This is a genomic window from Kitasatospora sp. NPDC059146 (genome assembly GCF_042786665.1).
Classification (GTDB): domain Bacteria; phylum Actinomycetota; class Actinomycetes; order Streptomycetales; family Streptomycetaceae; genus Kitasatospora.
The window spans coordinates 95191-144897 of the sequence record NZ_JBHZCY010000007.1 but is presented as its reverse complement, the minus strand read 5'-3'; the positions used below and the strand labels follow the sequence as shown (position 1 = coordinate 144897).

At 71.4% G+C, this 49707-nt stretch carries 42 protein-coding genes; 28 read left to right on the top strand and 14 right to left on the bottom strand.

The window, feature by feature from the left end:
• Positions 1–333: 333 nt before the first annotated feature.
• The 4 genes from ACFXPX_RS05095 to ACFXPX_RS05080 all read right to left on the bottom strand — a co-directional run bounded on the left by ACFXPX_RS05095 (position 334) and on the right by ACFXPX_RS05080 (position 4380).
• Positions 334–1155 (bottom strand): alpha/beta hydrolase, encoded by an 822-nt coding sequence (locus tag ACFXPX_RS05095; protein ID WP_380522495.1) that lies wholly within the window; start codon positions 1153–1155, stop codon positions 334–336.
• A 196-nt stretch (positions 1156–1351) separates the two neighbouring features.
• Complete coding sequence (locus ACFXPX_RS05090; RefSeq protein ID WP_380522494.1) at positions 1352–1798, bottom strand: hypothetical protein; 447 nt, start codon at positions 1796–1798, stop codon at positions 1352–1354.
• Positions 1799–1981: 183 nt separating this feature from the next.
• Complete coding sequence (locus tag ACFXPX_RS05085; protein ID WP_380522493.1) at positions 1982–3697, bottom strand: hypothetical protein; 1716 nt, start codon at positions 3695–3697, stop codon at positions 1982–1984.
• Complete coding sequence (locus ACFXPX_RS05080; protein ID WP_380522492.1) at positions 3694–4380, bottom strand: hypothetical protein; 687 nt, start codon at positions 4378–4380, stop codon at positions 3694–3696. The genes ACFXPX_RS05085 and ACFXPX_RS05080 overlap by 4 nt, the downstream gene beginning before the upstream one ends.
• Before the next feature lie 889 nt (positions 4381–5269).
• Between ACFXPX_RS05080 and ACFXPX_RS05075 the strand changes: the two genes are divergently transcribed.
• The 20 genes from ACFXPX_RS05075 to ACFXPX_RS04980 all read left to right on the top strand — a co-directional run bounded on the left by ACFXPX_RS05075 (position 5270) and on the right by ACFXPX_RS04980 (position 29523).
• Positions 5270–6373: a hypothetical protein gene (locus ACFXPX_RS05075; RefSeq protein WP_380522491.1), complete on the top strand. Its 1104-nt coding sequence runs from the start codon at positions 5270–5272 to the stop codon at positions 6371–6373.
• Complete coding sequence (locus ACFXPX_RS05070) at positions 6370–6702, top strand: hypothetical protein (RefSeq protein ID WP_380522490.1); 333 nt, start codon at positions 6370–6372, stop codon at positions 6700–6702. The genes ACFXPX_RS05075 and ACFXPX_RS05070 overlap by 4 nt, the downstream gene beginning before the upstream one ends.
• Entirely contained in the window at positions 6699–7301 is a 603-nt protein-coding gene (locus tag ACFXPX_RS05065) for a hypothetical protein (protein WP_380522489.1), read from the top strand. Before ACFXPX_RS05070 ends, ACFXPX_RS05065 begins: the two co-directional genes overlap by 4 nt.
• Positions 7298–9889 carry an ATP-binding protein gene (locus tag ACFXPX_RS05060; protein WP_380591662.1) on the top strand — a complete coding sequence of 864 codons (2592 nt, stop codon included), beginning with the start codon at positions 7298–7300 and terminating at the stop codon, positions 9887–9889. The genes ACFXPX_RS05065 and ACFXPX_RS05060 overlap by 4 nt, the downstream gene beginning before the upstream one ends.
• Positions 9886–12777 (top strand): hypothetical protein, encoded by a 2892-nt coding sequence (locus ACFXPX_RS05055; RefSeq protein WP_380591660.1) that lies wholly within the window; start codon positions 9886–9888, stop codon positions 12775–12777. Before ACFXPX_RS05060 ends, ACFXPX_RS05055 begins: the two co-directional genes overlap by 4 nt.
• Before the next feature lie 132 nt (positions 12778–12909).
• Complete coding sequence (locus tag ACFXPX_RS05050; protein ID WP_380522485.1) at positions 12910–14040, top strand: NlpC/P60 family protein; 1131 nt, start codon at positions 12910–12912, stop codon at positions 14038–14040.
• A 9-nt stretch (positions 14041–14049) separates the two neighbouring features.
• Positions 14050–14721 (top strand): hypothetical protein, encoded by a 672-nt coding sequence (locus ACFXPX_RS05045; protein WP_380522483.1) that lies wholly within the window; start codon positions 14050–14052, stop codon positions 14719–14721.
• Positions 14718–17615, top strand: a complete 2898-nt coding sequence (locus ACFXPX_RS05040; protein ID WP_380522482.1) for an ATP/GTP-binding protein — start codon at positions 14718–14720, stop codon at positions 17613–17615. Before ACFXPX_RS05045 ends, ACFXPX_RS05040 begins: the two co-directional genes overlap by 4 nt.
• Positions 17616–18114: 499 nt before the next feature.
• Positions 18115–18690, top strand: a complete 576-nt coding sequence (locus ACFXPX_RS05035; RefSeq protein WP_380522481.1) for a hypothetical protein — start codon at positions 18115–18117, stop codon at positions 18688–18690.
• Positions 18684–19628 carry a hypothetical protein gene (locus ACFXPX_RS05030; RefSeq protein WP_380522480.1) on the top strand — a complete coding sequence of 315 codons (945 nt, stop codon included), beginning with the start codon at positions 18684–18686 and terminating at the stop codon, positions 19626–19628. The genes ACFXPX_RS05035 and ACFXPX_RS05030 overlap by 7 nt, the downstream gene beginning before the upstream one ends.
• A gap of 46 nt (positions 19629–19674) precedes the next feature.
• Positions 19675–20367, top strand: coding sequence for an SAF domain-containing protein (locus ACFXPX_RS05025; RefSeq protein WP_380522479.1), 693 nt, complete (start codon positions 19675–19677; stop codon positions 20365–20367).
• The gene (locus ACFXPX_RS05020) at positions 20367–21185 is read left to right on the top strand and encodes a hypothetical protein (RefSeq protein ID WP_380522478.1); all 819 of its coding nucleotides are present in this window, start codon (positions 20367–20369) and stop codon (positions 21183–21185) included. Before ACFXPX_RS05025 ends, ACFXPX_RS05020 begins: the two co-directional genes overlap by 1 nt.
• Positions 21178–22734 (top strand): CpaF family protein, encoded by a 1557-nt coding sequence (locus ACFXPX_RS05015; RefSeq protein WP_380522477.1) that lies wholly within the window; start codon positions 21178–21180, stop codon positions 22732–22734. Before ACFXPX_RS05020 ends, ACFXPX_RS05015 begins: the two co-directional genes overlap by 8 nt.
• Entirely contained in the window at positions 22731–23630 is a 900-nt protein-coding gene (locus ACFXPX_RS05010; RefSeq protein WP_380522476.1) for a type II secretion system F family protein, read from the top strand. Before ACFXPX_RS05015 ends, ACFXPX_RS05010 begins: the two co-directional genes overlap by 4 nt.
• Positions 23627–24526: a type II secretion system F family protein gene (locus ACFXPX_RS05005; RefSeq protein ID WP_380522474.1), complete on the top strand. Its 900-nt coding sequence runs from the start codon at positions 23627–23629 to the stop codon at positions 24524–24526. The genes ACFXPX_RS05010 and ACFXPX_RS05005 overlap by 4 nt, the downstream gene beginning before the upstream one ends.
• Before the next feature lie 45 nt (positions 24527–24571).
• Positions 24572–24796, top strand: coding sequence for a hypothetical protein (locus tag ACFXPX_RS05000; protein ID WP_380522473.1), 225 nt, complete (start codon positions 24572–24574; stop codon positions 24794–24796).
• 54 nt (positions 24797–24850) lie between these two features.
• Entirely contained in the window at positions 24851–25270 is a 420-nt protein-coding gene (locus ACFXPX_RS04995) for a TadE family protein (protein ID WP_380522471.1), read from the top strand.
• Positions 25267–25740, top strand: coding sequence for a TadE family protein (locus tag ACFXPX_RS04990; protein WP_380522469.1), 474 nt, complete (start codon positions 25267–25269; stop codon positions 25738–25740). The genes ACFXPX_RS04995 and ACFXPX_RS04990 overlap by 4 nt, the downstream gene beginning before the upstream one ends.
• Entirely contained in the window at positions 25737–26183 is a 447-nt protein-coding gene (locus ACFXPX_RS04985; protein WP_380522468.1) for a pilus assembly protein TadG-related protein, read from the top strand. The genes ACFXPX_RS04990 and ACFXPX_RS04985 overlap by 4 nt, the downstream gene beginning before the upstream one ends.
• A gap of 7 nt (positions 26184–26190) precedes the next feature.
• Positions 26191–29523 (top strand): LysM peptidoglycan-binding domain-containing protein, encoded by a 3333-nt coding sequence (locus tag ACFXPX_RS04980; protein WP_380591658.1) that lies wholly within the window; start codon positions 26191–26193, stop codon positions 29521–29523.
• A gap of 276 nt (positions 29524–29799) precedes the next feature.
• On the opposite strand, the gene ACFXPX_RS04975 is transcribed toward ACFXPX_RS04980, so the two are convergent.
• The 4 genes from ACFXPX_RS04975 to ACFXPX_RS04960 form a co-directional block, all read right to left on the bottom strand.
• Positions 29800–30870 (bottom strand): hypothetical protein, encoded by a 1071-nt coding sequence (locus ACFXPX_RS04975; protein ID WP_380522466.1) that lies wholly within the window; start codon positions 30868–30870, stop codon positions 29800–29802.
• A 275-nt stretch (positions 30871–31145) separates the two neighbouring features.
• Complete coding sequence (locus ACFXPX_RS04970) at positions 31146–31697, bottom strand: hypothetical protein (RefSeq protein ID WP_380591656.1); 552 nt, start codon at positions 31695–31697, stop codon at positions 31146–31148.
• A 243-nt stretch (positions 31698–31940) separates the two neighbouring features.
• The gene (locus tag ACFXPX_RS04965; protein ID WP_380522464.1) at positions 31941–32747 is read right to left on the bottom strand and encodes a hypothetical protein; all 807 of its coding nucleotides are present in this window, start codon (positions 32745–32747) and stop codon (positions 31941–31943) included.
• The gene (locus tag ACFXPX_RS04960; protein ID WP_380522463.1) at positions 32747–33505 is read right to left on the bottom strand and encodes a hypothetical protein; all 759 of its coding nucleotides are present in this window, start codon (positions 33503–33505) and stop codon (positions 32747–32749) included. Before ACFXPX_RS04960 ends, ACFXPX_RS04965 begins: the two co-directional genes overlap by 1 nt.
• Before the next feature lie 109 nt (positions 33506–33614).
• Between ACFXPX_RS04960 and ACFXPX_RS04955 the strand changes: the two genes are divergently transcribed.
• Positions 33615–35435: a hypothetical protein gene (locus ACFXPX_RS04955; RefSeq protein WP_380591655.1), complete on the top strand. Its 1821-nt coding sequence runs from the start codon at positions 33615–33617 to the stop codon at positions 35433–35435.
• A gap of 48 nt (positions 35436–35483) precedes the next feature.
• The gene (locus tag ACFXPX_RS04950; protein WP_380591653.1) at positions 35484–36179 is read left to right on the top strand and encodes a hypothetical protein; all 696 of its coding nucleotides are present in this window, start codon (positions 35484–35486) and stop codon (positions 36177–36179) included.
• A 73-nt stretch (positions 36180–36252) separates the two neighbouring features.
• On the opposite strand, the gene ACFXPX_RS04945 is transcribed toward ACFXPX_RS04950, so the two are convergent.
• The 5 genes from ACFXPX_RS04945 to ACFXPX_RS04925 all read right to left on the bottom strand — a co-directional run bounded on the left by ACFXPX_RS04945 (position 36253) and on the right by ACFXPX_RS04925 (position 41259).
• Positions 36253–37809 carry a DUF2637 domain-containing protein gene (locus ACFXPX_RS04945; protein ID WP_380591651.1) on the bottom strand — a complete coding sequence of 519 codons (1557 nt, stop codon included), beginning with the start codon at positions 37807–37809 and terminating at the stop codon, positions 36253–36255.
• A gap of 208 nt (positions 37810–38017) precedes the next feature.
• Complete coding sequence (locus ACFXPX_RS04940) at positions 38018–38287, bottom strand: hypothetical protein (protein ID WP_380522459.1); 270 nt, start codon at positions 38285–38287, stop codon at positions 38018–38020.
• Positions 38284–38571, bottom strand: coding sequence for a hypothetical protein (locus tag ACFXPX_RS04935; protein ID WP_380591649.1), 288 nt, complete (start codon positions 38569–38571; stop codon positions 38284–38286). Before ACFXPX_RS04935 ends, ACFXPX_RS04940 begins: the two co-directional genes overlap by 4 nt.
• Positions 38572–38849: 278 nt before the next feature.
• The gene (locus ACFXPX_RS04930) at positions 38850–39782 is read right to left on the bottom strand and encodes a ParA family protein (RefSeq protein ID WP_380522457.1); all 933 of its coding nucleotides are present in this window, start codon (positions 39780–39782) and stop codon (positions 38850–38852) included.
• 19 nt (positions 39783–39801) lie between these two features.
• Entirely contained in the window at positions 39802–41259 is a 1458-nt protein-coding gene (locus ACFXPX_RS04925) for a ParB/RepB/Spo0J family partition protein (RefSeq protein ID WP_380591647.1), read from the bottom strand.
• A gap of 1017 nt (positions 41260–42276) precedes the next feature.
• Between ACFXPX_RS04925 and ACFXPX_RS04920 the strand changes: the two genes are divergently transcribed.
• Positions 42277–42582 (top strand): endonuclease domain-containing protein, encoded by a 306-nt coding sequence (locus tag ACFXPX_RS04920; RefSeq protein ID WP_380522455.1) that lies wholly within the window; start codon positions 42277–42279, stop codon positions 42580–42582.
• A gap of 193 nt (positions 42583–42775) precedes the next feature.
• Positions 42776–43261 (top strand): hypothetical protein, encoded by a 486-nt coding sequence (locus ACFXPX_RS04915; RefSeq protein WP_380591645.1) that lies wholly within the window; start codon positions 42776–42778, stop codon positions 43259–43261.
• A 174-nt stretch (positions 43262–43435) separates the two neighbouring features.
• On the opposite strand, the gene ACFXPX_RS04910 is transcribed toward ACFXPX_RS04915, so the two are convergent.
• Positions 43436–44047 (bottom strand): hypothetical protein, encoded by a 612-nt coding sequence (locus ACFXPX_RS04910; protein ID WP_380591644.1) that lies wholly within the window; start codon positions 44045–44047, stop codon positions 43436–43438.
• A gap of 373 nt (positions 44048–44420) precedes the next feature.
• Here ACFXPX_RS04910 and ACFXPX_RS04905 point away from each other — a divergent pair, with 373 nt between their 5' ends.
• From ACFXPX_RS04905 to ACFXPX_RS04890, 4 genes are all read left to right on the top strand, one after another.
• The gene (locus ACFXPX_RS04905) at positions 44421–44705 is read left to right on the top strand and encodes a hypothetical protein (RefSeq protein WP_380591642.1); all 285 of its coding nucleotides are present in this window, start codon (positions 44421–44423) and stop codon (positions 44703–44705) included.
• A gap of 1356 nt (positions 44706–46061) precedes the next feature.
• The gene (locus ACFXPX_RS04900) at positions 46062–47093 is read left to right on the top strand and encodes a bifunctional DNA primase/polymerase (protein WP_380591664.1); all 1032 of its coding nucleotides are present in this window, start codon (positions 46062–46064) and stop codon (positions 47091–47093) included.
• The gene (locus tag ACFXPX_RS04895) at positions 47090–48637 is read left to right on the top strand and encodes a phage/plasmid primase, P4 family (RefSeq protein ID WP_380591640.1); all 1548 of its coding nucleotides are present in this window, start codon (positions 47090–47092) and stop codon (positions 48635–48637) included. The genes ACFXPX_RS04900 and ACFXPX_RS04895 overlap by 4 nt, the downstream gene beginning before the upstream one ends.
• 150 nt (positions 48638–48787) lie before the next feature.
• Positions 48788–49156, top strand: a complete 369-nt coding sequence (locus ACFXPX_RS04890) for a DUF6009 family protein (protein ID WP_380522449.1) — start codon at positions 48788–48790, stop codon at positions 49154–49156.
• The last annotated feature ends 551 nt before the right edge of the window (positions 49157–49707 follow it).

Here is a 49707-nt window from a genome sequence, read left to right as displayed (position 1 = left end):
CTCTCGTTGAGTGCCGGGCGCCTTCGCGTACAGGGAGGTCAGGCGGGTGGCTCAGGCGGAACCGACGAGGCCGTCCGCGTCGGACTGAGCGCGCTCCGGATCGCCGCCGGGACGGGCCGCGGCAGGCGCTCGCCGGGACGCCCCGCGCTCAGCCCTGCTGGCCGGCCCTGCCCACCGTACGGCGGCGCAACAGCTGCTCCAGGCAGTGCGTGGCACCCGGCTTCCGGCTCCGCAACCCTCGCGATCGCCGACCGGGGCGGCGTAGCGCAGGAGCAACGACGGCCGGCACCGTCCGCGGTACGCGGGCAGTGCCGGCCGAAGCGGGGTGTCGGCTCAGCAGGCGGTGAGGAACCCGGTGATCCTCGCGATGACCTCGGCCTGCCAGGCCTGGGTCTGTGGGGCGAGGTACTGCGGATCGTCGTGCACCGCGAAGCCGTGCTGCGCGCCTTCCAGCTCGACGAGTTCGGCTTCCCCGCCAAACTCGAAGGTGAGCCGGCGGGAGTCGTCGATGGGGACGAAGGTGTCCTTGGTGCCGTGCACCACGAGGGTGTCAGCCATGATCCGGGGCAGCAGGACGGAGGGGTCAAGGTAGTGCACCTCGTTCAGCAGGGCCCGGCCGAGCGCGAACGGGCTGTGCTCGGTGAAGCCTTGGCGGTCCAGGTCGCGGGCGGCATCCTCGCTCAGGTAGTCGTCCCGGTTGTACGGCCGGGACGTGATGTAGCGGGCCCGGTAGTCGAGCCGCGGATTCAGCAGGACCAGCTTGTCCAGGAGAACCGGGTAGGAGGCTGCGACCAGGGCGGCGGCGCCGCCGGAGAACGAGGCCGCGATCAGGTGCGCGGGGACGTCCGCTGAGGAAGCCTCGGCACGGGCGCGCAGGTGGTGCGCGGCGGCCCTGATGTCGTTGGCGACGCCGGCGATGGTGATGTCCTGCTCGCTGCCGCCGCTGTCACCGTGGCCGCGCAGGTCGAAGCGCAGGTTCTCGATACGGGATGCGGCGAGCGCTGCGGCGAGCCGGGTGAAGAAGCCGCCTTCCTCGCGGGTGACGCCAGCACCGTGTACGAGCACGGCCAGGCCCTGCGGGTATTCGGTGGACGCGATGGTGCCGGACAGGAGAGTGCCGTCGAGAGAGGTGAACTCCGTTGCGCGATCAGCCATGCACCAATCGTAGCGATCCGGCAGGCAGTCGATCGGGCTGTCCAGCCTCCGCAGTGGGAATGCCGAGGGTCCCCCAGCGGGTCGCCACCACCTCATGATTCAGCTGCGCACCGACAGGCGGGCGAGCCCCCGGGCCGTGGCGAGCCGTCGTCCGGCGAGGCCTATGCCAGACACCTTCGCCGCCGCAGCGCTGGCGTCATTCCGGAAGATCGTCGCCGTCCACCAGTCCGAGGTGTCCACGAACGTAGGTCGACATCATGATCTGGTGGGCTTCGAGGAGGGTCTGGAAAGCGCCCAGGGTACGTGGGGCCTGCTCAACGACGGCCCGTCGGAACTCCTCCTCGGCAACGATCGCCGGATGGACGTAGGTGTCGCGGTCGCCTTCGTCCAGATCGAGCAGGCCGGCGGCGTCGGTCCACAGTGCGACGAAGCATGCGGCTCGGGCCGGCAGGCGCCACACCTCTGCATCGCGGGGCTGTGTGAGCGAGGCTGCGGTCAGTTCGGCGATGGCACCGGACACTTCGGCGTCCGCGCTCTGGTCAAAGAGTCCCATCCTGTCAACGGAGCGCAGTACGGCCAGGACATGTTCGGGACCGACTACGATCTCCTCCTCGCCGTGGGGGGTGCTGCGGCCCGAGGTCACGGGACCTCCAATGCGTCGGTGGTGGATCGGCACCGGGAAGGGGGCGCGGCCCGGGATGTTGTCGTCGGGGACAACGAGCCGGGTAGCGCTCGGTGTTGCCGCAGTGTCGGCAATGCTGACACGGGAATGCCGAGAGGCCCCGATACCGCACCGGGGCCTCTCGCTTCGACTGGGTGCTGGCCATCACATCGGATGTCCGATCGCCTTCTGGAGCGTGTCCAGGCAGTCCGGGCACATCGGCAGCGCCGGCGGGACTCCGGTACCCGGCCGCCCGCACCGCGGCCCTCCGAAACCGTCCGGACCGGGAGCCTCGCACCTCCAGGTCACCGCCGCAGAGGACGGACCGGGCGGCGCCGTCCGGGCCCGCTCGCTCGCACCCCGGCCGCTGGCGGCCTGGTCGAGCTCGGCCGTGCTCTGCTCCAGGTGCTCCCGTGCGCGATCGGCCTGCCGCTCGGCCCGGGCCAGGCCGCAGGCCCGGCACTCCTCACCGCTGCCGAGGATCACCCCGCGCTCGCAGTCGGACAGCTCGCAGTCCTGCGCGGCCAGGATCGAGGCGAGGTAGCCGACGGGGCCGCGGATCTCCCGGCGGGCGATCTTCTCCGGGACGCCGGCCCGCCACCATCCGGCGTTGATCCGGGCCAGGGCGTGCTCCGGCTTCCGTCCGGCCGACAGCAGGTCGCGCACCGCGCGGCGCAGCGGGGGGACCTTGATGGCGGGGTGCTTGCTGACGCCGAGGGCGTCGACCATGGCGAAGACCTCGTCTTCTCCTGGTACGGGCTTGGAGGGGGTGGTTCGGATGGTCTTGGTGCGGGGCTTGGTGGTCTTCGTCGCGGCGGAGCCGCTGTTCGGGTTCGGCTGGGTGCCCGCACTTTGGCGGCGAGCCGCACGGGCCTTACCACCTGTAGGTGCCCTTCGGGCGTCCGGAAGGGGCTCGCTGTCACTTGTCTGGTTACTGCTCTTAATGGTGTCCGTGTGGTGCGGCCACCCTGGTCCGTCTGGTGCGGCCACCCCCGTCCGCGTGGTGCGGCTACCCCCGTCCGTCTGGTGCGGCCACCCCCCGGTGAAGGCGGCGAGCTCGCGGTCCTCGCGGGCGGCGGCGCGGGCCCGCCAGAGGCGGGCGTCGAGGAGGAAGTAGGAGGAGGCGAGGCGGCCGCGTCCGTCCTGTCGGCTGTAGTTGTCCTGGGTGGCGAGGACGCCGTCGGCCCGGAGCTGGGCGAGGTTGCCGGTGACGGCGGTACGCCCCAGGCCGGTGCAGGCCATCAGTTCCTTGATGGTGGGCGGGCGCTCGGTGATGGAGCGGCTGTGGATGTGGCAGAAGCTGGCGACGGCTGCGTAGACGGCCTTGTAGACCGGGGAGCGCAGGCCGGTGCGGGCGATGCGGGCGTCGAGGCGGACGTAGTCGATGCCGGGTGCCCGGTGGACGCGGGGAATCGGGTGGCCGTCGGGGCCGAGTACGGGTGCGGGGCCCGGGGCGGCGGCGCGCTCCAGGAGCTGACGGGCCCACCGCTCCTTGTCGGTGAGACGGTAGACGTTGGCGTCGGGCACGGCCGGGTTGCCGGGTGCGGTCTGGGGCTCCACGAGGAGGAAGCGACGGTCGACCAGGTCGGTGGCGGCGCGGTCGAAGGTGTCGACGGAGCGGCCGAGGCACGCGGCGACGGTGCGCCGGTAGGGCAGGAGCGCCTGCCGGACGTCGCTCGACCAGGCCGCCACCTCCTCCGCGGTCAGGGTGATGTGCTCCTCGATGTCGCAGAAGGTGGCGAGCGCCATGTAGGCGGCCTTGGTGGTGGTGGGGCACGAGCCGTCGCGGGCGAGCCGGGCGTCGAACTCGATGTAGTCCAGCCCGCCGGGGGCGAAGGCGCCGTCGCCGTCGAGGGAGAGGCGGGTGAGGAAGTCGGTCACCGGGCCACCTCGACGTACACGCCGTCGCGGTCCGGGTTCCAGGCCGGCATGTGGTGGGCGTGTGGAAAGAGGAAGTGGTAGGGGTCGTCGAGCTGGGCGTCGATCGTCGCGGGCGCGGAGCCGATCTCGGCGAGCGCGGTGCGGACCGTGCGGGCGACGAGCAGCCACGCTTCCTGGGTGTAGGGGTGGGCGGGGCCGAACTCGATCGTGGCGTCGTCCGTCAGGTGGCCGGCCCGGGTCCGGGCGATGGAGGTGCGGCCGTCGGCGAGCGCGGTGTGGACGGCCGCGTACGACTCGCGGTACCAGCGCGGCGGCACGGGCAAGCCCGTCGGCTTCGGCGGGATCACCGCCGCGGGGCGAGCGTCCGGGGTGCGGGTGGCGGGGACGACGGCGATCGGCTGGATGCAAAGCGGGAGCTCCACCGCGCGACGTCGGCGGCGCAGGGCGGCAACGGCCCGGACGGCGAGGAGCAGCGGCCACACGAGGGCGAGCGTGAACCAGGAGGCTGCGGCCGCGAGGAGGACGGCGGGGGCGGGCAGGCGGAGTCGGCGGAGACAGGCCGCGTCAGTTCCGGTCAGCGCGAGGTAGCAGGCGCCGGCCGGGAGGTAGGCGGTGGCCGCCACCGCGAGCACCGCGGGGCAGCCGAAGTTGAGGCTGGGCAGCAGGGTCGGCGGCAGGTCCATCGTGGCTCCTCGGGCAGTGGTGATCAGTGACCGAGGTAACCCCGCACTCCTGGACGGACCCCTTGATGATCAAGGTTTGCCAGATAACGACTTCGCATCCGCGTGCCCATCAAGGGGTGCGGACGTATCTGGATGGCCCGCACCGCAAAGCTCCTGACTTCTTTGCGGAAGCGGGCTCGCTTGCGGTGCAGGCCCGCAAACGGCTCTTGCGGGGTGCGGGCCGCAAGGCGTCCTTGCGGTGCGGGGCGGGACTTTGCGGTGCGGGGCTGGCGCGGCCGGGGCGCCGTGCGCGGGTCGGGGCCGATCGCGGTGCGGGGCATCAATCCGGCCCCGGGCCAGCGCCGCCGCACCCCGCACCGCTTCCGCACGCACCTGCGGTGGACGTCCCAGTGCCGCGGGCCGAAGGCGAGGTCGAGGTGCGCGGCGGCCCCGGGCGGGGAGCGCCGATTCGGCCGGGCCAGCCCTCCGGCCGCTGCCCAGGGGAGGATCTGCGCTGGGGTCGACGGCCATCAAGGAGTCGTCCGCCCGGGGCCGGCCATCAAGGAACCCCGCCGGCCGCAGAGGTCCGGCATCAAGGAATCCGCTGGCGGGAGCCCGGCCATCAAGGTGTCGGCGGGCTGCGGGCGGACGGGGCCATCAAGGAATCGCCCCACCGGCCGGCCGGACCGGCCGCACACCTTGATGCCCTTCCCCGGAGGGGGCAGCACACCTTGATGGGCCATCAAGGTGGGGGCCCCGTACCTTGATGCCGCATCAAAGGTGCAGGTCAGAGGTTTGATGCTGCCCGTTGCGAGAGCGTTACCGGGCAGGTGTCGATCATCAAGGGGTCCATCAAGGAGTGCGGGGTTTCCTCCCTCGACAGCAACCGCTGACGACCTAGGAGACCCAGGTGAAGCCCACCTCCTCCCGGCGCGACCGAGCGCCGGACACCCCTTCCCCGATCGCCTCCGGCGCCGACCTGCGCCGCTCCCGTGTACGGACCCTGCTCATGTACGGAGGCGTCTGGGCGGCCCTGGCCACGGGCCCGCTGGCCCTGGCGGTGGCCGTCGCTGTCCCGCAGATGGCGAGCAGCGCGCCGGCCGCTGCGGCCGCCGCACCGCTCGTGATCGCCCCGCCGACCGGCTACGCGGAGAGCTTCGTCGACCTGTGGCTGCGCTCCGCCGGTGTCACCGACTCTGCGGCTCTGCGCGCTATGGCTCCCGGGGTCGACCTGCCGAAGGTGACGGCCGCAAAGACGGCGAAGGTGGAAAAGACCGTTGCGGTGCGGAGCACGCCGATGGGCGGCCGCACCTGGCAGGTCACCGTTGCGGCCACGCTCGTGCTGCCGCCCGTCGCCCCGCAAGGCGACTCGTCTGCGCAAGCCGCCCCGCAGTCCTCTCCGCAAACGCCCGCACCGCGTGCGGGGGTCTCCCCGCAAGGGACGGACGACCCCGCGCGGGTCGTGCGGTACTTCGCGGTCCAGGTGTCGATGGTCCGCTCGGCCGGCTCCGGCGGGGCGCCGGACTCGCTGGTGGTCACCGGCGCTCCGGCCCAGGTGTCGGCCCCGGCGGCGCTGGCCGAGAAGGACCCCGCGACGAAGACGTACGGGTCGCAGGTCACCGACGGCCCGCTGCGCGACACGGTGTCCGGGTTCCTGACGGCCTACCTGAGCGGCGTGGGTGACAGCACCCGCTACCTGTCCCCGGGGGCGCGGATCCCGGCGCCGGGCACCGCGGCGTACTCGAAGGTCGCCCTGACGAACCTGATGGCAGCCAGCGCGGTGCCCGCCTCGCCGCAGGACGGCGCGGTGCTGGACGTCCAGGCCGGCGTCCTGGCGAGCGACGGCACCGGGGACTGGCCGCTGGAGTACCCGCTGCGGCTGACCGCTCGCGCGGGCCGCTGGGAGATCTCGGTCCTCGCCCCTGCCGGCACCGCCCCGGGCTCCTCCCCCTCCTCTGTTTCCTCTCCCGGCGCTGTGGCGCCCTCCACCACTACGAACGGGGCCAGCCGATGAACCACGTCATGCTCGCCGGATCCATCCAGAACTTCGGCAACAGCTGGGCGAAGACGCTGCTCGACTGGGTGGCCAGCGGCCTGATGATCGCCCTGACCGCGATCGTGATCACTCACGCGATCCGGAAGATGTCGATCAAGGCCGCGATCGGCGGCGCCCTCGGCCTGGTGATCTGCTGGTCGCTGTTCACCGGCCGCTACTCGCTCTCGATGCTCTTCGAGAGCGAGTACAACGAGACCCGGCCCGCGACCACTGCCCCCCTCCAGGGCGCCGGCGAGTTGCAGCGTGAGCTGCCCGTCACGCTCACCGGCCAGCCGGACCGGTCGTGAGCAGCGCCGCGCGTCCCAGGGTCGGCCGCTCCTACACCAAGGCTCGCAGGCATCCGTGGGTGCTGGGCAAGATCGGCGACTGGCGCATCCCCTTGGGGCCGTACACGCCGCCGCAGTTGGTGGTGGCCGCCGTCGGAAGCTTCCTCCTGATCAAGACGGTCAGTTGGTGGTGGCCGGTCACCGGCCCCCTGCCGATCGTGGTCTGGGCGGTGGCCATCTGGGCCGCGCGGCACTCACGGATCGCCGGCCGGTCCCCGTTCCTCGTCGCTGCGGACGCCTTCGGGCTGCTCGTCTCCCCGCGCCAGGGCCGTGTCGGCGGCCGGGCGGTGCGCCCGATGCGCCCGGTGCTGATGGCCGGCAGCGCCTTCACCTTCGAGGACGTGCCCGACGACGAGGGCCTCCCGGAACCGGCCGTGCGGGAGTCGCCCGAGCGGGAGCCGGAGCACCGGGCGCTCAGCATCTTCGAACCCCGCCCTGCCGGTCCCGCTCCCGAGGCCGCGCCCGCCGCAGGCCCCGCTCCGGACACGGCCCTCACCCCCCTCCAGCAGATGCTCGCCGCGGCCGCCGCCGCCCAGTCCCAGAAGGGAGACGCACGATGAAGCCGTCGTTCCGTCACATCACCGGCAACCTGGTCTGGTCGACCACCGGCACCGTCTGGGCGTTCTGGCGGGTCACCCCGATCGGCTCGCGCTACTCCAGCGAGCTGGAGCGCCAGGACGTACTGCGCCGGGTCACCAGCCTGGTCCGCTCCCTGTCCGGCACCGCCCGGATCTACAGCCTGTGCGCCCAGGTCGCGCCGCGCGAGGTCGCCGAGCGCATCGCCGCCGACGTCGACCTGGAGGCGCACCCGGGCACGGCCGAGAGCGCGACGGCGGCGTGGAACCTGCTGGACGGCGCCGAGATGCACCGGCGCACCATCTGGCTGGCGGTACCGCTCCAGGCGCCCGGCCGCGGTGCGCAGCTCGCACAGGCGAAGGGCTCGATGTGGGCGATGTTCGGCGAGCAGGCCGGTCTGCCGGCGGCGCCGGTGCCCGTGAGCGAGGTGCAGGTGTATAGGGGAGTGGCCCGGCAGGTCGAGACCGGGTTCGGCGGCGGCTTGGAGATGCGTCCGGCCCGCCCGGCCGAGGTCGTCTGGATCCACCAGCACGCCGTGCACCGCGGCATGGCCGAGCCGCTGCTCGCCGACGCCGAGAACAGCCACCGCTACGGCGGCCGGATCGTCGGCACCCAGCTGCGTAGCCCCGGGTACGCGTCGTTGGGCCAGGTCCGGCTCCTGGAGGGCGGACAGCAGGAGGACGACGAGCAGGACGAGCACGAGGGCGGTGTGCGCGGCTGGTTCGCCCGCCTCGCCGCGCGGGTCACTGGCTCCGCCCTGTCGAAAGTGTGGTTGGAGGTCGAGACCGAGGACGCCGTGGGCTACCAGGCGCACCTGGCGTTGGAGGAGATCCCCGAGGCCGTGCACGAGGGCTCGGCGGACCTGCTCGCCCAGCTGGAGCTGCTGCCGTACCCGGTGGACGCGACGGTCGACCTGACGCTGGTGGAGGCGGCCAAGGCGAAGCGGCAGATCGCGAAGAAGAAGCGGGAGATCGCGGACCAGGCCGACCAGTGGGCGGCGCACCCGACGGGCATGCCGGACTCGTTGCAAGGCGCGGCCGAGGTGCTGGGCGAGCAGGAGGCCCGGCTGGGGCGCACCAGCGTGGAGCTGGAGGTGCAGTCCCGCACGGTGCTGACCGTGTGGGGGGCGACTGCGCAGGTGGCGGACGAGCGGGCCCGGGACCTGAAAGCGCGTCTGACGGGTGCGGACTACGGGGTGATCCGGCCGCGCGGCGGGCAGGTGCGGCTGTTCTCGTTCGGCCTGCCGGGGGCGCTGGCGGCTCTGCGCGCGCGGGAGAGCACCCAGTTCCAGTTGTCGGAGGACTGGGCGATGTCGGGTGCCTTCACGGTGCCGGAGATCGGTGACGAGTCGGGGCCGATGATCGGTCAGTCCTTGGACGTGGGCACGACCCGGCCGGTCTTCCTGGACCTGGCGTCGGCACCGCTGGCCAACATCGCGGCCAGCCTCGCGGTCCTGGGCGACCTCGGTTCGGGCAAGAGCGTGCTGCTCAAGCTGATCATCAGCACGCTGATCGACCGCGGGCACCGGGCGATCGTCATCGACCGCACCAGCCAGCGCGAGTACGCCCAGTTCGCGCAGGGCGTCGCGCCCGGCCGGCACCAGGTGATCGACGCGGCCGACGCGCAGGTGTCCATCGACCCGCTGCGGGTGCTGCCCCCGGCGGCGGGCGAGGCAGCGGCGCTGAGCTACCTGCTGCTCCAGACGCAGCTCGACCTCATGTCGCCGGGCGGCGCGGTGCTCAACCGGGCGGTCAAGGCGGCCGCCGTCGCCCGGCGCCCCCACATGAACCTGGTGCTGGAGGAGCTGCGGGCGATCGCGGAGGAGGGCGGCAACCGGGGGGACGCGGCGGCCGACGTGTTGGACCTGCTCGCCACGGTGTCCGACCAGAAGCTGGCCCGGATGGTGTTCGACCCGTCGCTGCCCGCGCTGTCGCTCAGTGATCTGTCCGCCGACCTGATCGTCTTCACCACCAACGGCCTGACCCTGCCGCCCAAGGAATCGCTGGGCCGGCCGGAGGTGCTGCGCACCCAGCCGCTGGAGGCGCTGATCGGCCGCGCCGTCTTGTACCTGATCGCGGCGATCTCCCGGCACATCGCGTTCACGGACCGCTCGCGCTTCGCCGCGTGCGTGTTCGACGAGGTGTATTGGCTGACTTCCAGCGCCGAGGGCTCCGCGTTGATCAAGGAACTGGCGCACGACGGCAGGAAGCACAACGCAGGATTCCTGGCCGGTGCTCATGACGCCCGGGACCTCGGGGACGAGACCATCGCCGGCCTGATCGTGCAGCGCATCCTCGCCCGCACCACGGACGAGTCGATGGCCCGCCGGGGCCTGGAGTTCCTCGGGCTTCCGGGCGACGACGAGGGCCTCGTACAGCTGGTCACCGGCGGGCTGTCGCCCCACGGCAACCCGAACAGGGCCGGGGAGATGCTCCTGCACGACACCCGCGGCCGGGTCGGCCGCATGCAGGTCATCGTCCCCAACCTGCCCAAGCTCCAGGGGATCTTCACGACCCCCGTCACCAAGTCCGCCTCCACCGGCGGCTCGCTCCGGAAGGCGCTCTCGCGATGAACCTCCCGACTCTCCCGGCGCCGCTGGCGCGCGGTGCGCAGCGTGCGGGTGCTGTCTGGCACCGGGCCGTGCGGATCTGGCGGGCGGTCAGCCGGTTCGCCGCCGCGTACTGGCCTGGCCGGCGGACCGTGCTGATCACCGCCGCCATGGTGTGGCTGTTCATGATGGCCGGGGCTTCGGCCGCCGAGGCGGCCGACGGCCACGAGCGCGGCGGCGTGCTGGCCCCGCTCAACGTCATGTCCTCGGAGGGTGCGCCGCTCGACAACTACGACCTCAAGAGCGAAAACGGCGGCGCCACGGACATCAGGAGCCACGTCTGCAATCTGATGCTGGGGGCGGGGTTCGCCCTGGTACGGATCCTGGTCGGCCTGATGTGCTGGGTCATCCAGTGGATCTTCAACTTCCCCATCGTCTCGACGCTGGTGAGCAGCGCGCAGAAGCTCGACGGGGCGTTCTTCGGCGTCGTCGCGAACGACCTGGGGCTGTACGCCCTGTTCCTGGCGGCCGGAACTGCGTTCGGGTCCTTGCTCATCATGCGCGGCAAGGTCGGGCGCGGCATGGGCGAGATGACGATCACCATCCTGCTGTCGACGCTCGTGCTGCTGCCGGCCCTGAGCCCGAAGAGCATCCTCGGCCCGGAGGGGCCGCTGATGCAGTCGCAGCAGGCCGCGCACGAGGTCGGCCAGGTCACCATCGGGGTCAACGGCCCCGACCCGGGCTGCAAGAGCGACAAGGACCGCGACGACCCCAGCTGCCCGATGCGGATGATCCTGACGCGGACCCTGGTCGTCCAGCCGTTCGAGCTGTTGCAGTACGGCCAGATTCCCGAGAACGGCAGCTGGCTGGCCGGGGTGCACAACAAGTACATCCACGGCCAGCTGAGCCGCGAGGGCAACTGCGACGACGTCATCGACCTGCCCGGCAAGGACGCGATCTGCGACCACGGCAGTTTGGGCTGGGACGCGCTCAAGGAGGAGTTGAAGGGCAAACACGGCCAGGAGGGCAAGGACGTCTACAACTACGCGGTCAACTCCAACTGGGACCGGGTGGGCGGCACCCTGCTGGTCTTCCTGGCGGTGCTCATCATCGCGATCGTCGTGCTCGGCATGTGCCTGGTGCATCTGGGCACGCAGTTCGCGGACGTGACCGCGGCCTCAGTCACCGGTGCCTCGCTGGTGGCGGCGATGCTGCCCGGCGGCAACAGGCGGTTCCTCTGGAAGTGGCTCGGGGTCTACATGACGTCGGTCGTCACCGAGTTCGCGGTCAGCGTCATGCTGCCGCTGTTCGCCCTGGGCGCGAACGCGATCATGACGAACTCCGAGAACACGCTCATGATCCAGCGTCTGTTGATCCTGGACGGGTTCGCGCTCGTCATCCTGGTCTTCCACCAGCGCATCTTCGCCTCCGCCGGCGCACTCGGCGAGCGGTTCGCCAACCGCATGCGCTACGCCAAGATCGGCGGCAGCCTGTGGCTGGGCGAGAACTCGGGGATGGCACTGGCCATGTCCCAGGCCATGGGCACGCTGTCCAACCCGTCCGGCGCGGCGGGCATGGGCGGGCGCGCAGGAATGGGGATGCTCGCCGGAGGCGGGCTCTTCGGCGGCGGCTCGGGCGTGCACGGGGCGCTGATGCGCAAGGCCCGGATCGCCGAGGGCCTCTCCGCGCTCGCCAGCCCCGGGCTCGGCAGGATGAACGCCGGCGCGATGGCCATGGGGGCCTACGGCGAGTTCCACCGCGGAATGTCCGCGCTGGCGCTGCCGTTCCACGCGGCGCACCAGCTGGTCGTGGGCAACCCCTTGCCGCCGCACAAGCTGGCCCGACGGATGAAGCCGGTCGGCCCGCGCGGTCCGCTCGGCGGCGTCCGCCCCGATGGCACCCCGGGACACCCCGGTGGCCCGGGCGGAACGAACGGCCTGATGAGCCGCCAGCAGATGACCGGGGGAGGACTCACCCCGGCCGGGCACGCGCTGCACAACACCCTGCTGAACACCCGGGCGGGACGGCTCGCGATCCGCGCCGGCCAGATCGGCAAGTTCGGCTTCAACGCGACCGTCGGCCTCCCGGCCACCTGGACCCGCCTCAACCGCAAGAACGACGCGATGTGGGACCACGTCGACAAGCAGTGGGAGCACTACTCCAACGTCCGCAAGGCCTGGTGGGGCGACCAGAAGGAAGGCCTCAAGGACTGGGGCCAGGACGTCACCCGCACCGGGCGCGCCGTCAAGACCGGCTACAACGCCGTGCAGTCCGGCTACAACCACGTCTACCATCGCGCGGCGGTGTTCGGTGACGTGCACTCGGCGGACCTAGGCGGGGCGCAGTTGCTCGCGGCCACGCACCTCGGGTACGGCATGGGCCCCACGGACACCTCCGAGGCCTTCGCCGACCGCCCGTCCTACTCGGCCACGGCCGGCCCGTGGGACGGCGGCGACAGCGCCTCCGGAGGCGGGCTGTCCACGGACGGCACCGTCAACGGACGGGTCGAGGGCGCGAACATCTCCTCCAGCGGAACCGTCACCCCGGACCGGCCGGGCTGGGGTGCCTCCGACCACGGCCCGAGCGACATCCGCTCGGCCCTGGGCCCGGACGTCGTCCCGCCCTCCCGGCCCACGATCGTCACCGATGACGGCCACGTCGTGGACACGACGACCGGGGAGATCCTCGCGGACCCGCCGGCCCGCCCCGCTTCCCCGGCACCGGACGCCCCCGCGGTCGAGGGCATCGACCCGGACGTGATGCGCCGGGTCAGCCCGGAGGTCCTGCGCTCCCCCGAAGGCACCTCCGTCGAGGCCCTGCGGCTGCGCCGCACCCTCGGCCACTCGCCCGACCAGGCGGGCGGCACGCCGCCTCCCGGGCCGTCGACCGGCCGCATCGGTGACGAGTCGTGAGGCGCAGCACGGACCGGCGGGCCGGTCGGCAGCAGATCAGGGAGGCCTGCGTGCCGGCCGGGTCCGATCGGCACGCAGGGCGGACGGCAGGCGGCGCTCGCCGCCCGGGAGACGACGGCGGGGGTGGTGAGGGTGTTCAAGCTGTTCCGGAAGCTCGGCTGCCTGGGGATGACGCTGCTGTGCACGGCGATCGGGCTGGGCGGAATCGTCGTCCTGGGCGTCCTGGATGTCCGCGACCCGGGGTCCACCGCCCCCGTCGGCGCGGTCAGCGACATCCCGGCGCGGATGATGAGCGCCTACGTCCGGGCCGCGGCCGGGATGGCGCAGCTGGACCCGCAGTGCAAGGGGATGACCTGGTCGCTGCTGGCCGGGATCGGCAAGGTGGAGTCCGGCCACGCGCAGGGGCACAGGGTCGACACCACCACCGGGGACATCACCCCTCCGATCATCGGCCCGATCTTGAACGGCTCGGGAGCGGGCGGCAACACCACGCCGGTGATGGACACGGATCACGGTCGGTGGGACGGCAATTCGCAGTTCGACGCGGCGGTCGGCCCGATGCAGTTCTTGCCGTCGACGTTTGCCGCGTACGCGGCGAAGGTGCACCCGCAGGACGGCGGGGCGGGCGCGAACCCGAGCAACGCCGACGACGAGACGTTGGCAGCCGCCCTGTATCTGTGCGACGGCGGCAAGGACCTCACGGACGCGGCCGTCCTGCGCAAGGCGATCCTTCGGTACAACAACAGCGGCGCGTACGTGGACGAGGTGCTGCGCTGGGCCCAGCAGTACGCCGCGCTCGGCACCACCCCGGCGCCCGGCGGCGGCGCGAGCTCGGACAAGGTGACGACCGTCATCGCGGCGGCCCGCAGCCAGTTCGGCCAGCCGTACTCCTGGGGCGGCGGCGACGCGAGCGGTCCGACCAGCGGCGTCTGCTGCTCGCAGGGCGGTCAGGACGGACGCACCGTCACGGGCTTCGACTGCTCCGGATTGATGACGTACGTGTTCGCGAAGGTCGGGATCAAGCTGCCCCGGCTCGCCGCCGACCAGGCCGAGGTCGGCCAGCGGATTCCGGCATCGGCCGGAGTCCAGGCGCTCCAGCCCGGCGACATGGTGTTCTTCGGCAACGCCTCGCAAGGGATCTACCACGTCGGCCTCTACATCGGGGGCGGCCAGATGATCAACGCCCCGAAGCCCGGCGACGTGGTCAAGCAGGCCGCGGTCTGGAACTACGACTACGCGGGCGGCGCCCGCCCGATCTCCTGAGAGGCCCCCGTGAAGAAGATGCCCCGCTTCCTGCCCGAGCTCGGCGCGATCGCGCTGCTCGCGGGCGGCCTTGCCCTCCTGCTCCCTGCCGCCCCGGCGCCGCACCACCCCGCCGCTGGGGCACCGGTCGCCTCGGCCCCGGCCGACGCTCCCGCCGGCACGGCGGACACCGGCGCCCCAGCACCGCCACCGGCACCGGTACCGGAGCCGACGAGGGCCGAGCCCCGGCCTGCCGCTACGCCGAACAGCGCAGCGCCGAGCCCGTCCGCCGCTTCGACCGTGGTGCCGTCCGGCGTCGCGGCCGCCGGTGACGGACCCGCAGGTGACCCCGCGATCCAGGCCGGGTTCGCCAAGGCGCACCCCAGCGACCTGGCCCCGCCAGACGCCGATGCCCTGGCGGCACTGGGCCGCGACGTCTGGCTCGCCGAGACCACCGGGGCCGGCCGGGAGAAGTGGCCCCAGTACTTCTCCCCCGGCCCGGGCGCGAGCGCCCCCTACTTCTACTCCGGCGTGCGGATCCAGGCCGCGGCCGCGCACTCGGACCCCGCCGTCCCGGGCGGCGCCCGCGTGGACCTGCTGTGGACCGGCACCTCCCCCACCGGCGACTACGGGGACCGCCGCCCCGCCACCGTGACCTTCACCCGCACCCGCACCAGCACCGGATGGGAGCCCACCCGATGAACGGCCAGACCAGCAGCACCTCCGGGTTCAAGTCCGCCCTGCACGTGGCGGGCGAGGTCCTGGCCTGGTTCGCCGACGCCGGGAGCTGGTGCCAGGACAACGCGGGGCTTCTCCTGGTCCTCCTCGTCCCGCCGGCCGTCGCCGCAGGGGTGGTCCACCAGGTGCTCACCCGCCGGGCACTCGCCCAGCGGACCCGCTTCATCCTGACGCCGACCCGGCGCTTCGCACCGACCACCGAGGACATCTGGCGCCAGATCGCGCTGCTGCTGCGGGCCTCCCGCAAGGGCCCCTGGTGGGCCCCTGCGGCGGCCCGCCGGCTGCGCGTGCTGCTGCGGGCGGACGGCACCGTGCCGCTGGAGTACTCGGTGGAGGCGCCGTCGGAGGCGGTGACGCTCCTCAAGAACTCCCGCTTCCAGGAGGTCACCGTCGCCGAGGCGCCGCCAGCCGACGACCCGTACGCCGCCCAGACCGCGCAGGACCGGCTGGACAAGAAGAACAAGGAGCTCCAGAAGAAGCGCAAGGCGGAGGCGAAGGCCCTCAAGGCGAAGGCGAAGGCGGCGGCCCTGGCGGCGAATGCCTCCGGCCAGGGCGTCGACCTCAAGAAGAAGCCCGGCCGCGGCGCATCCGAGGAGAAGGGCAGGCTGCACGCGGTACGGGCGGAGTTCGTCCTGCGCGGCAAGCCGTCCGCCGCGCTGCGCGAGGTCCCGCTGACGCCTGACCCGCTCCAGCCGCTGATCGACGCGGTCGCCGACATCCAGGCGGATCTGGGTGAGCTCGCCGAGGTCGTCCTCGACATCCAGGCCGTCCCCCGCTGGCACCTGCGCCTGCGGCAGTGGCAGATGATGCGCGAGGCCCGCGAGCGCAGCCGCAAGAACGCCCGCCGCGCGGCCCGGGACGCGGCCGCCGACGCTGCCGAGGCCCAGGACTCCCTGCGCTACCAGCTGCTCACCCTGCTGGATCCCTCACAGAAGGGCCCGTCCACCCTGTTGCCGACGGTGCGGCCGCGCATCGTGGACCGGGAGGAGGCCCTCGGGCGGCTCGGCAACGGCACCGGCCTGGTGCGGATCCAGCTTCTGGTGCGGTGCGTCTCCGAGCGCGAGGGCCGCGCCTACCAGCTGCTGGAGCAGCTGTCGGCCGCCCTGGACGTGTTCGGCGAGGACAGCCGGCTCGGCGCCGACGGCGGCCGGTTCCTCAAGTGGAGTTGGGGCGCGAACAGCTGGCACCGCCGGGGGTCCTTCGACCGCCGGTGGACCACCGGCCTGGTCGCCCCCCGGAAGCAGAACTGGGTGCACGTCAGCGAGCTGGCCGGGCTGCTCAAGCCGCCAACCGCCGATGCGGTGCTGCCGGTGCTCGCCTCCGAGCTGCCCACCTACGAGCTCGGCACCCCTCTGGTTCCGCACGGGCTGCTGGTCAGCGCCGACGGGCGCAGCCGGATCGTGGCCACGCCGGAGGAGGAGTTCCTGTTCTCCCTGGCGGTCGGCAAGGCCGGCGGCGGCAAGACCGAGCAGGCGATCGTGCGGGCGCTGGCGATCGCGCTGTCCGGCGCCGGGGTGCTGTTCATCGACCCGCACGGGGACAGCTGGGACTCGGCTGCTCCGGTCCTGGCGCACAAGCGGCTGGCCGGGCGGGTGCGGCGGATCGACCTCTCGCAGGCGGAGCGGGGCGGGGGCCTGCCCACCTGGAACCCGATCGGGATGGAAGGCGGGCGCAGCGCGGGGCGGGTGGCGGGCGCGGCCGTCGACTCGCTGGCCAACGCGCTGTCGTGGACGGACGCTGCTCATCCTCGGGCGATCGCGATCCTGACGAAGGCGGTGGAGGCGCTGGTGGCGCACAACCAGCGGGCGGTGGCGGCGGGCCGGCCGCAGGCGCAGGCGACGGTCCACCAGGTGCGGACCCTGCTGTCGAACCGGGGCTGGCGCAACGCGCTGCTCCAGCACCTGACGCCGGAGCAGCGGCGTTGGTGGGAGACGACCTTCCGCAAGTACAAGGCGGACGAGCTGGCGCCGGTGCTGAACCCGCTGGACCGGCTGGCAGCCAACGAGACCACCCGGGCGTTCCTGGGTTCGCCGACCGGGTGGTACGACATCCGGGCCGCGATGGACCGCGGGGAGATCATCTGGCTGTGCCTGGAGGGCACCGGCCCCTCGGACCGGCTGCTGGTCAGCATGATGCTGGCGGACCTGTTGCGCGCGGGTCTGTCCCGGCGTGATCTTGCGGCGCACGACCGCCGTCCCATGCACGTCTTCGGTGACGAGCTGATCAGCCTGGACGGCGTGGCCGGGGAGAGCATGGCCTCGATCGCCGAGCAGCTGCGGAAGTTCGGCGGGCGCCTGCACGTGATGACCCAACTGCTGGGCCGGGTCAGCGCGACGACACGGGAGTCGATCGTGCAGAACTCCAGCGTGGTGAGCACGACGGGCGGCTCGGTGGCGGCAGTGCGGCCGGTGGCGGAGGAGTGGCACGGGGCGGTGTCGGCGGCGCGGATCGCGGAGCTGCCGCGGTTCCACTCCTATGTGCAGGTGACCAACGGCGGCAACCGGGTCGGCCCGCTTCTGGTGAAGGGGCTCCAGGTGAAGGAGGTGTTCCGGCAGCTGCATTCCCCCGACCTGGTGGACGCGCTGGCCACCCGGGCCGACTCGGCGACCGGGGCCCGGCAGCTGCCGGCGCTCCTCAAGCGGGCGACGGAACAGGACGACGTGGTCCTGGAGTTCACCTCCCCCGCCCCGCCGTCCGACCGGCAAGGAGCGGATCGGTCCGTCGCCGCGCAGACGGACGCCGTCGAGGGCGCCGACGACGCTGATGCCGCCGAGGCGGGTGCGGAGGCCGAGACGAAGCCGGAGACCGGGCCGGTGAAGAGCCGGCGCGGGCGGCCGACCTCGCGGATCGTCTCCTGAGACTGCCGGTCCTGGCCTCACCGGCGTTCAGGCCTTCGCCGTCGATCTGATGCTGGGTGTCCTGAGTATTCGTACTCAGGACAGGCACAGGGTGTCCGGCAACGATGTCGGTGGGCTCATGGCCCCGGGTAGGCAGGCCGGGTGTGTTCCTGCTGGTCACGGCGCCGTTCAGGAAGTGACGAACAAATGGGGACATCCGGAACCAAAGCCTCAACTTCGGCGAGGGAGATGAACGGTGGCGGCCGAGCTACTTCAACGCGCAAGCATTTTTCCCTGGGATCTTGGCCGGATCTGTCCTATCGTGACTGGGTGGTACCTGTGCGAAGTCAGGGGTAGGAATACCCAAACGGACTTCTAGACCGCGCATATCGCCATAATCCTGGGTCCTCCGCAGACCTCAGAGTGACGATGCTCGGCCAAACCGGGTTAGGGGAGCAGCGGCGCACACCGCTGGACGGTCATCAAGCACGGCCTCATACCGACATCGAGGGGGAACACCGTGGCACACAGCAGCAGGGCGCGGATCACGAGCGCGGTCCTGACGGCGGCAGCGCTCCTGCTGGCGGGGTGCTCGGCACAGGAGAAGGCGGGCGAGCCGTCGCCCACGTCGACCGCACCGCTTCCCCCCTCCCCGACGGCCACGCCCACTGCCGACCCCACCGCTGACGCGAAGGCCGCCGTACTGACGGCGTACCAGGGGATGTGGGACGTGACGGTGAAGGCCTACAACCAGGGCTCGCTGGACGGCGTCGACAACTTGGAAACCTACACCCGAGACAAGGCACTCGCCGGAATCAAGGTGGCGGTCGCCTACTACCAGAAGAACAACATGGTGGTGCCGGGAAGGCCGCAGCTGTCCCCCGTGGTCCAGGCCGTGGACCTTGCGTCCTCCCCGGCCCGAGCCACGATCCGCGATTGCGTGGACACCGCAAAGTTCCAGCCGATCGACAAGACCACAGGGCAACGGTCGACTACGGACGGGACTGTGCGTCACGTGATGAACTCGGTCGCTCACCGGGTGGACGGCCACTGGCTGATCTCCGAGTCGGCATTCGACCGGGAGCAGACGTGCTGAGACCTCTGCGGTCCGTGACCGTCGGTGCGGTCCTCACCGCCGCCCTCCTCGCTCCGGCAGCCGCGGCTTGGGCCGACGGCGGCGTCGAATGCCCTCCGCAGGTCCCGGACTGCAACCTCCACGCCGGCGGAGGAGGCGGCACCAGCGGGGGCACCGGCGGCAAGCCGGGTGGTGGGGGAGGCGACGGTGGTGGTGGGAACAGCGGCGGCGGCGCGAAGTGCCTGATCGACGGCGCCGAGGCGGCCTGCTACGTCGACAAGTACGGCTGGTTCAACCCCAACGACAGCTGCTACTGGAAGGCCTACGACCCGCAGCCGCCTCCGGACAGTGACAGCTGGAAGCTCGCCACCGGCCTGCCGGCCGACTGGAAGCCCGGCCAGGGCGCTCTCTACAACCGGACCTGCACGGCGAAGGGCGCCGAGCTGATGAGCGGCGCCATGTACAGCGCCACTCCGCCGCCGGGGATGGGCGGCATGGTCGACCCCGCCCAGCTCGCCCAGCAGGCCGTGGACAGCATGCGGCTGACCGGCGCGGAGATCGGCATCGCCCCGAAGCCTGGATCGACATCGCTGGTGGGCCTTCCGGTGTGGCTGTGGACAGCCGTCAAGGACACCACCTGGGGCCCGAAGTCGGCCTCGGTGTCGGCGGGCGGCGTCACGGTGACCGCGACCGCGCACGTGGACCGGATCATCTGGACCACCGGCGACGGCTCGACCGAGACCTGCCGTACCGCGGGCAAGGCCTACCTGCCCGAGTACGGTGCCCGGCAGCCCGAATGCGGCCACACCTACACCAAGGCCGGCCGGTACGCGATCAACGCGACGAGCAAGTGGGTCGTGGACTGGACGGCGAGCACCGGCCAGACCGGGCGCATCACCACGGACCGCCAGGCGGCGACCGCGGTGGCGATCGCCGAGGCCCAGGCCCTGAACCAGTGAGCGCGGCCGCGAACGCCGCCAACTCCCCTACTCCCAAGGTTGTGTGATGGCACCGACTCTGACCAGGCCGCGGCGCGCTGCGGCCGGTGACGGCGCGAAGGACGGGCAGTCCGGGCCGCTGCCCGTGGCGGACCCGGGTCCGCGTCGTGGCCGGCGGCCCGCGCTGATGGCGCTGGGTGTTGCGCTGACCGCCGTCGGCGGGCTCGTCGCGGCCTACTACAACGTCAAGGCGGCCGACCGGGTCCAGGTCGTCGCCGTGGCGCACCCGATCCCCGCCGGGAAGATCATCACGTCCGACGACCTGCGGACCGCCTCCGTCATCGCGGACCCCGCGCTGCACCCGGTCCCGCTCTCCCGCGCCCACGACATCCTGGGGAAGGCCGCGGCCGCCGACCTTCCGGCTGGCACCCTGGTGACGGACGACTCTGTGCGCGCCGGTCAGCCGATAAGGGCGGGCAAGGACACCGTCGGGGTCCTCGCCAAGCCCGGCCAGCTGCCAGCCCAGGCCCTGCAACCGGGCGACGAGGTGCAGGTCGTCTCCACTCCCGGCCCCCAGGACGACAAGGCGGCTCCGAACACGCGGCCCTCCACGATCGGTGCGGTCGTCGTGCAGGTCGGTGAGGCCGACGCCAACGGAGTCCGCGTCGTCGACCTGGCCGTCGGACCGGTGGACAGCCCCGTCGTCGCCTCTTGGGCGGCCACGGGCCGCATCGCGATCGTCTTGAAGGCGAGGCCCTGATGCTCACCGCGCTGATCTCCGCGAAGAGCTGCGGGGTCACCACCACCGCTCTGGCCCTGGCCCTGGCCAGCCCCAAGCGCACCCTCCTCGCCGAGTGCGACCCGTCCGGCGGCACGATCCGCACCGGCTACCTCCAGGGCCAGCAGACCACCGCGGCCATCGGTCTGCACCGTCTGGCCACCGCGCAGCGCGACGGCACGCTCGCCGAGGTCTTCGAGCAGCACCTGGTGCCGCTGGACCGGGACGGGCACCGGCTGCTGCTGCCCGGGCTGACCGACCCGACCCAGTCGCCGTCGTTGGCCGGCACGTGGGAGCCCTTGCACCGGCTGCTGCGGGTGATGGAGGAGGACGGCTACGACGTGCTGGTGGACGCGGGCCGGGCGGTGGTCGAGTCGGCGACGGGCCTCAGCGACACCTACTCCCCCGCGCCGCTGCTGCGCCGCGCGGACCTGCTCCTGCTGCTGGTGCGCGCCGACACCTCGTCGGTGGCGGCGGCCGCCCCGGTGATCCGGGTGCTGCGCGAGGACCTCGACCGTCGGGGTGCTGGCGCCGGATCTCTGCGGCTGGTGGTGGTCGAGGACGGGCCGCTGAAAGCGGGCCAGATCGCCGCGGCGCTGGGCGTGCCGGTGGTCGCCACCGTGCCACACGACCCCGCCACGGCCGCGGCGCTGGGCTCGGGCGGCACCGTGCGCGGGCGCTTCGACCTCGCGCCGCTGGTGCGCGGTGCCCGCAGCGCCCACGAACAGCTCACCCTCGACGCCACCCGCCGCAGGGTCCAGCTGGCACCGCGGCCTGCCCAGGAGGCCACGCGTGTCTGACGTCATCACTCCCTCCGCCCCGGCCGACGAACCGGGTTCGCGGGCGGCGCGCTTCCGCGACGCCCTGCTGGCCGGCCACGAGGGCACCGGCTGGCGCATCCCTGCCGCCGAGGCCCCCCGGCCCGTCCCCGCGCCGTCGCTTCCCGCCGTGCGCACCGGCCCGGTCGTGGCGAGCGCCCCCACCGCCCCGCCGGTCCCGTACCCGGAGATCACGAAGCTGCGAACGCTGGTCGCGGAGCGGCTGGCCACCGCCACCGCAGAGAACCCGGGCATGTCCCGCGAGGACCGGCAGCAGCTCGGCCAGTCCCTGGTGACCAGCGTCGTGAGCGTGTGGGCCACCGACTACGCCGCCACCGCCGGCGCGCTCACCCAGGACGGCGAGCAGGCGGTACGGCGGTCGGTCCTCCAGGAGCTGTTCGAGGCCGGCCGGCTGCAGCCGTTGCTGAACGACCCGGACGTCGAGAACATCCTGGTCCGCGGGACGAGTACCCGAGTCGACTACCGCGACCGGCCCTCCGCCGAGGTCGGCCCGGTCGCCGAGTCCGAAGCGGATCTCATCGCCCTGGTCAACAACGTCGTGCGCACGCAGGGCCAGGGCGAGCGCAGCCTCACCCCGGCCACGCCCCTGATCAACTCACGCCTGGCCGACGGCTCCCGCCTCGCGGCGACCGCCTGGGTCAGCGACCGGCCCCACGTCGTGATCCGCCGTCACCGCACCCGCTCCCAACGGCTGGCGGACCTCCAGGCCTGGGGCACCCTCGACTCTACCCTCGTGGCCTTCCTCGCGGCGGCCGTCCGGGCCCGCAAGAACGTGGTCATCGCGGGCAGCATGGGCGCCGGCAAGACCAGCCTGATGCGGGCCATGGCCCTGGAGATCCCCCGGTTCGAGCGCATCGGCACCCTGGAGGACTCCTTCGAGCTGTGGCTCCACGAGGACCCCGAGGCCCCCGAGGTCGTGGCGCTCGAAGCCCGCGAGGGCAACGGCGAACGCGGGCCCGACGGCCGGCCGGTCGGCGAGATCACCCTCAGCGAGCTGTTCGAGCAGAGCCTGCGGATGTCGCTGCGCCGGGTCCTGGTCGGCGAGGTCCGCGGCGCCGAGGCGCTGCCGATGCTGCGCGCCTTCAACAGCGGCGACGGCGGGAGCATGGCGACCATCCACGCCAAGAGCGCGGAGATGGTCATCGAGCGCCTCGTCGAGCTGGTCGAGGAGGCCGGGCTCACCGACCGGTCGGCCTACCGCAAGATCGCCCTCAGCCTGGACTTCATCGTCTACGTGCGCCTCGTCGACGAGACCGCGATCGGCGGCAGCCGCCACCGCTTCGTCTCCCAGATCGTCGAGATCACCGGCGTCGGCGAGCGCGGGATCCCCTCCCGCCAGACCATCTTCGGCCCGCGCCAGGACCCCGGCGGCCACCGGGAACCGAGGGCCGTCCCGCACATGCTCCCCCAGTGCATCGGCGACCTCGTACGCGCCGGCCTCGACCCGACACTCCTCCACCAGCCGTGGGGCGCCTGGAAGCAGCAGCTGAGGACGGTGACGGCGCTGTGACCATCACGCCGGAGGTTCTGGTCGCAGGCGTCGGCGGCTCCGTCACGGTGCTGGGCGTCGTCGTGGCCGTGGCGGGGTTCGTCGGGACCGGCACCGCGCCGAAGGCCCGGCCCGAGGGGGCGCTGCAACGGCGCCTGCGGGCCGGGGCCACCGGGCTGCGCGGGCGCGGACGGCTGGTTCTCGGTGCCTCCGTGGTCGCGGGGCTCGCGGTGTGGCTGGTCTCCTCCTGGCTGCTGGGCGGTCTGCTGACGACCGCCGCGGCCCTGGGCATGCCGTGGATCCTCCAGCCAGGGCGCGGCAGCACGCGGCAGATCAAGCGGCTGAAAGCCCTCGAACAGTGGGTCCGCCGGTTGAGCAACATCCACACCGCCGGAACCTCGTTGGAGGCGGCGGTCACCGCGAGCCTGCGCAGCACCCCGCCCGAGCTGGTGCCGGAGATCTCGCGGCTGACGGCCCGTCTCGGGTCCGGCTGGCGCCCGCAGGAGGCCTACCGGGCCTTCGGGCACGAGATGAACGACGCGACCGCCGACGCCGTCGCGCTGCTGATGATGGGCCACGTCGAGGACCGCGGCGCGGGCCTGGGCCGGGCGCTGGAGAAGCTCGCCGACCAGGTCGGTGAGGAGGTGCGGATGCGCGAGACCGTCGAGGCCGACCGGGAGAAGCCGAGGGCCAACGCCCGGTGGGTCGCCCTGATCTGCCTGGGGGTGTTCGGCCTCTCCGTCCTGTCCGGCAAGTACGTCCAGCCCTACAGCACACCGTTCGGGCACCTCTACCTCCTCGCCCTGGCGGCCGCGTTCGGCGCGGTCCTGGTCTGGATGCGCCGCATGTCCCTGACCAAGCCGGCACCGCGGATCCTCGCCGCCCCGGACGACGACCGACAGGAGGACAGCCGGTGATCGCCGCCGCACCCGCCATCGCCGCCGGAGCCGTCACCGGCCTGGGCGTCGCCGTCACCATCGCCGGTGCCACCCGCACCCGCCCCGATCTGAGCGACGTGCTGCGCCGCATGGACGCCCGCCGGCTGGAGAACTTCGACCCGCGGCCGATGCGCAGCGCCGACTCCGCTTTGGAGCGCATCGGCGCCCGGCTGCTCGGCCAGGTCGGTGAAGGTCCGTTCCGGCTGCCGCGCCGCGACCTGGAGCTGCTGGGGCGTACCCCGGCCTCCCACGTCGGCCAGAAGGTCGGGTTCGCGCTGCTGGGGCTGCTGTTCCCGGCGCTGGTGCCGGCCGTCATCGCGCTAGCGGGCGGTTCGCTGCCCTTCGCGGTGCCGGCCCTGGTGTCCCTGGGGCTGGCCGCGGTGATGTGGATGGTGCCCGACCTGAACGTGAAGGAGGAGGCGGGCGAGGCCCGCAGGGCGTTCCGGTTCGGCATCGCCTCCTACCTGGAGCTGGTGTGCCTGGAGCGCGCGGCCGACGCCGGGCCGAGCGAGGCGCTGCGCAAGGCCGCGCTGCTGGGCGACGGCTGGGTGTTCGTCCGGCTGCGGGACACCCTCCTGCGTGCCGAGCTGAGCGGGGTCTCGCCGTGGGACGGCCTGCGCCAGCTCAGCGAGGAGCTCGGCGTTCCCGAGCTCGGCGCCCCGGCCGACATCATGGCCATCGCCGGCGAGGAGGGCGCCTCCGTCTACACGACGCTGGAGGCGCAGGCGTCCAGTCTGCGCGGCACCCTGCTGGCCGAGGAGCGCGCCAGGGCGAACATCACCTCGGAGAAGATGATCGTCCCCGTGACGGCCCTCCTGCTGATCATGTCGCTCTACATGGGCTATCCCGCCGTCGCGCAGATCATGTCCGCCTGAGCGGCGCCCCGTTTCTGTCATCCCTCTTCCGAAAGGACGTCCGTCATGCCCGACTTCGAGAAGGCGGCCTCGGCCGACCCCGTCATCCAGGCCTTCCTCACCCGCATCCGTTACCAGCTGTACAGACTGCGGGACGCCCGTACGCGCAGCGACTACGGCGGCATGTCCATCGAGGCCGCGATCATCATCGGCGCGCTGGTCCTGGCCGCAATCGGCCTGGGCACCTTCATTGCCACGAAGCTGACCGAGAAGGAGGCGGCGATCAAGTAGCGCGGCCCCGCACCCGTCGGCCGCATTCGGTCCTCCCACAGGAGCTGTCAGTCCATGTCCACACCACGCCCGGCCCCCCGGGCCCGCCGAAGGCCGCGACGCCGCGGGCCCGGCGGGGACCGCGGCGCGGTCTCCCTCGAACTCGCCATCCTCTTCCCCGCCGTGATGACGGTGATCTTCGTGATCATCCAGGCCGGGCTCTGGTACCACGCCCGCGGCGTCGCCCTGTCCGCCGCCCAGCGCGGCGTCGAACGCGCCCGCATCCAGGGCGCGACACTCGGCCAGGGCACCGCAGCGGCCCAGGACTTCCTGGACCGGGCCGGAACCTCCGTCAGCGGCCGCTCGGTTTCCGGCAGCGACGGCCAGACCGTGCGCATCGACGTGACCGGGACGGTGGCCACCTGGATCCCCGGGCTCAGCCTGCCGGTGCACCAGCACGCCTCGGCCCCGCGCGAGCGGGTGACCGCCCCGTGAACCTCCTCCACCGCCTCCCCTCGGCCGCCCGGCGCCTGCGCCGCCGTCGCGGTGACCGGGGCAGCGTCAGCCTGGAACTCGCCATCCTCGCCCCGGTGCTGCTCGGGATGCTCGTCGTCATCGTGGCCGCCGGCCGCGTCCACCTCGCCCGCAACGTCGTCGACGACGCCGCCCGCAACGCGGCCCGGGCCGCCTCCCTCGAACGCGACGCCGCCTCCGCCCGCACCGCGGCGCAGCGCGTCGCCCGCCAGACCTTCCAGGACCAGGGCCTCACCTGCACCGGCCTGTCGGTGACCGTGCCCACCTCCGGATTCCAGGCCCCGCTGGGCACGCCGTCCTCCGTCACGGTGAGCGTGCGCTGCACCGTCTCCCTGTCCGACGTCGCCTTCCCGGGCCTGCCCGGCAGCACCACGGCCAGCAGCGACTTCACGTCCTCGATCGACGCCTACCGCGGAAGGCCCACAGCATGACGCCCCGCCCGTCCCGGCCGGCCGGTCTGCGCCGCCTCCTCGCCCGCCGCCGCGCCGCAGGCGACCGGGGCAGCATCACCCTGTTCGTGGCCGTCGCCACGGCCACCATCATGCTGCTGATCGCCTTCGTCATCGACGGCGCCGGCAAGCTCCGCGCCCTCAACCACGCCGAGGCCGCCGCCCAGGAAGCCGCCCGCTCCGGCGCGCAGGCCGTCAACGCCGGGCAGGCCATCTCCGGAGGCGGCGTCGCCATCGACCACAACGCCGCGCAGCGCGCCGCCGCCGCCTACCTCCGCAGCGCCGGCGTCGCTGGCACAGTGACCTGGGGTGGCGACGGTTCGATCAACGTCTCCGTCACCGAGACCTACCACCCCTACTTCTGGCCCGGCGACATGACCGTCACCGGCCACGGCAGCGCCACGCTGATCGTCCAGGGAGGCTGACCCCCTTATGCCCCGCCGTACCGCTTCCCGCCTCACCGCCGCCCTCAAGGGGGTGGCCGCCCTCGCCGTCCTGGCCGCGCTGCTCGTCGTCGTGCCGGTACTGCTGTGGCAGGTCGGCACCCTGCCCCACCAGGTGCCGGGCTGGGGCGACGTCACCGCCGCGCTGACCGCCCCGGACAGCGGCAGCCTCTTCCTGGGCGCGCTCACCCTCCTCGGCTGGGCCGGCTGGCTGTCCTTCGCCGCTTCCACCCTGGTCGAGGTCGCCGCGCTGCTGCGCCACCGCCGTGCGCCGCGCGTACGGGCTCTCGGCGCCACCCAGCGCCTGGCCGCCACCCTGGTGGCGGGAGTGGCGATGCTCCTGCCCGCCGGTGCCGCGTTCGCCGCCCCGCAGACCGCATCCGCCGCCCCGGTCTCCGTCACCGCGCCCGCCGCGGTCGGCGCGAGTACGACCGCCACCTCTTCCCCGGCAACGGCCCCAGACGCCCAGACCGGTCCGGTCCACCACGTCGTCGCCGGGGACACCCTGTGGGACCTCGCCCAGCACTACCTCGGCAGCGGCACCCGCTGGCACGACATCGCCGACCTCAACCCGCAGATCAAGACCGGCGACCTGCTCCAGCCCGGTACGGTCCTGCACCTGCCCGCCGAAGCACGCGAGACCCCGGAACCCACGGCACCCGCGCCCGCCCCGGAGACCGTCCCACCCGCCGGACACACCGTGACCGTCCAGTCCGGTGACACCCTCTCCGCGCTCGCCGAGAAGGAACTCGGCGATGGCGACAAGTACCCGCAGCTGCTGGAGGCGTCGAAAGAGGTCCGCCAACCGGGCGGGCGTCACCTCACCGACGCCGACCAGCTGTTTCCCGGCGACGTCATCGTGATCCCGGGACCGGCCACGGCAGCACCGGCCACCCCCGCACAAGAGCCGGCTCCTGCGCCCGCTGCCGACGTCCCCGCTCCCGCGGCCACCACGAGTGCCCCGGCGACGGCAGACACACCCTCGCCCACACCGAACCGGTCTGCGCCGGACGCCTCCGAGCCCGCCTCTCCAGCGGCCGCCGCCCCCGCTGCCCCGACGACACCCACGGCTGCATCCCAGTCCGCGGAACCGGTCGAGGCCACGACCGACGACGCCCGGTCACCGCTCTCCGTCCAGCAGGGCATCGGCGGGGTCGCCGCCCTCCTCGGCGCGGGCGCCCTGGCGGTCATCGCTGCCCGCCGCCGAGCCCAGCAGCGCGAGCGCCGACCCGGGGAGCAGATCGCCGTGCCGCAGGAGACCAGCCAGGCCGAGATGGTGCTCGACCGCACCTCCTCCCCCGTCCTGGTCGACCTGCTCGACCGCGCGCTGCGCACTCTCGCCCATCACCACCCCGAGGACCTGCCGCAGATCGTCGGCGCGCGAGTCCAGCAGGACCGGGTCGAGATCCTGGTCGAGGACACCGACGCCGAGGCGCTCACCCCGTTCAACGACCGGCCGGGCGGGTGGTGGGGCGTGCGCGGCGACCGCGCCGTCCTGCTGGACGCCGAGGAGGCCCGCACCGTCCCCGCCCCCTACCCGGGCCTGGCCACCATCGGCACCGCCGAGGACAACACCCTGCTGCTGGCGGACCTTCACCAGGCCCGCGTGCTGCTCCTGGACGGCGACGAGCAGAACGTGCGCGAAGTCGCTCGCGGCATCGCGATGGAGGCCGGCACCGCGCTGTGGTCCGACCACACCGAGATCATGACCGCCGGGTTCGGCCTGGAACTGCAGCAGCTCCTGCCCGCATGCCGCACCATGTTCGTCCCGCGCCTGGCCACCGCCACCGCCGACCTGGCACGGGTGATGGTCGAGCTCCACCAGGCCGAGCACGAGGGCGGCGAGCGGCCGCTGCCCTGGATGGTGGTGTGCAGTACCGTCCCGTCGCCGGACGAGCTGTACGAGTTCGCAGACGTCATTGGCAAGGTCCCCGCCGAGGTGCGCGTCGCAGCGATCCTGCCAGCGGCCGGCCAGGCCCGGGACCTCTTCCCGGACGCCGAGGTCCTGGATGCGAACCTCGTGACCGAGCTCCAGTCGCTTGAGTCGCTGGACGCCGAGGTCGTGCTGCAGCGCGTCAGCGACGAGGTCTACCGGCAGCTGACCGCCGACCTGACCACCGCGGCGCAACCCGCCACCTCGGCCGAGGGAGCGTGGGCCCTGGTCCCCGACCCCGACCGCAAGGCCTTCGGCCCCTCCTCCCTGACCAAGGGCAACACTGCTCCCCGCCGCCACCTGTCCCCGCTGGCCACCCAGGAAGAGGTGAGGACGACGTCCAAGGACGAGCGGCAAGAGGACATGGCGGTGGAGGCAGCCGGGGAGGAGACCGTGCTCGCCGTCACCGTCCCCATCCAGGCCACCGACGCCCTCCCGGCACCGGAGGCCGCGCCGCCGCTCCGGGCGGACGCCGTCGGCCAGGCCGAGGAGAGCGTCCCCGCCCAGGCCGAAGGCCCGGTGGACACAGCCGGCTCCCCTGCGGAAGAAGCCTCGGTCGAGGCTGCCGCACCCGTGCTGACGAAGGTTCCGCCGCGGGTAAGCGTGGTCCGCGAAGGCGATGCCCCCGTTCCGGCCGCCGGGTCCGCTCCGCAGGTGCAGGTGCTGGGGCCGCTGCGGATCACCGGGATCGGTGACGCGCCGATCCAGCCGAAGCTGGTGCTGCTGGCGGCGCTGCTGCTCTTCAAGTCCGACCGGGGCTACGGCGCGATCGCCAACAACATGGACCCCGTCAGCCCGTGGACGCAGTCGACGATGGACACCCACATGTCGCGCCTGCGGCGTCGGCTGGGCGTCGATTCCAACGGCGAGGCCTACCTGCGGCCCAAGCCGAAGGGCGTCGAGCAGTACGTCCTGAGCGAGGAGGTGACCTGCGACTACGCCACGTTCAGCTACCTCGCCCAGCGCGGCCTGCCCCACAATGCGGCCGGGGTCCTGGACCTTGAAGCCGCGCTCGATCTCGTCCGTGGCAGGCCATTCGGCGGAGCCGGCGCCCACACCTGGGCTGCACCGCTCGTCCAGACCATGGTCGGCCAAATCGTGGACACCGCCCACGCCGTGGCCACACTGCGCATCCAGAACGAGATCCTCGACATCGAGGCAGCCCGGCGGGCCGTGGCCGTGGGACTCGACGTCGAGCCGGCCGCCGAGGTGCTCTATCGGAGCTGGATGCGGATCGAGCAGCGGGCGGGCAACCAGGCCGGGGTGCGCGCTGTCATCGACCAGGTCCGGCAGATGACCGTCGAGATGGGGTGGGACGGGATGCTCCAGGACGAGACGGAGCAGCTGATCGCCAGACTCACCGCCAAGCCCACTGCCCAGGTCCGCTGACCCCCGCCCTCACCTGTGCAGGGCCCGGCCGGAAGACCTCCAGCCGGGCCCTGGCGCTTGCGCTGATCGGAGAAGTCCGGCTCGCCGGGAACAACGGGCAGCAGGACGGAGCGAGGTGCTGAGTTGGGCGCGGCCAGGAAAGTGGTGGCGAACGGCGCCGTCGGGAGCCACCGCACCCGACGGCGCCAGCACGGGCCGTGACAGTGGCTCGGCCCGGCGCGCTATCGGCAGACGCATGGGGAGGCCCGCTCGCAGCCGGTCCGCCCGGCTGGCGGGTCACCGCAGATCCCGCTCCGTGACGATCGCGGCTCCGAAGTCGGCACGGGCCCGCACGAGCATGTCCTCCGGTGGGCCACCCGGCGCGCACCAGGCGGCGAGGTCGCGGGTCTCAACGAGCCATCGGCCTGGGTGGATCTCGGTGACGTCCCAGCCGGACAGGTCGTGCACCCGGTCGAGGTGGCGGCCGGTCAGCAGCTGGATGGCGTGAACGTCGGGCAGGCGCCGGGCCCACAGCGGGTCGTTGCGGGACACGGCGTGGACGGGGACGGTGGGCAGCTCACGGCCGCGGTCCTGCCAGCCGTAGGACCAGCTCTGGGTCATGTCGACGAAGGCGAGCCGGGCCCGAGCCGCGTTGCTCAGAACGGCGTGCCGGGCCCGCTCCACCAGGGCTTCCCATCCGGCGGCCGGGTCGTAGACCTGGATGACGGCCAGGCCGTCGTCCTGCGCCCACACCCTGGAGGCCCGGGTGCGGTCCTCGTCGAGGTAGGCGAGGGAGGTGTGGGTGTTACTGAGGGAGCGCGCGAGGTGCCGGGCTATGTCGGTGGAGGGGCCGCGCTGGAGTACGGCTCCGGCGGCGAGGTGGACCTGTCCACCGCCAAGTCGTGCCCAGGCGTCGGCGTCTCGGCACCAGTCCTCGGCGAAGGGCCGCTCGGTGAGGGGCTGTTTCAGGGCGAGGAAGGCGCCAGCCCGGGGCCCGGCGCCGAATCGGAACCAGCGCGGTGGCATCACCGCAGGGGTGGCGGCGACCCGACCGGCGAGCCCGTGTGCTTCGAGTGCTCGGGCGAAGGCGAGGAGCCAGGCGGTCAGGGAGTCGGGCCCCCAGTAGTCCTTGAGCGAGACACCGGCGCCGGCCAAGGTGAGAACGGGGCCTTGGCCCCACATCGTCTCCCCCCTCCCGCCGCCGTTGGCCGCGTTGACCGCCGCCTGGACCGCGTCCAGCAGCTCGGCCTCTCCCCCAGTGTTCTGTTGTTCCGGCACGTACTCGATCTGGCAACCGTCGAAGCCGCGCACCTCCAGGTCCAGCTCGATCGATCCGTGGTCGACCCGGACTCCCCTCGGTGTGGTCATAGCCCGGACTCTACCGACGGCCGACGATACGAACGTGAGCCGGTCGGGGACCACGGGGTGGTGCCAGGTCCTGGCCTGATCATCGGTCTCCTGCTGGTGTCCATCACTGCAGGCCGACCCGGGTCGGATCGTCTCGGCGGCCGCCGTCATTGCGCGGTGCACCGTCGCGGTCCGGTGCGACGGCGCTGCCCGGCCCCAGGTCCCGCCCGACCTGTCTAGTCGGCCGTTTCGGTGATCAGGCGCCAGCGAGCCGGAGCCGGTGGATCCTTCCCCGCTCAGGCGACCGGCGCCGAGCCGTAGGGGCGTCCCAAGCCGAGGTCGTTCGGTTCCATGGACAGGAACACGACGGCCGCGTCGTGGGGGGCTCCGAGACTCTCCCGCGCACCGCTGATCACGTCCTGGGTCAGCCGCTCACGGTCCCACCGGGGATCCACGCTGACGCGGGAAGAGGAGGTGGCCTGCATCAACTGCGAACCCTGGTAACCGTCCGGCCGCATAACCTCGTACCAGGCGAGTGTCACTGTACAGAGGTACTCGACCGGGTCGGTTCCAGTGATTCCGAGGTCCTTCGGCTCCAGGGAGAGGAACGCCACGGCCGCGTCGTGGGGGGCTCCGAGGCTCTCCCGCGCACCGCTGATCACGTCCTGGGTCAGCCGCTCACGGTCCGACCGCGGGTCCACGCCGAAGCGGGGGAAAGAGGTGGCAACCCACCCCTGGGTCCTGTAACGAGTTGTGTGGCCGTCAGGCATCAGCGTCTGGGTCTGCGTCTCCCATGTGAGGGTGACGGCGCAGATGTAGCCGACGGCGTCGGGAACGGAACCGGCCATTGTGCTTGCTCCTTGGTCTTCGGTGGCGCCAACTGTGGATCGGGGCCTGCCGCTGGTCCTTGCCGGCACGACCTACTGCAGTTCCCCGTGCGGCGTCGGGGTCCGGGTCGGGGTCGGGTGGAAGCGGGGCGGCCGGTAGGCCCCGCCGGCCCAGGTAGGACAGGCGTCGCCCGGGACCAGGGGCAGGTCACCCGCGAGCTGGGCCTGCCGAATCTCGGCGATGTGAACTCCGGTGTCGAACAGTTACGGGGGTGACGAGGCGCTGGCTCCGCTGGCCTCAGCCAAGGCAGCCCGGAAGACGGGCACCAGCTCCGCAGGCATCCGGTAGCCGAGCAGACGTCGCTGGGCGCTGCGCTCGTAGACAGGGGTCAGTGGTTCGGCGATGTCTGCCGGCCAGCATCGGAGCCGACTGCCGCGGGCAAGGGCCTGCCGGAGTGCTTTGATGGTGGGAAAGGGCTGGCCATCCCGGTCCCGAGCGTCTCGTTCCGCCCACCCGTCTCCGTGGACGGCCAGGCGCAGGAGCTTGTCGGCCCCGTCGGGAAGGGCCAGCAGGATGCCCGCGCGCCAGCCGGTCCATTCGGTGTCCGTAGGGACCGGCCGTGCCCCGGTGTCGCCCAGGATGGCCCAGACCCGGGCAACAACAGCGGTGGACTCCAGTCGTTCGGGGGTCGCACTCGATTCGAGCTCATCGGCGTAGGCACGAAGTCGGCTCTCGATGGTCCGCAGGGTGGCAAGTTCATCGTCAGCCCGGTCCGGTGGGGCGTCCTGGGGTGCGGTCTGGTTCGGTGCGACTTCCCCGCCGATGGCACCCGCAAGGCGACGGGCCACTTCGACACCTTCGTCGTTGAGGCGCCATTCGGCGCTGCGGCCGTCGGCGGGAGGGGCGAATTTGACCAGGCGGTGACGCTTGAGGACTTCGCCGGTCTTAGCCGAGTACATGGGCACGGCCCGGCGGGGGTGGCTGAGGGCCTGGACCAAGGCCAGCTGCTGGGCCTCGCTCAGCTTCCGCTTCCGGATCAGGTCTCGCTGCTGGACGTCGGTGTACTCCACTACTGCTGCTCCCCGGTCGGCGTCGAGGTGACGGTCGGGTGGAACCGGTAGGGCCGGTAGGCTCCGCCAACTCGGGTGGGACAGGCGTCGCCCGGTACAAGGGGAAGATCGCCCGTGATCTGGGCCTGGCGGATCTCGGTTTGGGTGAGCGGCACGTCGCCGAAGGCCGTGAACTCCCAAAGTCGGGACGAGTGCTCGCGCCATCCGTCGGGGTCGATCCGGTAGACGCGTCGGACGACTCCGTCCACGGCGACGATGGCGAACTCGGCCTCCGCTCGCACGCCGGCGCCGATGGGCCAGACCCCTCGGTCGCTCGCGTACTGCGCCTGTCCGCCGACCTCGCCGAAGCTTCCCCGGGGGTCGCTCTCGTCATGCCGTACCCGATCGCGCCGCGAGATGACGACCGCGACTCGCTCGCCCTGGCGGGCGGCGCCGAACCGCTTGCGCACGGCGGGGACTCCCACACCGAGGGCTTGGGCGACGTCCTCCAGGGGGGTGCCGCTGTCTAGGAGTCCGAGTGCGGTCTGGTCGGTTCGACTGGAGAGGTGCCCGGTGGCGTGCTTGAGGACGCGTAGGTAGGCGAGGCGTTCGGCTTCGGTTGCGTTGCTGCCGTCGTACGGGTCGATGGGCCCGTCTCGTTGGCCGCCTTCGCTCCTGCCCAGCTCACGCGCGAAGACGGCGGTCAGTTCGTCAATGGCCAGCTCTAGGCGGTCGGTCTCGCTCGCGCCGGATTGTGGGCACACCTCGTCATCAGGCATGGGTTAACCGTAGTGTTCCCTTTCGCGAGAGGCAAATGGGATCACCTTGGTTATCTCCTTCGAAGGGGCTATGTTGGACCGCATGGTGGGAGGAACGGAGCCCCGGGGATTGAGCGACGACCCGCACACTCCGAATCCGCAGGATGCCGGGTCGGATGAGCTGCTGGCGCCCGGCCACTGGGGTGTGCGGATCGCTACCAGCGCGGGACCCTTCACGTTGTCGCACACGACGGTGGAACCCCAGACCCGAGGTCAGCTGATCGGGCACGCGATGGCCAACAGCCGGTCTGGCCCCGAAGGGGAGAGCCTTTCCCTGGAGATCCGTCGGCTGCACCGCATGCGGTGGCACCGCGTCATGCCGGCGATCTTGGCGGCCTGTCAGACGGAGGTACTCCGGAACCCGGTCGAACCGGCGGAGCTGGACCCGGAGGTATCTGAGAACGCAAGGGCATTTCGCCTGTGGGTACTGGGGCTGCTCGACCAGCCCGGCGCGCCGAAGCCGGCAGGGGTGGTGGACCTGGGCCCAGAGACTATCGCTGAGCCCTGCCGTTGGGGACTTCGCGTAGACACCGGCGACGGAGAGTTCATGCTGTCGACGGTCACCAGGAGCCCGATCACCGCCGCCGAGCTGATCAGTTCCGTGATGGCGAACACGACCAGCGGCCCGGCCGAACGTGCACTTTCAGTCATCGCACGGGATGCCGGGATCAGCTGGGCGACAGGACGGGCCCTGCTGCTCGCACAGTGCAAGGTGCAGCTGGTCCGACACCCCCCAGGAGTCTCGGCGGAACAGCAGACGCAGCAGCAGCGGGCGTTCCACCGGTGGGCTCGGCAGCTCCTGCTCAGGCACGCGGCGGTGCACGGCGGCAAGCACCCAGAAGGCGCCATCGCCGGCGCAATGATGCTGGAAGCGACCGTGGACGGCCAGGTCCTGCAGTTCACGGCCCGACACCCGTTGGAGCTCCCGCCCGAGAAGGTCCTGGAAGTGGCTGTCATGCGCGACTTGGCCTGGGAAGGCCAGCACGTGGCTCTGGCGTGTGCAACACAGTCCGTTGCGGTGCCCGACATCGTGCGGTACGCGGTGGCCCGGTTCGGACTGCGGGTGGCCCACCGCGCCGGTGAACCCATACAGCCGGCGCGGCGCATTGACATGGCGCTGGCAGAGGCGAACCGGCAGCTGCTGGCACGGGCGATGATCGAGGCGCTCAGCCACTGGGAGGACGAACGCGCTCTCCTTGACGAGCCGACGACAGCACGGTGCGGGCAGCATCCGAAGGGCCTCCGCTGCACGCGATGCGGACGGCTACAGGTGCGTGATGGCCGTTGGATCGAGCAGGTCGTGGAAGGCCTTGCGACGGGCTACGCACCCGAGTCCTGTATCCGCGCGGTCCCGGAACAGTTCAACGGCGCGCCCACCATGTGGTGGGTGCTGGGATACGAAGGCCACGGCGGCGCCAAGCGGCAGCTGCGAGTCCCGGCCCGAACCCTTTTCCCCGGCCGGGCGCTCCTCGGGTTCTTGCGGAACACCGAGATGGGCCAGGTCGCGGCGGCCCGAAAGGTTCCGCAGCTGGGAGTCCTCCAGTCGCTGGTTCGGCGTACCCGTCTGCGCGTGGAGGAAGGCCCACTGACAGCAGCCGCAGCAGCGGTCATCGGCCTACCCGCAGAGCAGCGACGTAAGGGCCAGCGATTCATCGGGCAGGCCTTGGGCCAGCTACCGCAGCGCCTCCCCGTCGACCTGGAGGCGACCCGGCTAGACGAGTTCGGGCCGGCCGGGTCGGTGTGTCTGCGAAAGGCGGTCTACGTCACAGAGGCCGACGCGCTCCGTCACCAGTGGAAGCGCGGTGACAAGAACCCGCCGCTGCGCCCGTACCCGTGCCCAGTTTGCGGGTTGTGGCATCTGACCAGCAGCGATGTGTCCGAAGCCGGGTGATCTGCGATGCTGCGCTCAGCCAGGCCCAGGACGCGCCAGAGGAGCAGCGTGAGCGACACCGTGCCCGCCCCGTCGGCGCCGGCGGCCATTCCTGGCGACCCGGCACGCCTTCATCTCACCGTAACCAGCGAGATCGGCGCCCCCGTCGGTCGAGGAGAAAGGCAGGAGCGGCACCGGCTCAACGTGCGGTTCCTGGCCGAGGGGGAGGACCCGCATCAGTGGTCGGCGGCTCACGACCAGGTGGGGGTGGTGGCCGTCCACCGGATCCGCCTGGAGCGGGGCGCGGTGGACGTCGGCGTCCTCGCAGCGGTGCAGCAGGCGGAAGTCCTGGAGGCGGAGCTGGCCGAGGCGGTGCTCGGGTCCGCGTTCACCCGCCGGGGCGGCCGCAGCCGCCTCGTCCCCGCCGTACGGGAGGCTTTGGGCAAGGGGCCGCGCACCGATCTCGGCGACCTGGTGCTCCTCAGCCACGTGTCGGTCAACGAACCCTGGGCCGGCACCGGCCTCGACGTCCTGCTGCTGGGTGAGCTCCTGGCCCGGATCGGCGGCCCCGCGGTCGTGGCGACCGCGCCGTCCTTCATGCGCGGCGGCCAGGACTGCCAGTCCCTGATGGCCTCGCTGCGCACCGCCGGGTTCGTACCGCTGGCGGAGCACACCATCGTGGCCGACGCCGCGCTCGTACCCGCGCTCTCCGGCCCAGCCGGCCAGGACCTGCTCCGGCGCTACGCGGCGGAAGCCGGCCACTGACCGGCTGGTGCGCCGGAGGGCAGCGAAACGGTCCGGCACCTACGAGTGCCGGACCGTCATCGTGGGGAGAGGGTCAAACCCCGGTGCTCTCCAGCTGGAGCTGCTCCTGGTCCTCCTGGGTGGTCAGCGGGAGAAGGTCCTTGAGGTCGTTGTAGTAGCGCTCGACGCTGCGCAGGCTCACCGGCTGGTCTTCCTTGCCCCGGGCCCGGAGGTTGTAGGGGTGCTGGAAGAGGTGCTGACGGAGTTCCTCCGGCTCGGGGTAGCGTCCGTGCTCAGCGACCCAGGCGGCAAAGCCGATGGTCCACTTCGAGGGGATCCCCGCGTTGAGCGCCTGGTCGGCCAGGGCGGGGTCGAGCTTCGGCAGGTCGTTCTCGACCAGGCCGGAAGCGGGCGCGGCTCCCTCGGTGCGGGTGGTCTCCGCAAGGGCCGCAGGGTTTTCTCGCATCGGCGCCTCGGGCCGTCCCGCATCCGCAAGAGCAGTGCGGGCGTCCAGGGCATCCGGCTGCCCGTACGTCGCCGTCAGGTCCACCTCCGGCTCGGCCCGCACCGCATGCACCGGCGCCGGAGCCGTCCCCGCAAAGCCTCCCGCAAGGGCGCTGACCTGTGAAGTCTCGGAAAGTACGTGCGCAGAAGCCGGGCTTTGCGGAACGAGATGTCCCGCATCCGCAAAGACCTCGCCGCCGTGTCCCGCATCCGCAAAGGACTGCGCGACGGGCTCCCGCAAAGCGGTCGGCTGACCGTACGCCGGGCCCGCAACGCTCTCCTGCTGCGCCCGCACCGGCCCCGCCCATGCCACCGCAGCAGCGGACGGTATCTCACCGTCCGCTGCGGACAGCTCCTTGCGCGGGCCCGCGACCGTCGGCAGCTGGGCCGCGCCCTCGGGCTGCGGCTTCGGCTGGCCGTCGGCGGCTGCTCGCGCGGCAAAGATCCGGTCCATCGGCTGGGTGGCGACGCCAGCGGCCGCGAGGCCGTCTTCGTAGGTGATCTGTATCGGCACGCCCAGCTCAAGTAGATCCACTGGCAGGCGCGCGGCGGCCGGCAGCTTCTCATCCGGGCCGACCCGAGCGTCCTTCAACAGGGCGAGGTAGATGAGCCGATCCTGCTCCAGCCGAACGGCGTCGTCCACACGCCGGATCTCCCACAACTGCATCCGCCGCCACATCGCCCAGGTCCGACGGGGAGCGAGCAGCCAGCGCATCAGCCGGATCCTCTCGATCGTCCGATCGGAGCTGAGCTTCGCGAGGCGGGCGATCGCGTGCCGCGTCGCCTCCGAAATGATGATGAAGAGCACCGGGATGACGGCGTGCATCCCGGTACCCAACGGATCCGGCCAGGACGCCGCGGCGTTGAACGCGATGGTCGCCACCGTGAGGGCCCAGGCGGTGGGGCGCAGCAGCGGGAAGGGGATGCGGAGCCAGGTGAGGACGAGGTCCAGGGCGAGGAGGACGAGGATGCCGACGTCCACGCCGATCGGGAAGGCGTAGGAGAACGTCCCCATGCCGACGCCGGCTGCCAGTTGGCGGACCGCCAGGTAGGAGCCAGCCAGGCCGATCAGTGCCACGATCGTGGCGCCCACGGCGACGAGCGTAATCAGCGCCCAGTGGGCCTTGGTCAGGACCGGTCGTGTCACGACACTCTCCCCCTTGCGTTTGGTGCTCAGGGGGGCAGTTTTTCATGTGGCCCGGACGGGGCGTGCGGTACATACCTGGTCAGGGGGCTTGGAGCCCCGCGCGGGCCATTTCGGCACCCTCTGAGATCGGGGTGATGCGGAGCGTACAGCTGATCTTCCTCGGTCAGCCGGTCCGAGCCCGGCCTGGCTCGGCGGCGCCGTGCCGGGGCTACGGGCCGACGATGACCCAGGTGATGAGGCTAGCCCCGAGCGTCGGATGGTGCCTGTGCAGAACGCTCACCCCGCGCCCGCCGGTCTCCTCGGGGTCGAGGCGCACCACGTAGTCCTCGGCCTGCGGGTCGTACGACGGCCTGCGCTCCCCCAGCCTCGGGGTCAACTCCAGCTGCGCCCGGACGTGCTCGACGGCGCGGAGCTCTGCCGGTGTGAGGCCGGGGAGAATCTTCTCAGCCTCGTCGGAGAAGACGGCGAAGTTGGTCACCGGCCAGCCTCGGCCAACTTGCGGCGCAGCTGGGCGGCCGACGTGGCCACCGGCATGGTGAGTGCCGCCACGGCCTCGGGGGTGGTGTTCTCCTCGACATAGGTCTTGTACCGCTGGATGAAGTCCTCGAACTCGTGCAGCGGGACGTCGTCGAGCTCCTGCTCGAACCGGTCGAGCTCGGTGGGCACGCCCAGCGCGGCGAGGCCGGCCAGAGCGGCACGCACCTCGCGCACGTTGGTCATGGGCGGGGGTGTTGGATCGGCGTACTGGGCTGCGGTACTCATCGCGGTGCTCCTCCCGGTGGGCTCGTGGAAGACGCTACTCCCCTGACACACTCCCCAGGACACCAATGTCTTTTTCTCCGGCCCGCCCGTCCGGCAGAGGGGCTCCGGGTTTCGTCGGCGAAACCTGCGTGCTTCCCGGCGCGGTGTGGGCCAGGGATGTCGGGCGCCCGTCTGGCAGCCGCAGGTTTCGTCGACGAAAGCGCATCCGGCCCGGGGCCTGGCCTGGAGACGGCACTGGGCGGGCGCAGAGGCTCTGCGCCCGCCCATGGTGTTCTGGCCTACCGCTTGAGCAGGGGCTCCAGCACGTCCGCGACGGCCTTGAACTCCTGCACCGGCTTGTCGTCCTCGGAGTCGCAGTAGTAGCGGACGGGCTCCTGGTAGCGGACGCTCTCGCCGACCAGGACGGATTCCGAGATGGTCGGCAGGACCCGGTGCTTGTAGAAGCTCTGGATGTCGGCCACCATCTCACCGAAGTGCGACCCGCGGTTCTTGGGCTGGGTGCCGTTGATCAGGACGTAGCGCAGGTCAGCGCACCCTTCGGAGAACTCGTACCGGTCCTCGGCCTTCTCGATGAACTTCGTGAGGTTGTGCAGGGTGTCGTCGTCCTTGGTGTCCGGCTTGACGCAGCCGATGATGGCGTCGCAAGCGGCGATCTCGGAGTACTCCAGGATGTCGAAGGTGCCGCGGAAGTCCCAGCAGATGAGGTCGACCGTGCCCTTGGGCACCGCCTTGATCGCGCTCCTGAGCCACATCTCGCCCTTGCCGTGGCGAGGATTCGTGATGTCGTTGCTCGCATCAACCATCGACCGAGACCCGAGGACGAGGCGGAGGTTGGGGATCTCCTCGAAGCACTCGTCGCGGTCGTCCGCCAGATCGTCCCACTCCTCGACCGGCACCGTGCGGCGGCGGGCCGGCACTGTGGCTTCGAGCAGCGTGGCCCGGCGGTGGAGGACGTCGTAGATGTTCGTCATCCGCGCCAGGCGGGCGTCCATCGCATCGACCCGCTTCGGGTTGTGCTTGCGGTTGGTAACGCCGTATCCCAAGTAGGTGCTGGCGGCCATGGTCTGGTCACCGTCCCCGACCCACACGTTCCAGCCTCGGTGGGCGAGCTCGACGGCGGCGTTCACACAGTCGTTGGTCTTGCGGGTGCCGCCGCCCTCGTTGGCAAAGCCGATCACGACGGGGCCGTCGGGGTACCTGCGGTTTCGCATCAGTCCTGCATCTCCAGATTCATGCCTGCTCCACCGGAGTGGCCGTCGTCAGCAGGTCGCTCTCGGTCGGGGTGGGCTCGTAACCGTGGCGCACGAGGCCGCGGAGGTGGTTGACGTCGTAGCCGCCGGAACGCCGGGCCAGACGGATCTGGGCGTCCGCAGCGGCGATGGCCTCGGCGCGACGGGCGAGCTCCTGCACGCCGTCAGCCGGGGGGATCCCGCTCGCGTCGAGGAGGTCCTGCGCTCGGAGCTGCACAGCCTCGGGGGCGTTGTTGATCAGCGCGATGAAGACCGACTCGACGATCTCGTCCGGGTCGCGCTCGGAGGCCAGCAGCGCTGCTCCCGCCTTGAAGCGCGCAAGATCGTCAGCCTCCTCACGGAGCTCCTCGGCGTGCTTGCCGTCCTTCGTCGCCGGCGCCTTGTCGAGACCGGTGCGCTTGGAGGGGTTGTCCACCGGCTGCGCGGGGATGCGGCCCGTGGACTGCTTCTCGCGATCGCTTCCCTGGTCCGGGTTCGGCTGGTCTGCTGCTTCCGGGCGGCCCGGGCGCTGGGGGGCGTGCGCGTCGGAGGTGTCCGTCTCAGGTTCAGCGCCGGTTTCCGGCTCAGGCGCCGGTTCCTTCGGAGCCGGCTTGGGGAAGTCCAGTTCGACGAGGTCCTTCGCAATGAGTTCGAGGTCGCGCATCCGCTGGTAGGCGACCTCCATCCCCTCAGCCCCGTACTTGGTCAGCAGCAGGTAGGCGGGGTCGACGCCGAGCACTCGACGGCCGATGGCCGTGCGCACCTTGCCATCGGGGACCTCGTTGTAGAGGCGGATCTTCTTGGAGATGGCAGCCTCGCTGAGGCCCTTGTTCCGCCGGCCCAGCTTGGCCTGGATCTGCTCGGCGGTCAGCCCACGGTCCTTGAACCGCTGGAGGAGCCTGCCCTCCTGGAGCGGGTGAAGCCCGGCCCGGTTCTGGTTCTCAGACCAGATCAGCTCGTCCATCTTCTCGATCTGGTCATCACGCAGCACCATCGGCAGCTCGGTGGCACCGTTGGCGAGCGCGGCCCTGTACCGGCGCTCACCGGCGCCGAGGACCCAGTAGGTGTTCTCCGGGAGGGTCTTCGCCTCCTCCTTGTACTTCTCAGCGAAGACGGCGTACGAGATCACGGTCGGGTCCTGCTGAACGCCGAGCTCGTCGATGTTCTCGGTCAGGTCCTTGAAGGAGTCCTCTTCCCACTCCCACTCCTCACGGATGTTGACCGGGTTCGGAGCGACGTGCTCCAGGGGTGCCAGGAAGCGCTGACCGTTTACGACGTGCCGAGGGGTCTTGCTCTCGTTCCGCGCATCCGTGTCAACGTCGGTCGCCGATGTCTCCGGCGAAGTCACGGGCGCGTCGCCGGATTCCTGCTCGTCCGCAGAGCTGGCTGAGGCCGCTTCCGTCTGCGGGTTGTCCTTGTTGGCGTTTCGTCCGGTACCGCGGTTGCTTCGCCGTGACACTGAAATTGACTCCTGGCGCTGAGGATCTCGAATCAGGAGAACCCTAACCGGCACGCTCGGTACATATCGGCCAGGGCGGCCCCGCCGTGCTCCGCCACGCTAGCGGGTTCGCCTCTGACGGCGCCGCGGATCGGCAGGACTCCCCACGGAAGAGGGCGGAGCAACTGGCCCTTTCGTTGACGAAATCCGCCTGGATGCGTGGTGGCCGAGTGCGGCGGCAGCTCAGCTGTCCCGTCCGGGCACACCTGGTCTCGTCCGGCTCCAGTTGTCCGGCTGTAGCTGGCCCTGGGCGATCGACCGACCAGGCCCTGGCGCTTTCGTCGACGAAAGACATGGTCGGTGCGGGCGGGCTGTGGGCCGGCGCTGCTTGGGCGTTTTCGTCGACGAAAGAAACTGGCTCCGGGGTGGACGGTCTGTCGCTGGCGTGGTGGAGCATGGACCGCTGACCGTTTGGGCGGCCTTCTGAGGGGATTGGTCATGAGGACACCGGCAGGGCACGAGGGCGATCTGACGCTGGAGGACTTCCCCGAACACCGAAGAATGGCCCTCGTCTGGAGCTCGGCCTTGAATCCGGACGCCCTCGCCCTCGCACTGAGCCGGGTCCGGCCCGGCGACGTCTGTCAGGCCCGCCAGACGACGCCGGAGGTTCCCGCTGTTGCCGTTCGGGGAGACGACGGGCGCTACCACCTTCGTGGTGAGACCACGATGCTCTGCTCCGTCGACGAGACGCACTGGCCGGCCTGGATGGAGCACAAGTTCGGCCGTAGCCGTCGGGACTCGGAAGGCAGCTGGCGGCACTTGTTCCGGGCGCGGTGGTGGACTGACGACGACGGGCGGGCGTTGAGGCCGGCCACCGCCTCAGTAACGGACCCAAACGTCTTGGACATGGACGTGGTCTGGCGGGTCAACGAGATGCCCGGTGGCAGGGAGCCGGGTACCGTACCGGCTGCGAGTCGCTGCCCCGTCGCACCGGCGTACCTGTGGCCCCCGCTCCCGGCAGCGAGCAAGGTAGGCAGGATGCGCGCCCACCTGGTTAACGTCATGGGGCCGCTGTGCCAGCTCTGTGGTGTCCTTCCCGGCGCGGTCGTTGATCATGATCACTTCTCGGGCCTGGTGCGCGGCCTGCTGTGTGGAGTGTGCAATACGGGCCTGGAGTCGTGCCTGCACCTGGACGTCTGCCCACGGGCCGAGTACCTCAACGCCCAGCCCGCCGCTCACCTCAAGCTCCCCTACCCGGACATCGCAAAGTCGCTCGCAGGACTGCGTCACGTCGAGAGCCGGATCGCCGCGCTCGGCTACGACCCGTTCGCTCACCTCCGCTGATCCGCCGACACTGCCCCACCAACGCCGTCCTCGGCGTGCGACGGGAAGTGTCGCGTCAACGTCGGGTCAACGTCGTGGTGACCCAACGCCTCCGCCGCGAGGATTGGTCCCCAGCCGGCCCGATCGCGGGTCGCCTGCCGCAGCTCCCCGGTGTCGGGTATCCCGGCTCCGGGGCCGTCCCCAGGGGGGAACCATGCGCAAGATCACCGAACGTCTCACCCAGGCAGCCGTCGCCGGCGCCATCGCCGTCAGCGGCACGGCCATCAGCGCCGGCAGCGCCCACGCCGACAGCGCGTACGCCTGTCGCTCCGCGAACACGCACGGGCGGTACGCAGCCGTCTACGGCAGCTCCGTCTACCTGGACTCCTGCTACAACGTTCAGGACGACCGCCGCACGATCGAGGCCCAGGTCGGGTTCCAGAACTACACCGGCCAGGGTCTGACGTATTGCGCGCACGCCTTGAACGTCAACAACATCAACGGGCCCTGGGCCCACGACTTCGGCTGCACCTCCTCCGGCGACCTGACCGGCACGGTGTGGGCCGGGCGCGACCCGGGCTACGGCTCGTCCTGGTCGGAGTGGACCGCGCCGGCGGGCACCTACGTGATCTCGACCGGAGTGTGGATCGACGGCCACTACTACGGCGATGTGCAGAGCCCGAGGACCACCATCGGGTAGCCCCCACCTGCGACCTGTTCCTCGCCCACGTTGCCGAGGACGACATCGCGACGAGTGCGCGGAAGCACCGAAGGTCGGGGGAACGGCTGAGGTGGCACAGCCCACCGCTGAGCCTTTTGGGAGCGTGCTGGCCAGGGGAGGAACCCGGGCTGGCCGGCTGCCAGCCCTGGGAGGTTATGCCGGTGTGCCGGCCACGATCACGCTGTCGTCGATGCGGAACTCGATCCCGGTGGTCTGCCCGGGCAGGGCGTCGGGGTCGACCGTGGAGGCGAACTGGGCGAACTTCGAGTAGAGCGTCCGGCACCGTGCCGAGTCGACAAGGTCTGGTCCGGCGGATCCGGTGCGCAGGGTGTCCAGGATCCTGGTCAGATTGTGACCGGAGAGGTTGACGGACTGCATACCGTCCTGCAATTTCTGGACACTCCCTTCCCGAAGGTTGGGATAGACCGTGAACTTCACGGAGTACACGCTCGCGGTGTTCGGTCCACGGTAGTCCGAGGGGTCATGCGTGCACTTGGTCCAGGTGGCCTTCCAGTGGCCGAAGGCGCAGCGCGCCACGAAGGTCCAGGTGTCCTCGTGGCACACCAGGGTGAGGTAGCTGACGCCGGCGGCGAGCTTCATCGTGGTGTTGTGCTCGTCGAGACCGACCGTGTTTGCCTGGAGGACTGCTTGTTGGGCCTCGCGGTCGTCTTCGCGGAAGCGCTTCTCCACTTCCCATTGTTCGCGCGCGATGTCACGCTTGAGCTGCTGGTTCTCTTCGTACTGCTTGAGCAGTGTTCGGAACACCGGGACTCCTCCGCCTGTCGGCCATGTCACTTCGTGCTTCGCGCACTTGACGGAGCGTAGCGGCACTGGAGGCCTTCTCGTACGGGTGGCTGCCGGGCCAGGGGCGCCGTCGGGCCCGTGCGGCTACGCACGCCGGCTCCGGCTTGGAGCTGTGGTTGCCGATCGAACGGCTGCGGGCTGCGGCACCTCAGGGCCCTTGCCGGTCCTGACGCGTGAGCGGGCCGGGTCTGGCCGAAGCGTTCGACGGCTCGGGCGCCCGTCAGGGCCCCGCCCCGCGACTCGGGTGCGGCTACGGCAGCGCGGACTCCCCAATGGGTGAGTCAGCAGTCTGACCGCACGGTAGTGGAGGAGGGGCTGCGTTGTGGGGGCGTGCTTGACTACCGGGTTTTGCCAGGAGGTTCTGCGCGCGCACAGCCTGGAGTGGACCTGCCTGCTGCCGTTCCACGACCTGGAGGACGACCACCAGGGCGACGTGGTCGGGCGGTTTCGGGCGGCATTCGCCGAGCTGTCCGCAGCGGGGCGGGAGGCGCACGAGGGTGTTCCGGTTGGGCCCGGTCACGCGGTCCTGGCGGCCGTGGGGGAGACGGACCCGCAGGTCGCGGTGCTCACCGCGTTGGTCGTCGCGGAGACGACGGAGGCCGCGGCCCGGGGCACCTGAGGGTCGGCGGGGGAGCGGCGGGAGCGGGCGTTCCCGGTCAGGGCGGCTGGCCCTGACCGGTTGTGGCCGGCGCGGACACCGCAGGTCGGGCATGGCACGGTGCGGACATCGGTCGAGGTCACTCGCCAGGTGCCAGTGTGGACGGACTGACGCACACCGGGCTTCCTGGTCGGGGCGCGGCCCAGGCCGTGCCGACGTTGGGGGTCGGCCGGATCATGGCGAAGGTGCGGCTCCGGTACCAAATCATGGGGCCGAACGGACGCTGCGTTCACCTGATCGATCGACTTCGGCCACCCGCTCGGCGGCTCGTACGGGGACACACCGTCCGCAGGTTCTGCGCGGGGACAGCGCGACGGGTTCCTCCCGTGACCATCGGCACCGCCCCAGCGTTATTCGACGGCGCTCTCCGGCGGTCCGGAACGCTCACAGACGGCCGGGGGGAGGAGTTTGACCCTGGACAGACCGTCAAGACGCTCCTCGCTCGGCCTGGGCTTCGCCAGCTCGGGGCTACCTGTCAGGAGGCCTCGGGGCGGTAGGTCTTCTGGTGGAGCGACGGAGAGCTTCGGTCCCTACCCAAGATGTCCGGATCGGAAGGGACCAGCAATCGGCGTTCTCCTCGTCCCTGCTGCCGGCCAGAGTCAGGGACCGCTGATCAGGCTTGGGTCTCTACCCTCGGAGACGTTCAGTCCCTGTGCATTTCTGCAGTTCAAAGCACATCTGACTACAGCTCCAGGGACTGGAGGGACTGGGATTCCCCATTATGAGCAGATCTCCTTCTCTGGGTCGGTTACGTACGCGCCCGCGCACAAAGGGGTCACTGCCTCACGTAATCAAGTTCCGCTCATAATGGGGAATCCCAGTCCCTCCAGTCCCTGTTCATCGGCCATAATGGCCTCTGACCTGGGAAAACATCGAAGGGACCGAAGAAATCCGGGCCCTGACACAGAGTCCGTACAGCCCCTGGCTGGCTGGCCGGTCACCTTCGCCCCCCCAGGGACCGGAGGGTCTGGAGGGACTGAGCTTCGAACAGCGGGCCAGTGCGCGGCGTGTCCGGAAGACACGCCGCCGGTGATCGCTACAGTCGGAGAGTTCGGAAAGTCAGTCCCTTTGGTCTCTCTCAAATCTGGGCAAAGCGGCTTACGTGCAGGCAACGTGCCCTTTCTGGCCACGACCTGAGGTGGTGACCAAAGGGCCGAGGGCGGGGATCCCCACCGGCTCACGCTAGGCTCTGCCCATTCCAGATTTCAGTCCCTTCGGTCCCTCCGGTCCCTGGCCGCTCCCCACGGCTGCGACCAGGGACCGGGATCCAGCGAAGGACAGAGCGTGCACATCGAGCAGAGCGGCGATGCCCCCGCGATGCCCGTACGCGGACTCGCGGGGGCCCGCTGGTGCGCGGCCCAGGCTTGGCCCGTTCATCCTCTCGCCCCTGGCCGCAAGACCCCCGTGGGAAGCTGCAAGAGCTGTCGCGACCTCAGGGACGACCCGCAGGACTGCGCCTGCATCGCACAGGGCCGGTACTGCCATGGCTTCCACGCTGCCACCACGGACCCGCGGCTGGTCGACATGTGGTGGCAGGAGGGACCGGACTTCGGGGTCGGCGTCGCTTGCGGTCCCGCGAACCTGATCGTCATCGACGTTGACGCGCACTCCGACACGGTTCCCGACCGGTCGCTGCTTCTGCCGGGAATCCGGATCCCTGAGCAGGTCAACCTCGAAGGCCTGGCCTCCGGGTACGACACCCTCGCCCTGCTCGCCGCCTACCGAGGCCAGCCCGACCCGGCGCACGACACCTCGACGTTGCGGGTTCGTACGCCCTCGGGAGGCCTGCACATCTGGTACTGCAGCACCACGGCCTTCCGATGCTCCACCGGATCCAGCTCCAAGGTCGCCCTGGCCTGGCAGGTGGACGTCCGGGCCCACGGCGGGTACATCGTCGCGCCCGGCACGTGGACTCCCGCCGGCACCTACCAAGTCGTCGGCGATGGCCGACGGCCCGCCCCACTGCCTACTTGGCTCGCCTCCGAGCTGACCCGCACCGGCCACCGGATCCCCGCAGCTGGCGAGAGCCCTGCCCCGGTCAGCGCAACCTCGGGCCGACGCAGGCCCCGCGCAGCTGCGCGCACGCTGGGCCCGCTTCTGCAGGAAGTCGCGGGCTGCGCCCGCGTTCCCGAGGGCGCCGGCTTCACGGAGAAGCTGAACCGGGCGGCCTACACCGCCGGGGGGCTGGTCGGCGCCGGCGCCCTCGGGCAGGACGAAGCCTCTGCGCTGCTGCTGGCCGCGGCCCTGACAGCCCGTCCCCGGCAGGCCCGCCGGATCGAAGACCTGATCACCGCTTCCCTCGCGGCGGGTGCACGGCGCCCGCTCCACCTTGAAGGACGTCGTTCATGAGCACCGCCGACGCTCCGCGCGGGTTCGACGCCGTTGCCGCGGCACAGGAGATGCTGGAGTTCGAGGAACAACTCGTCCCCGCCGCTCCCCTTCCCGCGCAGAAGGCGGGCAAGGTTGCAGTCGTGGGGCAGGAGGACGGCCTCCTGCCCCACACCCTCACCGACCGCGGCAACGCCAAGCTGTTCATCCGCCTCTACCAGGACACCTTCCGGCACGTCGAGGGTTTGGGCTGGTACGAGTGGGCCGGCTACCGCTGGAAGCGCGGCGCGGAAAAGGCAGCGCTGTGGGCCGCCGGGGAGCTCGCGGAGCAGATGCCCGAGAGCGACCCCGCCCTGGTGTACACCGATCGGGAGGTCGCCTTCCACCGCCGTCGCACCAGCTCCACCGCGGGCATCAAGGCGTTCCTGGAGCAGGCCAAGTCCTCCCCGGCCCTGAGCATGGCCGCCGAGGAGCTGGACAGCGACCCCTGGGCGTTGTGCACCCCGGCAGGCGTCGTCGATCTGCGCACCGGCCGGCTCCACAAGCCGTCCCCGGCCGGCGGCTGCCATTCCCGAGCCACCAGCGTGGCGCCCGAGAACATGCCGACCCCGCGCTGGACCCGCTTCCTCGACGAGACCTTCGGCGACGACGAGGCCGGCAGGGAGATGATCGACTTCCTCCACGTCCTGCTCGGCTACTCCACCACCGGCGACGTCGGCGGCCAGGTCCTCCCCTTCCTCTACGGTCACGGCAAAAATGGCAAGAGCGTCCTGCTCGACGTGATGCTGCAGCTGCTCGGCGACTACGCCGACGCCGCGCCGCCGGGCTTTTTGATGGACCGAGGGGCGTACAACGAGCACTCCACCGAGCTGACAGAGCTCCATGGACGACGCCTGCTGGTGTGCTCCGAGCTCAAGTCCACCGACCGCTTCGACGAGGCCCGGGTCAAACTGCTCACTGGCGGCGACAGGATCAAGGCCCGCCGGATGCGCCAGGACTACTTCTCCTTCCTGCCCACCCACCACCTGTGGCTCCTCGGCAACCACCGGCCCGAGGTCACCACCGGCGGCTTCGCCTTCTGGCGCCGCATCCGTCTCGTGCCCTTCGAGCGGACCGTCTCCGACGAGAACAAGATCGACAACCTCGCCATGGAGCTGGTCCGCGACGAGGGACCGGGCATCCTCCACTGGGTGGTCCAGGGAGCCGGCCGTTACCACGACCTGCGCGAACGGCGGCAGGCCGGTGCCGGGCTGCCCGACCCGCTGGAAGGACCGTCCCGGGTACGGCTGGCCACCGACGCCTACGCCACCACCGAGGACACCATCGGTCGGTTCCTCTCCGAGTGTTGCACCCGCAACAGCGAGGAGACAGAACTGCGCGTGGAGCAGGGCCAGCTCTACGCGGCCTATGTGACCTGGTGCACATCCGCTGAGGGCATCCGCCCCACGAGCAACCGGGCCTTCGCCACCCGCGTTCGCACCGATCTCGGCCTGGCCACCCCGAACGACATGCTTAAGAGCAACGGCCGCAAGTTCTATCCCGGGCTGGGCCTCCTTGCCGACTGACAAACTCCCCGCTGCGGCGGCTGGCGGATCAAGCTGGAAACCGACCCCGGCCGTCTACACTCCGCAGACCGCGCCCGCCTACGATGCAGACGGCACATCTTCTTCTCCCTCCACCACCTCGCCCACAACCAAGAAGGAAGGCCTTCGGTCATGAGCTCGCTACTGGATGGCAGCGCTCTCACCCACGAGAAGGACGTGGTCTGGCTGGAGGACCTCTCGGCGCTCGACTACGTACGCCAGACCATCGACAAGACCCCCCGTCGCCAGGGCAAGCCGCGCTGGCTGCGCGACGGTCGTATGGTCGGCTACGCCGAACTCGATGCCACGGCAGAAGCCGACCCCGACAGCGGCCTGCACCGGCGCCGGGTGTTCTTCCTGCTGCCCCACGACCGTGACCTTGAACCCGACGGTCCCTACGCCGCCGGCGCTCCCGGCGAGGCAGTCGACCCCCGCACCATCAAGGCCAAGGCCGTCGGCATGAAGACCCCGCGTTCCCAACGCGGTCGAGTCGGCGCCTGACTCCTGCGCTCCGCCAGAAGCGCAGACGCGGCACCCTCCCGGCCAGCGGGGCGACCGCGACGGGCCCTTGGCCACTCGCCATCTCCGGCCAATACCCGGGGCTGCCAGGGCCTCGGGCCCACCTGGGTACAGCAGGGGAACAGCGTTCCCTTCTACGACGCCGCGCGCGCTCTGAATCGTTCAGTCCCTGTGCTGTTTGCCCAGTCCCTGATGGGGCACGGCGACCCCATCAGGGACTGGAGGGACTCGCTTTCCCAACTATGGGCAGACCCTGTCGCGTACCGGTGGTGGTCGTGCGTGACCCGCCTGCGACCGGACCCGCTAGATGGCCAACGGGACGGGCTTGTTGGCCAGTCTTCCGACAGCGCGGGCGAGCTGCGCAGGAGCTGCTCGGCTGGCCAGTTAGCGTTCCGGGCACAAGTCCAACGGGCGCAGCAGGCGGGTGAGCTGGCGGCCGCGGGGCGGGGGGGGGGGGCGGCCGGGCCCCGCCCCCCCCGCGGGGGGACGGCCACAAACCCCCCCCCCCCGCGCGGGCCCCCCGGGGGGGCGCC

Bases quoted from the DNA above. Each gene is read 5' to 3' on its own strand.
- ACFXPX_RS05095 (WP_380522495.1), bottom strand. From the start codon at position 1,155: ATGGCTGATCGCGCAACGGAGTTCACCTCTCTCGACGGCACTCTCCTG.
- ACFXPX_RS05080 (WP_380522492.1), bottom strand. From the start codon at position 4,380: ATGGACCTGCCGCCGACCCTGCTGCCCAGCCTCAACTTCGGCTGCCCC.
- ACFXPX_RS05070 (WP_380522490.1), top strand. From the start codon at position 6,370: ATGAACCACGTCATGCTCGCCGGATCCATCCAGAACTTCGGCAACAGC.
- ACFXPX_RS05060 (WP_380591662.1), top strand. From the start codon at position 7,298: ATGAAGCCGTCGTTCCGTCACATCACCGGCAACCTGGTCTGGTCGACC.
- ACFXPX_RS05055 (WP_380591660.1), top strand. From the start codon at position 9,886: ATGAACCTCCCGACTCTCCCGGCGCCGCTGGCGCGCGGTGCGCAGCGT.
- ACFXPX_RS05040 (WP_380522482.1), top strand. From the start codon at position 14,718: ATGAACGGCCAGACCAGCAGCACCTCCGGGTTCAAGTCCGCCCTGCAC.
- ACFXPX_RS05025 (WP_380522479.1), top strand. From the start codon at position 19,675: ATGGCACCGACTCTGACCAGGCCGCGGCGCGCTGCGGCCGGTGACGGC.
- ACFXPX_RS05020 (WP_380522478.1), top strand. From the start codon at position 20,367: ATGCTCACCGCGCTGATCTCCGCGAAGAGCTGCGGGGTCACCACCACC.
- ACFXPX_RS05000 (WP_380522473.1), top strand. From the start codon at position 24,572: ATGCCCGACTTCGAGAAGGCGGCCTCGGCCGACCCCGTCATCCAGGCC.
- ACFXPX_RS04995 (WP_380522471.1), top strand. From the start codon at position 24,851: ATGTCCACACCACGCCCGGCCCCCCGGGCCCGCCGAAGGCCGCGACGC.
- ACFXPX_RS04985 (WP_380522468.1), top strand. From the start codon at position 25,737: ATGACGCCCCGCCCGTCCCGGCCGGCCGGTCTGCGCCGCCTCCTCGCC.
- ACFXPX_RS04980 (WP_380591658.1), top strand. From the start codon at position 26,191: ATGCCCCGCCGTACCGCTTCCCGCCTCACCGCCGCCCTCAAGGGGGTG.
- ACFXPX_RS04975 (WP_380522466.1), bottom strand. From the start codon at position 30,870: ATGACCACACCGAGGGGAGTCCGGGTCGACCACGGATCGATCGAGCTG.
- ACFXPX_RS04970 (WP_380591656.1), bottom strand. From the start codon at position 31,697: ATGGCCGGTTCCGTTCCCGACGCCGTCGGCTACATCTGCGCCGTCACC.
- ACFXPX_RS04960 (WP_380522463.1), bottom strand. From the start codon at position 33,505: ATGCCTGATGACGAGGTGTGCCCACAATCCGGCGCGAGCGAGACCGAC.
- ACFXPX_RS04935 (WP_380591649.1), bottom strand. From the start codon at position 38,571: ATGAGTACCGCAGCCCAGTACGCCGATCCAACACCCCCGCCCATGACC.
- ACFXPX_RS04930 (WP_380522457.1), bottom strand. From the start codon at position 39,782: ATGCGAAACCGCAGGTACCCCGACGGCCCCGTCGTGATCGGCTTTGCC.
- ACFXPX_RS04920 (WP_380522455.1), top strand. From the start codon at position 42,277: ATGCGCGCCCACCTGGTTAACGTCATGGGGCCGCTGTGCCAGCTCTGT.
- ACFXPX_RS04915 (WP_380591645.1), top strand. From the start codon at position 42,776: ATGCGCAAGATCACCGAACGTCTCACCCAGGCAGCCGTCGCCGGCGCC.
- ACFXPX_RS04900 (WP_380591664.1), top strand. From the start codon at position 46,062: ATGCCCGTACGCGGACTCGCGGGGGCCCGCTGGTGCGCGGCCCAGGCT.
- ACFXPX_RS04895 (WP_380591640.1), top strand. From the start codon at position 47,090: ATGAGCACCGCCGACGCTCCGCGCGGGTTCGACGCCGTTGCCGCGGCA.
- ACFXPX_RS04890 (WP_380522449.1), top strand. From the start codon at position 48,788: ATGAGCTCGCTACTGGATGGCAGCGCTCTCACCCACGAGAAGGACGTG.